At 50.3% G+C, this 46,984-nt stretch carries 53 protein-coding genes and 1 riboswitch; of the genes, 16 read left to right on the top strand and 37 right to left on the bottom strand.

What is annotated here, in order from left to right:
• Positions 1-230: 230 nt before the first annotated feature.
• Positions 231-449 (top strand): major capsid protein, encoded by a 219-nt coding sequence (locus CRG49_RS03105; protein WP_095501647.1) that lies wholly within the window; start codon positions 231-233, stop codon positions 447-449.
• A gap of 198 nt (positions 450-647) precedes the next feature.
• Here CRG49_RS03105 and CRG49_RS03100 read toward each other — a convergent pair whose 3' ends face one another.
• The 17 genes from CRG49_RS03100 to metK form a co-directional block, all read right to left on the bottom strand.
• Positions 648-1,088 (bottom strand): phage virion morphogenesis protein, encoded by a 441-nt coding sequence (locus CRG49_RS03100; RefSeq protein ID WP_095501646.1) that lies wholly within the window; start codon positions 1,086-1,088, stop codon positions 648-650.
• A gap of 2 nt (positions 1,089-1,090) precedes the next feature.
• Positions 1,091-1,996 (bottom strand): phage minor head protein, encoded by a 906-nt coding sequence (locus CRG49_RS03095; RefSeq protein ID WP_095501645.1) that lies wholly within the window; start codon positions 1,994-1,996, stop codon positions 1,091-1,093.
• Positions 1,996-3,468, bottom strand: coding sequence for a DUF935 domain-containing protein (locus CRG49_RS03090; protein ID WP_095501644.1), 1,473 nt, complete (start codon positions 3,466-3,468; stop codon positions 1,996-1,998). The genes CRG49_RS03095 and CRG49_RS03090 overlap by 1 nt, the downstream gene beginning before the upstream one ends.
• 22 nt (positions 3,469-3,490) lie before the next feature.
• A complete protein-coding gene (locus tag CRG49_RS03085) occupies positions 3,491-5,005 on the bottom strand; it encodes a terminase large subunit domain-containing protein (protein ID WP_095501643.1) in 1,515 nt (504 codons plus the stop codon).
• Complete coding sequence (locus CRG49_RS03080; protein ID WP_095501642.1) at positions 5,002-5,547, bottom strand: DUF3486 family protein; 546 nt, start codon at positions 5,545-5,547, stop codon at positions 5,002-5,004. The genes CRG49_RS03085 and CRG49_RS03080 overlap by 4 nt, the downstream gene beginning before the upstream one ends.
• Before the next feature lie 2 nt (positions 5,548-5,549).
• Positions 5,550-5,867, bottom strand: a complete 318-nt coding sequence (locus CRG49_RS03075) for a hypothetical protein (protein WP_095501641.1) — start codon at positions 5,865-5,867, stop codon at positions 5,550-5,552.
• Positions 5,864-6,184, bottom strand: coding sequence for a hypothetical protein (locus tag CRG49_RS03070; RefSeq protein ID WP_095501640.1), 321 nt, complete (start codon positions 6,182-6,184; stop codon positions 5,864-5,866). The genes CRG49_RS03075 and CRG49_RS03070 overlap by 4 nt, the downstream gene beginning before the upstream one ends.
• 2 nt (positions 6,185-6,186) lie before the next feature.
• Positions 6,187-6,399: a TraR/DksA family transcriptional regulator gene (locus CRG49_RS03065; protein ID WP_095501639.1), complete on the bottom strand. Its 213-nt coding sequence runs from the start codon at positions 6,397-6,399 to the stop codon at positions 6,187-6,189.
• A complete protein-coding gene (locus tag CRG49_RS03060) occupies positions 6,392-6,571 on the bottom strand; it encodes a hypothetical protein (protein ID WP_195690081.1) in 180 nt (59 codons plus the stop codon). Before CRG49_RS03060 ends, CRG49_RS03065 begins: the two co-directional genes overlap by 8 nt.
• 19 nt (positions 6,572-6,590) lie before the next feature.
• Complete coding sequence (locus tag CRG49_RS03055; protein ID WP_095501638.1) at positions 6,591-6,986, bottom strand: hypothetical protein; 396 nt, start codon at positions 6,984-6,986, stop codon at positions 6,591-6,593.
• Entirely contained in the window at positions 6,970-7,224 is a 255-nt protein-coding gene (locus CRG49_RS03050; RefSeq protein ID WP_095501649.1) for a hypothetical protein, read from the bottom strand. Before CRG49_RS03050 ends, CRG49_RS03055 begins: the two co-directional genes overlap by 17 nt.
• A gap of 141 nt (positions 7,225-7,365) precedes the next feature.
• A complete protein-coding gene (locus tag CRG49_RS03045; protein WP_095501637.1) occupies positions 7,366-8,190 on the bottom strand; it encodes an undecaprenyl-diphosphate phosphatase in 825 nt (274 codons plus the stop codon).
• A gap of 202 nt (positions 8,191-8,392) precedes the next feature.
• Positions 8,393-9,079, bottom strand: a complete 687-nt coding sequence (locus CRG49_RS03040; RefSeq protein ID WP_095501636.1) for a thiol:disulfide interchange protein DsbA/DsbL — start codon at positions 9,077-9,079, stop codon at positions 8,393-8,395.
• Between the two features lie 3 nt (positions 9,080-9,082).
• The gene (locus CRG49_RS03035) at positions 9,083-10,132 is read right to left on the bottom strand and encodes an SPOR domain-containing protein (protein ID WP_095501635.1); all 1,050 of its coding nucleotides are present in this window, start codon (positions 10,130-10,132) and stop codon (positions 9,083-9,085) included.
• Between the two features lie 202 nt (positions 10,133-10,334).
• On the bottom strand, positions 10,335-11,831 hold the full coding sequence (locus tag CRG49_RS03030; protein WP_095501634.1) for a YifB family Mg chelatase-like AAA ATPase: 1,497 nt from the start codon (positions 11,829-11,831) through the stop codon (positions 10,335-10,337).
• Between the two features lie 13 nt (positions 11,832-11,844).
• A complete protein-coding gene (locus tag CRG49_RS03025) occupies positions 11,845-12,171 on the bottom strand; it encodes an accessory factor UbiK family protein (protein ID WP_095501633.1) in 327 nt (108 codons plus the stop codon).
• A 99-nt stretch (positions 12,172-12,270) separates the two neighbouring features.
• Entirely contained in the window at positions 12,271-13,440 is a 1,170-nt protein-coding gene (gene metK / locus CRG49_RS03020; RefSeq protein ID WP_095501632.1) for a methionine adenosyltransferase, read from the bottom strand.
• A 172-nt stretch (positions 13,441-13,612) separates the two neighbouring features.
• A riboswitch (SAM-I-IV-variant riboswitch) is annotated at positions 13,613-13,723 on the bottom strand.
• Positions 13,724-13,875: 152 nt separating this feature from the next.
• Between metK and CRG49_RS03015 the strand changes: the two genes are divergently transcribed.
• Positions 13,876-14,754: a lysophospholipid acyltransferase family protein gene (locus CRG49_RS03015; RefSeq protein ID WP_229436903.1), complete on the top strand. Its 879-nt coding sequence runs from the start codon at positions 13,876-13,878 to the stop codon at positions 14,752-14,754.
• Between the two features lie 60 nt (positions 14,755-14,814).
• Here CRG49_RS03015 and cysE read toward each other — a convergent pair whose 3' ends face one another.
• Positions 14,815-15,657, bottom strand: a complete 843-nt coding sequence (cysE, locus tag CRG49_RS03010) for a serine O-acetyltransferase (RefSeq protein WP_095501630.1) — start codon at positions 15,655-15,657, stop codon at positions 14,815-14,817.
• 185 nt (positions 15,658-15,842) lie between these two features.
• On the opposite strand from cysE, the gene grpE reads away from it, so the two are divergent.
• Together grpE and dnaK are read left to right on the top strand one after the other, a co-directional pair.
• Positions 15,843-16,424 carry a nucleotide exchange factor GrpE gene (gene grpE, locus CRG49_RS03005; RefSeq protein WP_095501629.1) on the top strand — a complete coding sequence of 194 codons (582 nt, stop codon included), beginning with the start codon at positions 15,843-15,845 and terminating at the stop codon, positions 16,422-16,424.
• A gap of 320 nt (positions 16,425-16,744) precedes the next feature.
• Positions 16,745-18,670 carry a molecular chaperone DnaK gene (dnaK, locus tag CRG49_RS03000; protein WP_095501628.1) on the top strand — a complete coding sequence of 642 codons (1,926 nt, stop codon included), beginning with the start codon at positions 16,745-16,747 and terminating at the stop codon, positions 18,668-18,670.
• Positions 18,671-19,172: 502 nt separating this feature from the next.
• Here dnaK and CRG49_RS02995 read toward each other — a convergent pair.
• The gene (locus CRG49_RS02995; RefSeq protein ID WP_095501627.1) at positions 19,173-19,382 is read right to left on the bottom strand and encodes a hypothetical protein; all 210 of its coding nucleotides are present in this window, start codon (positions 19,380-19,382) and stop codon (positions 19,173-19,175) included.
• Between the two features lie 190 nt (positions 19,383-19,572).
• Positions 19,573-20,988, bottom strand: coding sequence for a DEAD/DEAH box helicase (locus CRG49_RS02990; RefSeq protein WP_095501626.1), 1,416 nt, complete (start codon positions 20,986-20,988; stop codon positions 19,573-19,575).
• Positions 20,989-21,327: 339 nt separating this feature from the next.
• Here CRG49_RS02990 and CRG49_RS02985 point away from each other — a divergent pair, with 339 nt between their 5' ends.
• Positions 21,328-21,801, top strand: a complete 474-nt coding sequence (locus CRG49_RS02985) for a YMGG-like glycine zipper-containing protein (RefSeq protein ID WP_095501625.1) — start codon at positions 21,328-21,330, stop codon at positions 21,799-21,801.
• Between the two features lie 63 nt (positions 21,802-21,864).
• On the opposite strand, the gene CRG49_RS02980 is transcribed toward CRG49_RS02985, so the two are convergent.
• Positions 21,865-22,641, bottom strand: a complete 777-nt coding sequence (locus CRG49_RS02980) for a FadR/GntR family transcriptional regulator (RefSeq protein ID WP_095501624.1) — start codon at positions 22,639-22,641, stop codon at positions 21,865-21,867.
• 373 nt (positions 22,642-23,014) lie between these two features.
• Between CRG49_RS02980 and CRG49_RS02975 the strand changes: the two genes are divergently transcribed.
• Positions 23,015-23,227: a hypothetical protein gene (locus tag CRG49_RS02975; RefSeq protein WP_095501623.1), complete on the top strand. Its 213-nt coding sequence runs from the start codon at positions 23,015-23,017 to the stop codon at positions 23,225-23,227.
• Between the two features lie 182 nt (positions 23,228-23,409).
• On the opposite strand, the gene CRG49_RS02970 is transcribed toward CRG49_RS02975, so the two are convergent.
• Positions 23,410-24,060: a GrxB family glutaredoxin gene (locus CRG49_RS02970; protein WP_095501622.1), complete on the bottom strand. Its 651-nt coding sequence runs from the start codon at positions 24,058-24,060 to the stop codon at positions 23,410-23,412.
• 182 nt (positions 24,061-24,242) lie between these two features.
• On the opposite strand from CRG49_RS02970, the gene CRG49_RS02965 reads away from it, so the two are divergent.
• Both CRG49_RS02965 and CRG49_RS02960 read left to right on the top strand, forming a co-directional pair.
• A complete protein-coding gene (locus CRG49_RS02965; RefSeq protein ID WP_095501621.1) occupies positions 24,243-26,453 on the top strand; it encodes a bifunctional (p)ppGpp synthetase/guanosine-3',5'-bis(diphosphate) 3'-pyrophosphohydrolase in 2,211 nt (736 codons plus the stop codon).
• A gap of 63 nt (positions 26,454-26,516) precedes the next feature.
• Positions 26,517-27,293, top strand: coding sequence for an MOSC domain-containing protein (locus CRG49_RS02960; protein ID WP_095501620.1), 777 nt, complete (start codon positions 26,517-26,519; stop codon positions 27,291-27,293).
• 83 nt (positions 27,294-27,376) lie between these two features.
• On the opposite strand, the gene CRG49_RS02955 is transcribed toward CRG49_RS02960, so the two are convergent.
• Both CRG49_RS02955 and dxs read right to left on the bottom strand, forming a co-directional pair.
• Positions 27,377-27,511: a DUF3149 domain-containing protein gene (locus tag CRG49_RS02955; RefSeq protein ID WP_095501619.1), complete on the bottom strand. Its 135-nt coding sequence runs from the start codon at positions 27,509-27,511 to the stop codon at positions 27,377-27,379.
• Positions 27,512-27,812: 301 nt separating this feature from the next.
• Positions 27,813-29,696, bottom strand: a complete 1,884-nt coding sequence (gene dxs, locus CRG49_RS02950) for a 1-deoxy-D-xylulose-5-phosphate synthase (RefSeq protein ID WP_095501618.1) — start codon at positions 29,694-29,696, stop codon at positions 27,813-27,815.
• Positions 29,697-29,994: 298 nt separating this feature from the next.
• On the opposite strand from dxs, the gene CRG49_RS02945 reads away from it, so the two are divergent.
• On the top strand, positions 29,995-30,447 hold the full coding sequence (locus tag CRG49_RS02945) for a hypothetical protein (protein ID WP_157807895.1): 453 nt from the start codon (positions 29,995-29,997) through the stop codon (positions 30,445-30,447).
• Between the two features lie 200 nt (positions 30,448-30,647).
• Here CRG49_RS02945 and xerC read toward each other — a convergent pair whose 3' ends face one another.
• Complete coding sequence (gene xerC, locus CRG49_RS02940) at positions 30,648-31,550, bottom strand: tyrosine recombinase XerC (protein ID WP_095501616.1); 903 nt, start codon at positions 31,548-31,550, stop codon at positions 30,648-30,650.
• A 2-nt stretch (positions 31,551-31,552) separates the two neighbouring features.
• Entirely contained in the window at positions 31,553-31,981 is a 429-nt protein-coding gene (locus CRG49_RS02935; RefSeq protein WP_095501615.1) for a thioesterase family protein, read from the bottom strand.
• A 218-nt stretch (positions 31,982-32,199) separates the two neighbouring features.
• Here CRG49_RS02935 and fba point away from each other — a divergent pair, with 218 nt between their 5' ends.
• A complete protein-coding gene (fba, locus tag CRG49_RS02930; protein ID WP_095501614.1) occupies positions 32,200-33,264 on the top strand; it encodes a class II fructose-bisphosphate aldolase in 1,065 nt (354 codons plus the stop codon).
• A gap of 143 nt (positions 33,265-33,407) precedes the next feature.
• On the opposite strand, the gene porB is transcribed toward fba, so the two are convergent.
• From porB to CRG49_RS02910, 3 genes are all read right to left on the bottom strand, one after another.
• Positions 33,408-34,550, bottom strand: coding sequence for a trimeric porin PorB (gene porB / locus CRG49_RS02925; RefSeq protein WP_095501613.1), 1,143 nt, complete (start codon positions 34,548-34,550; stop codon positions 33,408-33,410).
• Positions 34,551-34,912: 362 nt separating this feature from the next.
• Entirely contained in the window at positions 34,913-35,713 is an 801-nt protein-coding gene (gene truA / locus CRG49_RS02915) for a tRNA pseudouridine(38-40) synthase TruA (protein ID WP_095501612.1), read from the bottom strand.
• A 104-nt stretch (positions 35,714-35,817) separates the two neighbouring features.
• On the bottom strand, positions 35,818-38,169 hold the full coding sequence (locus CRG49_RS02910; RefSeq protein ID WP_095501611.1) for a FimV/HubP family polar landmark protein: 2,352 nt from the start codon (positions 38,167-38,169) through the stop codon (positions 35,818-35,820).
• A 504-nt stretch (positions 38,170-38,673) separates the two neighbouring features.
• Here CRG49_RS02910 and CRG49_RS02905 point away from each other — a divergent pair.
• The 5 genes from CRG49_RS02905 (at position 38,674) to dtd (ending at position 41,538) form a co-directional block, all read left to right on the top strand.
• Entirely contained in the window at positions 38,674-38,967 is a 294-nt protein-coding gene (locus CRG49_RS02905) for a YciI family protein (RefSeq protein WP_095501610.1), read from the top strand.
• Between the two features lie 2 nt (positions 38,968-38,969).
• On the top strand, positions 38,970-39,239 hold the full coding sequence (locus CRG49_RS02900) for a BolA family transcriptional regulator (RefSeq protein WP_095501609.1): 270 nt from the start codon (positions 38,970-38,972) through the stop codon (positions 39,237-39,239).
• A 23-nt stretch (positions 39,240-39,262) separates the two neighbouring features.
• Positions 39,263-40,135 (top strand): peptidyl-prolyl cis-trans isomerase, encoded by an 873-nt coding sequence (locus CRG49_RS02895; protein ID WP_095501608.1) that lies wholly within the window; start codon positions 39,263-39,265, stop codon positions 40,133-40,135.
• A 19-nt stretch (positions 40,136-40,154) separates the two neighbouring features.
• Entirely contained in the window at positions 40,155-40,916 is a 762-nt protein-coding gene (locus tag CRG49_RS02890) for a peptidyl-prolyl cis-trans isomerase (RefSeq protein WP_095501607.1), read from the top strand.
• A gap of 160 nt (positions 40,917-41,076) precedes the next feature.
• Positions 41,077-41,538: a D-aminoacyl-tRNA deacylase gene (dtd, locus tag CRG49_RS02885; protein ID WP_095501606.1), complete on the top strand. Its 462-nt coding sequence runs from the start codon at positions 41,077-41,079 to the stop codon at positions 41,536-41,538.
• A gap of 92 nt (positions 41,539-41,630) precedes the next feature.
• Here dtd and CRG49_RS02880 read toward each other — a convergent pair whose 3' ends face one another.
• The 8 genes from CRG49_RS02880 to CRG49_RS02845 all read right to left on the bottom strand — a co-directional run bounded on the left by CRG49_RS02880 (position 41,631) and on the right by CRG49_RS02845 (position 46,713).
• Positions 41,631-42,158, bottom strand: a complete 528-nt coding sequence (locus CRG49_RS02880) for a gluconokinase, GntK/IdnK-type (RefSeq protein ID WP_095501605.1) — start codon at positions 42,156-42,158, stop codon at positions 41,631-41,633.
• 10 nt (positions 42,159-42,168) lie between these two features.
• The gene (locus tag CRG49_RS02875) at positions 42,169-43,554 is read right to left on the bottom strand and encodes a GntP family permease (protein WP_095501604.1); all 1,386 of its coding nucleotides are present in this window, start codon (positions 43,552-43,554) and stop codon (positions 42,169-42,171) included.
• Positions 43,555-43,791: 237 nt separating this feature from the next.
• Entirely contained in the window at positions 43,792-44,430 is a 639-nt protein-coding gene (locus tag CRG49_RS02870) for a C39 family peptidase (RefSeq protein WP_095501603.1), read from the bottom strand.
• Between the two features lie 145 nt (positions 44,431-44,575).
• Positions 44,576-45,031 (bottom strand): RDD family protein, encoded by a 456-nt coding sequence (locus CRG49_RS02865; RefSeq protein WP_095501602.1) that lies wholly within the window; start codon positions 45,029-45,031, stop codon positions 44,576-44,578.
• 166 nt (positions 45,032-45,197) lie between these two features.
• Positions 45,198-45,485, bottom strand: a complete 288-nt coding sequence (locus CRG49_RS02860; RefSeq protein WP_095501601.1) for a hypothetical protein — start codon at positions 45,483-45,485, stop codon at positions 45,198-45,200.
• Between the two features lie 3 nt (positions 45,486-45,488).
• On the bottom strand, positions 45,489-45,662 hold the full coding sequence (locus CRG49_RS13090; RefSeq protein WP_154143216.1) for a hypothetical protein: 174 nt from the start codon (positions 45,660-45,662) through the stop codon (positions 45,489-45,491).
• A 210-nt stretch (positions 45,663-45,872) separates the two neighbouring features.
• Positions 45,873-46,151, bottom strand: coding sequence for a hypothetical protein (locus tag CRG49_RS02850; RefSeq protein WP_154143217.1), 279 nt, complete (start codon positions 46,149-46,151; stop codon positions 45,873-45,875).
• Positions 46,152-46,209: 58 nt separating this feature from the next.
• Positions 46,210-46,713 carry a hypothetical protein gene (locus CRG49_RS02845; protein ID WP_095501598.1) on the bottom strand — a complete coding sequence of 168 codons (504 nt, stop codon included), beginning with the start codon at positions 46,711-46,713 and terminating at the stop codon, positions 46,210-46,212.
• Positions 46,714-46,813: 100 nt separating this feature from the next.
• Between CRG49_RS02845 and CRG49_RS13830 the strand changes: the two genes are divergently transcribed.
• A partial coding sequence (locus tag CRG49_RS13830; protein WP_157807888.1) for a helix-turn-helix domain-containing protein occupies positions 46,814-46,984 on the top strand: 171 nt, incomplete at its 3' end.

Below are 46,984 nucleotides of genomic sequence, written 5' to 3'. Positions count from 1 at the left end.
CTGATCCTTTCGGCGATATAGGTTTTACACCAAACATCAAATCAGCCGGTCAATACGATAGCTACGAAGACGCATTTAATGCAGCTTTAGAAGAAATCGGTGGCGAATTCCTGATTTTTGGTTTCTACCTTAAAGAAGGCTAAGTTTAAGAGGCTCGGCGGGCGGTCTCTGAAACCTTCACAAAGCCCGCACTTTCATTTTTTTAACTTTACTCACTAAAGGAAAACATCATGAAATTGATGAACACCTGCCGTAAATACGGCGCAAAATTGGCGGTAGTAACCGCTGCCCCTTTGGCACTGGCTGCCCAAGCTTATGCTGCCGTACCGTCTGAAGTAACTGAAGCTTTGACCGGAGCAAAAGCAGATACCTTATCTGTTGGCGGTATCGTATTGGGCATCATCGTTGGTATTTTTGCTTTGATGTTGCTCCGTCGCGTACTGAAATAATCGGTATTAATAAGGCGGTCTGAAAAGGCCGTCTTGAAACCCATTGAGATAAATATATAGACTCTGTGAGATAAATGGGATGAGGCGGGCTGAAATGGGTTTTGGTGGGATTGGATTTGTGAAATAGTGTTGCACAGGGTGTAATGAAAATAAACGGGCAGATTTTGCCCGTTTTTGCTTCCTAAGCCCCTTGCTTTTTTAGAGACCTGCTTTGAGTGATTCGAGCGCGATATCGATGATTCTTTTATCGGCTCCGTTTTGGAGTTGGCCGCTGCCGTTGATGGGGAGGTATGGTCTGGCTGGGATGGTGACTTTTCTGCCGCGTCCGGCTTGGCCGCCGAGATGGTGGATGGCGGCATAGGGTTTGTTGCTGCCGATACGAGTGAAGTCGTTGCCGACTTGGGTGGAAATACTGGCGGCAAGTTGGCCGGCCAGTTGCAGGGTTTTGCCGCCTTGCGCTGCGCGTTTGCTTTGTGGCCATTTATCGCCGCCGAAACTCTCATTCTCGAAGTTTTCTTCCGTGAGTGAGGTCATTTCGGTGGCCACGGCTCTCATCATTTTACGTGAGTGGCCTAGATTGGTTAACAGCTGGCTCAAGCTGCGGTCTACTGATTTTGAGTCTAGGTTGATTTCAATCATGGTCAGCCTTTCAGGATTTTTTGCACCCATGCTAAATCGGCGGCAGACAAAGCTGCTTTGAATTTGGCATTGCCCATCATGATTTTCAGCGCGATTCGGGCGATGTCGGGGTGGACGGCGTGGGCTTTTTGAACGGCAACCGAAGCCATGCGTGAGAGCATGGTTTGACCTTGGTTGGCATTGAAACCTGCGCTCGGTGCGACAAATTTGCCGTCGATACGCAAGCCGGTGCGTTGGGCGTAGCGGGCTTCGCCTGTGTATTCGTTGCTGCCGATGTCGACTGTTTGGGTTTCGAGGGTCGGGCTGGGCAAGGCGCGGCTTTCGCCTGCTGCGCGGGACAAGGGGCGCACGCGGCAGCGGCAGCGGAAATCGAGTGGCGGATACATGGTATTCCAAACCGGGTCGGTGGCGGCATAGACGCGACCGTGCATGCGGCGGTGACTGTTGCGGGTGCGGCTGTCGTTGATGGCGACATATTGCCAATACGGATGCGTATCGACCGAGTCCATCATCTCCGCATAGCGTCCGGCCATGTAGGCCGACTGCATGTTGGTCAGGTAGATGGTTTTCAGTCGATGCGGGCTGCCGAGCTGAACGGTTTGGGCTTCGCCGGTATCCGGATTGGTTGCTTGGGTGCGCCCCCACCAGCCTTTGCTTTGCAATACCGGTGTGAGTGTTTTTTGGAACTGTTCCAGCGTTTGGCCGGTCTCGGCGGCGTTGACAACGGCGCGATAAATATCATTGGCCACGTCCATGCCTGCGGTTTTGGCCACGGTGAACGCGGTGGCGTGGGCATCGTCGAGCATATCCTGCCAGTCCCACGACACAGCCACGCCTTTTTGCTTCAAGTATTCGACCGCTGCTTCCGGCTCTAGGCCGAAAATTGCCTTGATGTCTTCCGGATTCATCAGCTCATCTCCTGCGCCGCTTCAATGCGGCCGACCAAACCGGACAGGAAAATCACACGCGCCAGCTCGTTTTGCAAGGCGGTGTCATCCATATTCGGGAACTGCTCGGCCAAGCGGTCGAGAATATTGTCTTCGGTTTCGCCGCGCTGCAAATCCTGCACCAATAAGGCAGTCAAGTCGCGGCCTTGTTGGTTCAGACGGCCTGCATTGGGCGCGAGCGTGTCTAAAATCAAGCCCGCATCGGTTTCTGCGCCGTCCCAACCTTCGGCAAAGTCAGCAGCGGTCGGGGTAATGGCATCTTCTTCAACAATATCGCCGTCTTCCAATCCATAGGTGCGCTTCCAGTATTGGGAAGTGAATTTCACCCCTGCGCCGGACAACATATTGTCGCGCTCGGCACGCTCTTTCGTGCCTGCTTCTTCATTCTCAAACAGCTCGAATTTTGGGCAAACCACATCGCCGAAATTCAGCGATACCACCCATTCAATCAGCTCGTTAAACGCCGCTTCGACAATACGGCGGTCGCTGTCGCGGATGTCGTCGGCGATTTCCAAGCCTGCGCTGGCACTGGCATGGTTGGTTTCTTTGTCGGTGGTTTGGTCTTGGCCAAGCAAGGCGATGTTGATGCCGGATTTGCACTCTTTCAGCAGTTTCTCGAAAGCATCTACTGATGATGATTTGCCGCTGGCTTCGTGGATTTCGACGCTGGAATCGTTCGGAATCGTGCCGACGGAATTGCTGATTAAGGCTTCCAACGCGTCAAGCAGCTTTTCGGTGTCGCTGTGGGTGTTGGAGCGCGGCTCTTTACCAATCAACCATGGCGCGCCGTATTTTTCGGTGAAACTCACCCAGAATTTCAGGCCGCCGCGCTTGAAAGTGACCAGCCAAAACACCAAGCCCAAATCACCCAAACCGTAGGGATTAAGATAGTCGTCTTCATGACGTGGGCAAAGGAATTTATAAGGCGGCAGCGGCTCTTGGCTCAAGCCGTTTTCGGTGAAAATCAATTCGCGCTCATCATTGAAAGCAAACCACTCTTGCGGCTTGGCCACAATTTCAGACGGCAGCCATTGACTGCCTTTCTGCCAGATAATTTCAATCGGTTGATAACCGAAAAAAGCGGCATTCATGATGTCTTTGCAAAATTTATACACATCAACATCAGCAACCAGCCAATTTTCGACAAAATCCAATACACGCTCATCGACTTCATCGCCACTTAATTTCCAATCCAAGCGGGCAACGGCGGCTTTTCGTCGGCGCACGAAGCTGCCGACCAGCTCATCGCGCAACAATTCGCGGTAAACCGAGATTTGCTTGCCCATCTTGCGCAAAATCGGGTCGGGATTGGGCAGCCAGCCGCCGAAACCGTTTAAAAACTGACGGGAGACAGCGATATGGCCGGTCAAATCTTCGGGCTTGAAAGTGATGTTTTGACCATTCAATTTGAGTTTGAGATGCGATTTTTTCATGTGATTCTCTTTTCAGACGGCCTTAAAAGCCTTGCGTGATTCGGCTGCGGCGTTTGATTTTTCGGCTGGCCACGCGTACTGGCCCGGCATTCAGCTCTCGACTCGCGTAATGCGCCAACACCAAGGCAATCGCCGCGTCGCCGTGGCGTTTTCTGCCGTCTTGCCCTTTGGTTCGCGTGTCGGGAATGCGCGGCACACCTTTGACCAATTCGAACGCACGCAGGTCGGCCAAGATGTCTTCATCGCGCGGCAGGCCGTCGAGTGTGCCGTCTTCCAATGCTGCCTTAAACGGCGCAGTGTGGCTGCGGTACCAGTTTTCCGACAGCATCACGGCTTCCACCACTTCCGCACCGAACGCGTCGCGCATGGCTTCGGCCAGCGATTGGCCGTTGCCGCGTGCATCCAAGGCTGCGCCGCGCAGGTTGGGCAGATTGGCCAACAGGTGCTGCATAATCTGTTCCTGCTGGGCAAACGGCATATTGCCGAGTTCCAAAATAAATGGTGGTTTCAAAATCAGGTCTTTGCTTTGCAAGAGCGGCACGATCACGGTACGGTCTCCGCTTCGGGCAAAGTCTTCGCCGACAAAGGAAACGCGGGTTTTGTCCAAGCCATCCAACAAGGGTTGCAACTCATCGGCAATCCAGTCGGCCACTTCACGGGCGCGGCGCGGTTCGGGTAACAGGCCGAAATCGTCGGTTTGGTCGTAACGGATAACCGGCGCGTATGGGGTCATGCGGCTTTCAATCAGCGCACGGTTCAGCCATTTGCCGCCGCCGTTTTTCGGGATGCAGTCCAACTCTTCGGACGCATCTTCGCCGTAAAAATCGCGAATTTCTTTACACCACGCGGCTTCGCCGTCGGCAGACCATTCTTTGCCTAAACGCAGGCAAATGCGTTGATACAAGCCTTGCTCAACGGCTTCATCAAACGGGATGCGGTGGACGGAGTATGGTTTTTTACCGGCGCGGACATCTTCAATCAGCTCATTGAACGGATTATCCACACCATCGTGGGTGGAGATGATGTGTACCTGTCCGCCCCACATCAGCAAGGCCATCGCCGCTTTAAGCAACTCCCCAAGCTGCTCGTGGAAGGCGGCCTCATCAATAATCACACGGCCTTGTTTACCGCGAAGGTTGGACGGACGGCTGGATAAGGCGGTAATGCGGTAGCCCGAGGCAAAGCGGATAACAAATGCCAAAACCGACTGGCGGTCGTCGCCTTCGACAAACACTTCCTCGGTTTCTTCAATCTCGCCTGCCGCCAGCTGGTAGTGCTTCGCCCAGCCCGCGCAGTCGCGGATAAACTCTAAAGCCATGTCTTTGTTATAGCCGATATACCATGCGTCCATGCCTTTGGCCGACGCTGCCAGCAATGCGGTATCTGCCGCTTCGCCCCAGCTCAAACCGATACGGCGCGATTTCTCGCACAGCTTGACGGGCGACTGGTCGGCGCACCATGCCTGCTGATACGGCAGCAAGACCGCAGGTGTGCGGTCTTCGGATTGGGTTTGTGTTTTGCTTTCAGACGGCCTCATGATGCAATCCCCAAAATATGTTTGCGGATGGCCTCTACCGATTCTTCAGACAGGCCGCCTTTCTTGGCCTGTTTGGCCACGTCTTCCGCTGCTGCCTGCACTTTGGCCTTAACCTTGGCCTGATACTCTTTCAGGCGGGTGCTGGCGGAAATCAAGCCGCTGATTTTCTTCGCACCTTCGGCCATCACGCCGAAACGGTCGAGCGCGTTTAGCTCTTCGTTGTCCATTTCGCCGATTTGCACCAACGCATCGAACAGTTCGGTTTGCAGCATGGCCATCAAGGCTTCGCTGCGGGTGTCGCCTTCATCGGACGCACCTTCGGCAATCAGGCGTGCGGCTTCGGTGCTGGATTTGATGGCGGCAAAGCGGCGTTGTACTTTTTGGCCGTAGCGGTGCGCCGCCGAGCGGCTGATTTCGTAGCCCTGCGCCTGCAGCCATTCGGCTATGGCCTGATAATCCGAAAAGCCGTTTTCAACGAGTTTGCGTTCAAACTCGTGGCGGACGGCTTCGGGTAGTTTTTCAATCGTGCTGCGTTGCGCCATGTCTAGCTCCACACTTTTTCAGGGCGGGCAATACCGGCACGGCAATCGACCGTGTATTCGGCAATGTCCACGCCCAAGCTGGTCAAATCGGCAAACCACAGGCCGTGTGGCGTTTTGTTGAGCTCCACCAGCTTGCGGTCGGCCAGATAGTCGAGCTGCTGGCGCAATTCCAGCGCGGTGGTTTGCGGGTAAATCGCATTCATGATGTCCAATAAAAACACTTCGCTGGTGGTGTGCGGACGGGCTTTGTTTAAGGTGTTGAGAATGTTCCAGCGCATACCTTCACGGCGTTGCTTGGCCATCAATTCTTGACTGATCATTTTTGCTGACGCTCCATTTTGTAGATTTCGGTGAGCTTGTCGACCACGTTGTCGAGCTTGGCCTCCAATACCACCTGATTGCGGATGTAGTCTTCCCGCAAAACATAGGTCATCGGCAGACTGGCACTAAATTCGCCGAGCTGCTTTTCCATGAGTTCGACTTTGCCTTGCAGGCGTTCCTGCTGTTTTTGGCGTTCGTCCTGCTGCGCCTGAAATTGCGCCAGCAACATTTTGCCGAAGCCCCAGCACACGCCGAGAAAGCTCAATAAAAAGCCGACGAGCTGCCAAAATTCGATGTTGATAAATGTTTTTTCCATAACTAGCCGGGGAAACCTTTCTCAAAATATTCTTGGCAAACCACGCAGCGTGTGCAGCCGATTACGGCATGGCGACGGGCTTCGGGAATCGGCTCGCCGCAGTCGTCGCAGTAATAATTGCTGACGGTGGCCGTGGTTTTGTCTTGCTGCTTATAGAGTGCCTCTCCCAAATACAAGGCTTCGAGTTCAGACGCTTTGTCGCAAATATCAGTCATGTTTCAGACGGCCTTTTTCATACCATGCCTGCCAACCGAAAACCTGCGCTTCCAATTTTTGGCAATACGCGCCATAGACCACGGCATGATTTAAGAGTTGTTCGGGTGAGCCGCCACTCAGACGCTCGGGGCGTTCATGAATGAGCAGCAGTTCGGAAGAGACAGGCGGAATTTCCGCCACGGTAACGGTTTTAATCGTGGCCGATGGCGCGGTTGTAGAGTTGCACGCTGTCAGCACCAATGCCGTTAAAACGGCTGCCGTCTTTTTGTACGGTTTCATCAATCTGCTTCTCCAGTTGCGCTGCTTGGCGGTCGATTTGCTGATAGGCTGCTGCCAAATCGCGGCTTTGCGCTTGGGCGAAATCGATCCACTTCTGCTTTTCATCGGCAGCGGCTTTGAGCTTTTCGGTATAAAGCTGTTCGGCGGCCAAGGCCGAAGCCTGATAGGTGGCGATGATTTCGGCTTTGTCGGTTTCCGCCTGTTTTGCCGCGGCCTGATAGCCGCAGAAATACAGAGCCAATACCGCCGCTACCAGCAGCAAAGTTGAAATCAAGGTCTGCCACACAGGGCTAAGCGTTTTCCACATCGTCTTTCCCTTTATTGATTGCGGCTACCTGCGGAACCGCCGCAATACCGCGTTTAATTAAGGCGTAGCCGCCGACCATCGCACCATAAGCCCACCACAGCCACTCGGGTGCATCCATTGTTTGGGCGAATTTAACGGTCATCACCGCACCGGCCACGTTTGCCCACAACTTGGTGTGGGAGATGTGGCCGGTGGCCGGATTGGTGACCAAGCCGCTCAGCCATTTCAGAAACTTCATCATTTTTTCAGACGGCCTTTTCTATAGTCGTTTTAAAATAGAAATCAGACAAGGCGACAGCGACCGCCGTGTACACCCAGTACATAAGGGAGCTGACAACGCTGTATGATTTTTATTTTAAACGACTATAAACTTATTGATTTATTCAGTCCACTGCACCCAGCCCATTGCCCAAGTCAGCAGAATCAAGCCACCAAAGACAATTCGGTAATAGGCAAACGGCACATAGTTTTTGGTTGCCAAGAATTTCAATAAGGCTTTTACCGCCAGCAAACCGGCAAAAAACGCAGCGATAAAGCCAACCGCAATCAAGCCGATGTCTTGCAGGGTGAAGAGCTTATAGTGTTTCAAAATATCGTAAAACGTCGCCGCAATCATCATCGGCACCGCCAAGAAGAATGAAAACTCAGTCGCTACCTTGCGCTCCAAACCCCACAGCATGCCGCCCATGATGGTACTACCCGAACGCGATGTGCCCGGCACCAAAGCGCAAATCTGCGCACAGCCGACCACAAACGCATCAATCGGGCGCATATCATCGACATTCACCACTTTCGGCGCACGGCTTTGTTGGCGCTTTTCCACCCACAAAATAAAGAAACCGCCCAACACCAGCATCATTGCTACGGTAATCGGGTTAAACAAATACAGCTTAATCTGTTTGCTAAACAGCAAACCGACCACCGCCGCCGGCACAAATGCCACCGCCAGATTCAATACAAAACGATTCGCTGTGCGCTCTTTGCCGATACCGCGGATAATCTTGCTGAAACGTTGGCGGTATTCAAAGATCACCGCCAACACCGCGCCCAATTGAATCGCGATTTCAAACACTTTGCCATTGCTGTGGAAATTCAGCAAATCGCCGACCACAATCAAGTGCCCTGTGCTCGAAATCGGTAAAAACTCGGTCAAACCTTCGACAATGCCCAAAATCAGGGCCTTCAACAACAATATAATATCCATTAAACCTCTTTCAGACGGCCTATTTGCTATCAGTAAGAAAACTCAGCCGCTTCATTCATCAAACATTGCTTACGACAATATTCACGTCAAATGGTTTCATGCCGTCTGAAACCATTTTCAGCCAGCATTATAATTTGGCCTGAAAAATACAGGCAGCCTTTTCAGACTGCCTGTTTGTTATCGATGATAATCGGTAGATGCCTCAATGATTGGCTGATTTGGCCAAAGCAGCGCCTTTGCTCTTCACACGGCTGCCTGCCTGCTTCAAACCGCGCTCGCTGCGCACTTTGGCAATCAAGGCATCAATGGTTTTCATACCGTTTTGGTAATCGCCGTTGAACAACACTTCATATTTACCACCAACAATCACCATCGGCGTGCTTTCGATGCGGTAGGTTTCGGTCAAATCCTGCATGTTTTGGGCTTGGGTTTGATTGGCGGCGGAATCATAAGCGGCCACCAATTTTTTGCTGTCAAAACCTTTTTGTGCCGCTGCCCATTGTTTGAACGTAGCACTGTCGGCCAAATTTATTTTTTGCTCATACACCGCTTTAAACACCGCCGGATTGGCTTGGTATTTTAAACCGGAGCTGTTTACCGCAGCGGCGACACGCGCCAAGCCGAACATCTCCGGCTGCCACACCACATGCTCGGTGCGCAAATAAGTGTCTTTGGCGAACGATTGGCTGTGTTTCAACAACACCGGATCCAAGTGGTAGCAATGCACGCAGAAGTAGCCGAAAAATTCCAACACTTCCACCTTATCCGCCTGAACCTGCGGAATCGGCTTAGCCAGCACTTGGTAATCCTTACCTTCGGTGGCGGCTTGCGCCATGCCGGCCAAAGACAAGGCCATCAATGCCGAGAATAATTTCATTTTCATCATCATTCCTTATTGAGCCGAACGGGTAAAGCTGCTCACGCCGTTTTTCTTCAGCGTTTGCTGCACGCGTTGAGCCGCATCTTGCGCCATCACACCGCTTTGCAGACGGTACACTTTCTTACCGTTGGCCGAACCTTCCACCACGCTGGACTGTACGCCCATCATCGCCAATTTGGCACGTTGCGCATCGGCAGAAGCGCGGTCGCCGTATGAACCCATTTGCACAATGACTTTTTTACCCGAAGATTTCGCGCTGGTCGCCGCTTTACTGTCAGCCGCTTTGCTTGATTTCTTCGCTTCTTCACCTGCGGCTTTGCGGGCTTTTTCAATGCTGCCGCTGTTTAAGATTTGCTCAGGAGTTGGCTTGGCCGTTTTTTTCTCTGCGGCTTTTTTATCAGCTGCTTTCTTGTCGGCTGCTTTCTTGTCGGCGGCTTTCTTTTCAGCCGCTTTTTTCTCAGCAGCTTTTTTCTCAGCCAGTTTTCGCTCGGCAGTTAATTCAGCAGCGGCTTTTTTATCGGCGGCCGCTTTATCGGCTTTGGCTTTTTCCGCACGTTTTTGTGCTAACTCAGCTTTGCGTTTGGCTTCAGCGGCTTTTTTCTCTGCAGCTGCACGTTCTTCACGCTCTTGCGCGGCACGTTCGGCGGCGTCACGGTCGTCTTCGGTATCAGCCGTTACTTTAGGCTCAACAGTCGCTTTCGGTGTCGGCACAGGCACTACCGCAGGCGCAGCAGGTTTGCTTTCATCAGCCTTAGGCGCTTCGCTTTCAGACGGCGTATCTTGCGCTTCTGAAGCAGCGGTATCCGCTTCGCTGGCTTTGCTGTCGGTTTCGGCAGGTGTAACAGGTACTTCTTCTGAAGCTGGTTTTTCTACCGGTTTAGGCGGCGTTTGCGGCTGCAAAACTTCCGGCTCGAAAGTTTGCTCCGGCTGCGCCAGCTCTTTAAATTGGTTTTGATTGCCTTTGTTTAAGAAAAACAAAATGCCGACAATCACAGCAGTTGCCAACAGCAACCCTGAAATAAAACCGGCAATACCTTTACCATGTTGTGTCTGTTTTTTCATAACGTACCTTTATTTTTCAGACGGCCTCAAAGTCTTCCACCACTCTGAACCGCCGTCCGCTATTCAGATAGGACATTTTATCAACATCTCTTATGTTCGGCAAAATATCGGCATAATGCACTGGCCGCTTGGGAGCGTATCCATTTATCAGGCCGTCTGAAAAATGGGTCATTATGGGTTTATTATTCTGGCTGGTGCAGATTTACAACGCCCTGCGGAAGCTGATGGCTTTCAATACATGGCTGCGGTCAACGGCATCGTCTCCAGCCAAATCGGCCAAGGTGCGTGCCACGCGCATGATGCGGTGAAAACTGCGCGCCGAGAGCGATAATTTTTCCAACATCGCGCCCAAGGCATCGCACGCTTCTTGTTCGATATTGGCCACGCTGTCTAATTCGGTCACGCTCAAAGCGGCATTCACTTTGCCCTGCCGCGCATATTGTCTGTCGCGCGCCGCCAACACCCGCTGCAACACATCGGCGCTGGATTCGCCTGCTTGTTGCTGCATCAATTCTGCGGCAGGCAAGCTAGGCACTTCAATGGTTAAATCAATACGGTCAAGCAGCGGCCCTGAAATTTTGCTACGGTAACGCGCCACGCTCTCAGGCGTGCAGCGGCAAGGTTTGTTCGGGTGACCAAGGTAGCCGCACGGACAAGGATTCATCGCCGCCACCAATTGGAATTTGGCCGGATACACCGCCTGTCGCGCCGCGCGGGAAATATGGATTTCGCCGTTTTCTAACGGCTCGCGCAACACTTCTAAAACTTTGCGGTCAAACTCGGGCAATTCATCGAGAAACAACACACCATGATGCGCTAAAGAAATCTCACCCGGCCTTGGATCCGAGCCGCCGCCGACCATTGCTGCCGAACTGGCGCTGTGATGGGGCGAACGAAACGGCCTCTCATGGCTGAGTTCCTGTTGATGATTAGGCAGCAATGAGCGCAACGCCCACACTTCGACCAATTCGTCTTCGGTCAACGGCGGCAAAATGCCCGGCAAACGCTGCGATAACATCGATTTACCCGTACCCGGCGGACCCATCATCAATAAGCTGTGTCCGCCCGCAGCGGCAATTTCCAGAGCCAAACGTGCGGTATGTTGCCCTTTTACATCACTCAAATCCGGCAGGTTTACGCTTTCAGACGGCCTGTCGAGATTCGGGCATTCGGTTTGCGTCAAAGGCTCAATGGCGTTTAAATGCGCCGCCACTTCGCCTAAAGATTGCGCGCCGTAAACCGTGATGCCTTTCATTACAGCAGCTTGTTGCGCGTTTTCAGACGGCAACACAAAAGCGCGCCCTGCCTGCATACCCTGCCACGCCATCGCCAATGCGCCGCGCACAGGCCGCAACATCCCCGACAAAGCCAATTCGCCGGCAAATTCATATTGCGCCAGTTTCTCCATCGAAATCTGCCCCGAAGCGGCCAAAATGCCGATGGCAATGGGCAAATCAAACCGGCCGGATTCTTTGGGCAAATCGGCCGGTGCCAGATTGACGGTGATTTTTTTCGCCGGAAAATCAAAGCCGCTTTGGATAATCGCCGCACGCACGCGGTCACGGCTTTCCTTTACTTCGGTATCGGGCAGCCCGACAATATTGAAATGCGGCAAACCGTTGGCAAGATGGGCTTCCACCTCGACCAACGGTGCATTCATACCGCTTAAAGCGCGGCTGTAAACCAAAGCGAGCGACATGGTTCAGACGGCCTTATTCGGCGCTGTCTGCTTTGGTTACCGATTCCACGGCTGCTTCCACTTTAGCGGCAGATTCTTCCACTACGCTGTCTTCGGCCGCAGCAGGATTTTGCGCTGCTTCCAATTTGGCCAAACGCGCTTCCAGCTCCACCAATTTGGTGCGGGTTTTAATCAACACTTGCTGCTGGATATCGAATTCTTCACGGGTCACCAAATCCATGCGGTTAAACGCGCTGCCCAACATGGCTTTGACATTTTTCTCAACATCTTTGGCCGGGCTGTTGGCGATGGTTTCGCTCAATTTTGAGGTCACTTCTTCAAACAGGTTTTTACCGAACATGGCTGTGTCCTTTATTCATAGAAAAATAATGCAGCTATTGTATAAGAGAAAAGGCCGTCTGAAAACATAAGTTTCAGACGGCCTTTGCTTATTTCATCATTAAAGACCGGCAGCGGCTTTCAATGCTTGCGCCTTGTCGGTGCGCTCCCAAGTAAACTCAGGCTCTTCACGGCCGAAGTGGCCGTAAGCGGCGGTTTTGCTATAACGCGGATGCAGCAAGTCCAGCATTTGCACAATGCCTTTCGGGCGCAGGTCAAAATGTTCGCGCACCAATTTAATCAAATCGGCTTCGCTGATTTTGCCGGTGCCGAAAGTGTCGATCGAAATCGAAGTCGGCTCGGCCACGCCGATGGCGTAAGACACTTGAATTTGGCATTGGGTCGCCAAACCGGCGGCCACAATATTTTTCGCCACATAGCGGCTGGCGTAAGCGGCAGAGCGGTCAACTTTAGACGGGTCTTTGCCGGAGAACGCGCCGCCGCCGTGTGGTGCTGCACCGCCGTAGGTGTCGACGATGATTTTACGGCCGGTCAAACCGCAGTCGCCTTGCGGGCCGCCGATGACGAAATTACCGGTCGGGTTAATCAGGTATTTGGTTTCGTCGGTCAGCATTTCAGACGGCAATACCGGCTTGATGATGTGCTCGATCACGGCTTGGGTCAATTCTTCGTGGCTGATTTCCGGATCGTGCTGGGTGGACAATACCACGGTGTCGATGCGTTTCACTTTGCCGGTTTCGCTGTCGTACACGCAGGTCAATTGGGCTTTGGCATCAGGGCGCAACCACGGCAGGCGGCCGTCTTTGCGCAATTCGCTTTGGCGTTGCATCAGGCGGTGGCTGTAGTAGATGGCAAACGGCATCAATGTTGGGGTTTCGTCACAGGCATAGCCAAACATCAAACCTTGGTCACCCGCACCCTGGTTCAAATCAATGCCCTCGCCTTCGTTGACACCTTGGGCAATGTCGGGCGATTGCTCGCCGTAGTTCAACACCAATTTAAAGGTATCGGCCGCAAAGCCCCACTCGGGATTGTTGTAGCCAATGCGTTTCACGGTATCGCGTGCCACTTGCTCATAATCCACTTTGGCGCTGGTGGTAATTTCACCGGCCAACACGCACAAATCAGTCGCCACCAAGGTTTCCGCCGCTACGCGTCCGGTCGGGTCTTGCGCTAAAATCGCATCCAAAATCGCATCGGAAATTTGGTCGGCCACTTTATCAGGATGGCCTTCGGATACAGATTCAGAAGTAAACAAAAATTCGCTCATTACTCATTCTTTCTTTTTTAAATAAGCCGTTAAGTTTTCAGACGGCCTATTTACTGACATCATCAAATCGCAAAAATCATAGCAGTTTTTGCCCAAACTTGCCATCCAAATAAGAATTTTTCTTATTTAAATGCACGGAATTCATTTGCAACAGACAAAAAAAATTCCCGCATTAAGCGGGTTTGGATTGCTCTGGCGAGCCACATCGGTCTGAACGACCGTCCACCTTACCTTTCCTATGAAAAGCAGGTTGGCATGGAATTCCCAACTCTTAATGCTGCGCGAATGATAGCAAATCTTCGCCTGTATGACAAGCCGGCGCAGTGCTTTGCCTCTATACTTTCAGACGGCCTCCTGATGGTTTTAGCATTCGATATTAGGCGTATGCCCCAATTTCCATTACAATCAATCCAATACTCTTACGCTTCTCTATATATGCACACTTTGGTTACCCTACTTTTCAAATCCTTTGCCGCCCTGCCGCTGCCACTACTGCACGCGCTGGGCAACTTTTTAGGCGGCATGGCGTTTTATTTTCTCAAAAAAGACCGCCAACGCGTGCGCGCCAATATGCGCCAAGCCGGTTTGCAGCCCGATGACAAGATGATTCAAACCGTGTTCCGCGAAACAGCCAAAGGCGGTTTGGAACTGCCCGTGGCTTTTTTCAGACGGCCTGAAGAGATTGAAACGCTGTTTCAACAGGTCAATGGCTGGGAACACGTTCAGACGGCCTTAGACAATCAGCAGGGCTTACTATTCATCACGCCGCACATCGGCAGCTATGATTTGGCCGGACGCTACATCAGCCAGCAATTGCCGTTTCCGCTGACCGCCATGTACAAACCGCCGAAATTCAAAGCCGTCGATGCCGTGATGCAGGCCGGACGTGTGCGCGGCAAGGGCAAAACCGCGCCGACCAATATCCAAGGCGTGAAGCAGGTTATCAAAGCCCTGCGCGCGGGTGAAGCCACCATCGTACTGCCCGACCACGTGCCCGCGCCCGAAGAAGGCGGTGACGGCGTGTGGGTCGATTTCTTCGGCCGTCCTGCCTACACCATGACGCTGGCGGGCAAACTCGCCCAAGTCAAAGGCGTGAAAGCCCTGTTTTTCGTCGGCGAACGCTTACCCAACGGCCAAGGCTTTGCGCTGCACATCGAACCGCTGCAAGGCGAACTCAACGGCGACAAAGCCCACGATGCCCGCATCATCAATCAAAACGTGGAATATTGGATTCAACGTTTCCCAACGCAGTATCTGTTTATGTACAACCGCTACAAACGTCCGGCCGGGGCGCCGCAATCGCCGCTGGAATAAACCATACGATAAAGGCCGTCTGAAAAACTTGTTTTCAGACGGCCTTTACTATTCCATTCATCAAATCACAAAATCCGCACCCGACAATTCAATATACTGATTCATATCCTGCGACGGCACCTTAGACGAACGGCCAATCGGTTTGGCCGGTACGCCGACCACGGTAATCGACGAGGGCACATCGGCCACCACCACACTGCCCGCGCCGATTTTGGCGTTCTCGCCGATTCGGATATTGCCCAAAATCGAAGCGTTCGCGCCAATCATCACGCCGTCTGAAACTTTCGGGTGACGGTCGCCGCATTCCTTACCCGAGCCGCCCAAAGTCACGCCATGCAAAATAGAAATATTGTTGCCCAACACGGCGGTTTCACCGGCCACAAAACCGGTGGCGTGGTCGAGCATCAGACCGTGGCCGAAACGTGCTGCAGGGTGAATATCCACGCCGAACACTTCCGACATTCGGTTTTGCAGGAAATAAGACAAAGTTTTGCGGCCGTTGTTATACAGCCAATGGTTGATGCGGTGTGCCTGAATGGCGTGAAAACCTTTGAAATAAAGCAGCGGCAGAGAATATTCGTCACACGCGGGGTCACGCTCGTAAATGGCCTGCAAATCTTCTTTCATGCAGTCGATAATGCAGCAGTCATCGGCAAACGCTTGCAGGCAGATTTCGTTTAACGCGCGCACGTCCATAATCGGGCTGCCGAGTTTGCTGGATAAATGAAACGCCAACACGGCCTCGAGCGAATCGTGGCGCAATACTGTTTGATGCAGGAAACTGGCCAACATCGGTTCGGCGCTCGCCGCAGCCGTGGTTTCTTCAAGAATCGCGTTCCACAAATCGAAATCGCGGGTATTGAGATGGTCTTTTTTCGGAGGGGCGGACGTGATTTTTTTCATGATACAACAGGCCGTCTGAAACTGGTAAAAGCGTTATCTTACCGTTTTCATTGAATTTATCATAGCCAATTCGCAGATAAATTTATAACCAAAAGTTCTCTTACAGATTTAAAGGTTATTTGGCTTGAAATTTTTTCAGACGGCCTTATATGCGATTTATTAAACCATTCCCTGTTGAACGAAGGATGTCGGACATGACTGAACAAAACCCAAACATCGAAGAAGAAAAAGTAGAAACTCAAGCAGTGCAAGCCGCTGATGCTGCTGCCGAAACCGAAGCCGTTGAAGCCGAAGCCGCACCTGAGCCGACCATGGAAGATTTGCAGGCGCGTATTGAAGAGTTGGAAGGCCAACTCAAAGACGAACAATTGCGCGGCTTGGCCAACGAGCAAAACCTGCGCCGCCGTCATCAGGAAGAAATCGCTTCCACCCATAAATTTGCCGGTCAAAAATTCGCTGCTGAAATGCTGCCGGTGAAAGACTATTTGGAAATGGCTTTGCTGGATCAAAGCGGCAATTTCGAAGCCTTGAAAATGGGTGTGCAAATGACCCTGAACGAATTGCAAAAAGCATTCGACGCGACCCAAATCAAAGAAATCAACCCTGCTGTAGGCGACAAACTCGACCCGCACCAACACCAAGCCGTGCAAACCGTGGTGAGCGAGCAAGAGCCAAACACCATCGTCAATGTGATGAAAAAAGGCTATTCATTGTCTGAGCGCGTGTTGCGTCCGGCCATGGTCGTGGTGGCAAAAAAAGAAGATTGAAAGCACCGCTTGATGCTGTTTATCAAGCATAAAATTTTCAGACGGCCTTATCCTATGCCGGTAGCCAACACACCGCTTTTAGAAAATCATTCCGAACCATCGGAACACGATTCGGATAACAAGGCCGTCTGAAAAATCAAACCAATATTCCAAACAGCCTGTGGATAAATAAATCAAGCACTTGAATTAAATCATAAAAAAATTTCACTCCAAGCCTTGAAAAAAAAATTGAACACCCTTATCTACAAGCCAACTGAACGACAAGTTCAAACCAATTCATTAATCAGTAATTTAAATTTTTCACCAGGAGCTATCACACTATGGCAAAAGTAATCGGTATTGACTTGGGTACAACCAACTCATGCGTATCCATCTCTGAAAATGGTCAAACCAAAGTGATTGAAAACGCCGAAGGCGCGCGTACCACCCCGTCTGTGGTTGCCTACCTTGACGGCAACGAAGTATTGGTCGGCGCACCGGCCAAACGCCAAGCAGTTACCAATGCAAAAAACACCATCTACGCGGCCAAACGCTTAATCGGCCACAAATTTGAAGATAAAGAAGTACAACGCGACATCGAAACCATGCCGTTTGAAATCATCAAAGCATCAAATGGCGATGCTTGGGTGAAAGCGCAAGGCAAAGAATTGTCGCCTCCGCAAGTTTCGGCTGAAGTATTGCGCAAAATGAAAGAAGCGGCTGAAGCCTACTTGGGCGAGAAAGTGACTGAAGCGGTGATTACCGTTCCGGCTTACTTCAACGACAGCCAACGTCAAGCCACCAAAGATGCCGGCCGCATTGCCGGTTTGGATGTAAAACGCATCATCAACGAGCCGACCGCAGCCGCATTGGCTTTCGGTATGGACAAAGTATCCGGCGGTGACCGCAAAGTAGCGGTTTACGACTTGGGCGGCGGTACTTTCGATATTTCCATCATCGAAATTGCCGATGTGGATGGCGACAAACAGTTTGAAGTATTGGCTACCAACGGCGACACCTTCTTGGGCGGCGAGGACTTCGACCAACGCATCATCGACTTCATCATTGACGAGTTCAAAAAAGAACAAGGCATTGATTTGAAAGGTGATCCAATGGCCATGCAGCGTGTAAAAGAAGCTGCTGAAAAAGCCAAAATCGAATTGTCGAGCGGTCAGCAAACCGAAATCAACCTGCCTTACATCACCATGGATGCGAGCGGCCCGAAACACTTGGTATTGAAACTGAGCCGTGCCAAATTCGAATCTTTGGTTGAAGATTTGATTAAACGTTCTATCGAACCTTGCCGCATCGCCTTGCAAGACGCAGGCTTGAGCGCAGGTCAAATTGACGACGTGATTTTGGTGGGCGGTCAAACCCGTATGCCTAAAGTGCAAGAAGAAGTAGAAAAATTCTTCGGCAAAGCCCCACGCAAAGACGTGAACCCAGACGAAGCCGTGGCTGTTGGTGCGGCGATTCAAGGTGAAGTATTGGGCGGCGGCCGCAGCGACGTATTGCTGCTCGACGTGACTCCGTTGTCTTTGGGTATCGAAACCATGGGCGGCGTGATGACCAAGCTGATTCAGAAAAACACCACCATTCCGACCAAAGCATCACAAACCTTCTCTACCGCCGAAGACAACCAATCGGCTGTAACGATTCATGTGTTGCAAGGCGAACGTGAGCGTGCTTCTGCCAATAAATCATTGGGTCAGTTCAATTTGGGCGACATCGCTCCGGCACCACGCGGTATGCCGCAAATCGAAGTAACCTTCGACATTGACGCCAACGGTATCTTGCACGTTTCCGCCAAAGACAAAGGCACCGGCAAAGCTGCCAACATCACCATCCAAGGTTCTTCAGGCTTGAGCGAAGAAGAAATCGAACGCATGGTGAAAGACGCGGAAGCCAACGCGGAAGAAGATAAAAAACTGACCGAATTGGTCGCTTCACGCAACCAAGCCGAAGCCCTGATTCACTCAGTGAAAAAATCTTTGGCCGACTACGGTGACAAACTGGATGCCGATGAAAAAGCCAAAATCGAAGAAGCGTTGACCGCTGCCGAAGAAGCCGTGAAAGGCGAAGACAAAGCCGACATCGACGCCAAAGCCGAAGCTTTGGGCACCGCCAGCCAAAAACTGGGCGAGATGGTTTACGCCCAAGCGCAAGCCGAAGCACAAGCAGGCGAAGGCGCAACCGAATCTTCTGCTAAGAAAGAAGATGACGTGGTGGATGCCGATTTTGAAGAAGTGAAAGACGACAAGAAATAATGCCTGATCGGGAAACCGATTAAGATTGTTGATTGTTGAAACAGGCCGTCTGAAAAGATTTTCAGACGGCCTGTGATTTTTATTAAAACAGAAAGTTGCATTAAATTGCGTGGGCAGCAAGTGCCCACACTACGCTTATTGAGCCGTTTAAAACGCAGGTCGGATTCTCGAATCCGACATTTGGCTGAATCGCAGCGGCTTTGTCGGATACAAGTATCCGACCTACTGTTTTCCGTTTTTTATAGATGAGATTCTTGAAACTCAAAGGCTGGATTGTCGGGTCAGCGCCCGACAATGACGACCACAGGTTTGCGAATTAAATCGGGTTTTACAAAGGCTTCAACGAGCGTAGTGTGTGCATTAATGCACACGCAAAATAAATCGAACAGGCCGTCTGAAAATCAAATATTTTTCAGACGGCCTGTGGTTTTTATTAAAATAGAAAGTCGTATTAATTTGCGTAGGCAGCAAGTGCCCACACTACGCTTGCTGTTGGCTAATTTTACATAGTTGGCTCTTCATCAAATGCTTCCTGTGGAATACAAGTGCTAAAGCTCTTATACCCTTTCTTTTTCCAATCAAGACTGCTTGCCATTGATTTACTCACTTTTTGACATTCTTCGTAAGAATGAAAAACTAGATGCTTACCTTCAACTAAAGTCAATTTTCCACCAGAAATATCAAACAACAAGAAAAATAATATAGCTTTCATAATATACGAATCTCCTAACTTAAAAATTTTTTGATAACTTCAATTACTAAATACTTGTTAAGCAAATGCTGTATGTATTAAGGCACACTCGAAATAAATTGAATTAGGCCGTCTGAAAACTTTTCAGAGTGTAAAGCCTGCCGCTCAGCGGTACGGCCTTTATTTTTTATCCAATCAACAAACTAAAAACTCAACGCACGCCGAAATTCGGCTGCAACAGCGCGCAAGGCTGGCGCTCGCCACGGCGTTTACGGCGGCCGGCAATTTTGCCGCAAGCCGCGCCGGGATCTTTCTTATCGGTGCGTTCCTCGCGGCTGTCGCGTGCTTTGCGTTCTTCGCGCTCGGTTTTGTCGCTGAGGCTGCGTTCGTTTCGGTCGCTGCGTTCATAACGCTCGCTGCGGCGTTCGCTGCGTGCTTGGCGCGGCTCGGTGGCGGCTGTTTCCACGCCTTCGTTTTGCCATTGCGGCTCGAAGCCTTCGATGCGTTCCACCGCCAAATCGTTGCCGGTCAGCTCTTTGATGGCTTCAAACATTTTCTGTTCGGTTTTGTCCATCAATGAAATGGCCACGCCGTCGGCACCTGCGCGGCCGGTGCGGCCGATGCGGTGTACATAGTCTTCGGCTTGGGTGGGCAACTCGTAGTTGATTACAAACGGCAGTTCGGCAATGTCGAGGCCGCGCGCGGCCACATCGGTGGCCACCAGCACGCGCAGACTGCCTTCTTTAAAGGCATTGAGCGTTTCCAAACGGGTTTGCTGCGATTTGTCGCCGTGAATCGACTGGGCGGCAATGTTGCGGCGCACCAAATCGCGGGTCACTTGATCGACGCTTTGCTTGGTTTTGCAGAACACAATCACTTGATTCATGTTCAAATCAACAATCAAACGCTCCAACAGATTGCGCTTCTGTATGCCGTCCACCGCGATGATGTGCTGCTCGACATTGGCATTGGTGGTGTTTTGCGCAGCCACTTCGACCAATTCCGGCGCATTCATAAAATCTTGCGCCAACTTGCGAATCGGCGGCGAGAAGGTGGCGGAAAACAGCAAAGTTTGGCGCTGCTTCGGCAGCATCTGCATGATTTTGCGGATGTCGTCGATGAAGCCCATGTCCAACATACGATCAGCTTCGTCCAACACCACAATTTCGACTTTGTTTAAGTTGATGTTTTTTTGTTTCACATGGTCGAGCAAGCGGCCGACGGTGGCCACCACGATTTCGCAACCGGCACGCAGCTCGGCGGTTTGTTTGTCCATGCTCACGCCGCCGAACAAAACGGTATGGCGCAGCGGCAGGTTTTTGATATAGCCCGTCACATTTTGGTCGATTTGGTCGGCCAATTCACGCGTCGGCGTCAACACCAGCATACGCACCGGATGCATGGCCGGCGATGTGCTGGCGGTGGCATAGCGTTTGAGCCGCTCCAAGCTCGGCAGCATAAACGCGGCGGTTTTACCGGTGCCGGTTTGCGCGGCGGCCAGCAAATCGTGTCCGGCCAAGGCTTTCGGAATGGCGGCCGCCTGAATCGGCGTCGGGTTTTCATAGCCTTGCTGGCTTAAGGCAGAAACGATTTCATTGCCCAAGCCTAAAGTTGCAAATGGATTCATAGACGTATCTTTCTGTTTCAGACGGCCTATTTAAGCAATGCCGTCTGAAAAAAGGAATCAGGATAATAGATTGAAACCGCAACGCGAAATGTCTGCGGCTGAAAATAAAGAATAAGAAAATGAATTATGCCACAAAACGCGCCCTGCTCCCACCGGAATCAGCGACAAAAGCCAACAAACAGGCCATCTGAATACGCCACGCTGTCATTCATATCGCAACCAATCACGATAAGCGGATTTTATCGTGATTATTGCACCGAACAAGCAATTTCGTGCTAAAGTACTACTTCCTTTAACCTACTATTTTTTCGGGAAAAATCCCTTTTAAAAGGAACTCAGATGAACATGAAAAACATGTTGCTCGCCACCTTGGTCAGCACCGCTTTGATGACACCGGCCATCAGCCACGCCGAGCAAACCAAGCGCACCAGCACGGTAAAATCCACCGCAATCGGTGCGGCTGCCGGTGCCGTAGTCGGCGGTGTGGTCGGTAAAAACAAAAAAGGCGCGTTAATCGGCGCAGCAGCAGGCGGTTTGGCCGGTGCGGCGTATTCTTATCATCGCAACCGCAAAGCCGATGTCACCGATTACAGCGACAACGACTACTACAACGGCCGCGACCGCAACAGCCACTATGAAGACGATGAAGACGGCGACCGCCGCCGCTCGAGCCGCAATGAGCGCGAACGTCGTTACGAAGAAGACGAAGATGACGACCGCCGCGACCGCAAGCGCAACAGCCACTACGAAGAAGATGACGACGATCGCCGCTCCAACCGCCGTCGCGACAGCCGTGATGATGACGACGATTAATTCGTTTATCGAGATTAGGCTTAGTTTCTAATCAATCAGGCCGTCTGAAACCTTTTTATTCAATCACCAACCTTTAACTCTATCCCAATCATGCTGCGCCAAGGTATCAGCATGCTCTCGTCGGCTCTGATATTCGCGCCCTTCTCTAATCCGTTCCGACACAAAATCCAAATGTCGGCGCGCGATGTCCGCAGCCTGTTGCGCCTCACCTGCTTTAATGGCTTCATACAAGGCGCGGTGATGGGCAATTAAGGTCGGGCGCGGGTTGCATTCATGATCGGCATGAATGATGGCGCTGCGGGTTTGCTCGTAAAGCATTTTCAGCAAACTGGCGGATAAATGACTGAACAAAATATTGTGCGCGGCATCGGCGATGGTTTGGTGAAACGAATAATCCGCTTCAGCCTGATGATCGAGATTGCCCTCACGACAGGCGGTTTCAAAATTGGCCAACCAAAATTCTATGCGCTTCAAATCAGTATCGGTGCGCCGCTCGGCCGCCAAAGCCGCCATGCAGCCTTCGATGTGGCAACTGAAATCGTACACATCGCGTTCCCAATTGGAATGCTTGCCCAACAAAGCCTGCCAATCGGCCAAAAAATCCTGCTGCGTTTTGGCAGAAACATAATAACCATCGCCCTGCCGCGCTTCCAAAACATTCTTGGCAATCAACACATTCAAGGCCACGCGCACCGATGGGCGTGAAACATTAAACTCTTCAGCCAAACTACGCTCGGGCGGAATCTTCTGGCCTTCAGGATATTCACCGGCGGCAATGCGCTCTTCCAAAACCGCCAATATTTGGTCGCTGACCTTTTGCGGACGTACTAATTTTGTCATGATTTTTCTGTATGTGTGGTGTGTGCAAATCGGCAAAATTGGTCAAACCAATCTTGAAACGTGATTGTACTGACGCGGTATTCTCATCGTCAATCTCGGCGCAGATTTTTCCATTGTGTGTAGCGTGTTTTATTATTTAATAATTGTTTTTGCTGCCATGATTCTGTAATAATAACTGTAGAATTTAACGCTGCAAGCTATTGAGTGGATAGATATTTCATTTTTGTCATTAACGATTATGTCTTTTGAATGGTGCAAACTTTACACCGCAAAATGAAACTAAATCCCATCATTGCCACTCAATCACCTTGCAGACTCGATTCTGCAACTACCGAAAACTCCGGTAAACATCAATAATATAGGAATATACAATATGAAAACTTTATTTATCTCCGTTGCGACCGCTGCGCTGCTGTTGAGCGCGTGTTCAAGCAGCAAAACTGCTGAAGCACCAAATCCGGCTCCGCAAATCAGCGTGGAAGAAGCCATTGCCCAATGCCAACAAGCTGCCGGTGAAAATGCTGACCGCGCCGCGTTTGATGCCTGCATGAAAGACAAAGGCTTCCAACGCAAAGCCGGTGAATAAGCTCCTGCTGACGCACCTGCTTCTGCTGCACAATAAGCAGCATTAAATCAAGATAACGGCTTTTTTACTCCCTGGAAACGCCGTTAAGAGCAACTTGAAAACAAAGGCCGTCTGAACAGGTCGGGCAGAAATCCATGATTTCGCTGCCTTACTTATTCAGACGGCCTTTGATATTTTAGCTCTTACAGTGCGCGGTCAAAATACAAATCCACGTCGCCCGCTTCGCTCATGCGCATCAGATAATCCATCACATTTTGCGGCCATTCGATGCCGCGTGTCGCGGTCAGGTTGCGCAAAATCGGGAACAGCAAAATATCTTCCATCGCCGCTTCGCCGTTTACACCCACGCCTTCGTTGCTGATTAAGCCATCAAGCTCCAACAAATCGGCATTGATGCGCTCAATATATTGCGCGGTTTTGTTGAGATTGGTCTCAAAATTGCCGATATTCTGCTCTTTTTTATCAACAAAATATTTCACCGCTTCCGGTGTGGCAAACTCCGGCAAACCGATTTTCACCGTGCGCGGCTGCACCAGTTTGTTGTTGTATTCGCCGACTTTGTCCAACCAAGCCTGCAATTCAGGGCGGATGTCTTCTTTCAGACGGCCTTGACCGGCCTGCTCATCCACATAACGCACAATATCCAAGCTCTCGCCCATATATGAGCTGTCTTCTTTCTGCAAAATCGGCACTTGTTTGGCACCAATCATGCTGATGGGCGTGGCTTCATCATCGTTCATCAGATTTTCCGTTTCCAACGGCAAACCGCGCAAACCGAAAATCATGCGGGCGCGCACGCAAAACGGACAATGATCGTAAATATAAAGTTTCATCATAAGGCTCCAAAAATTAACATGATTACCTTATCACTTCAGGCCGTCTGAAACAAGCATCCACCTTTTCAGACGGCCTGATTCGGCCGAAAGTTTAGTATATCAATAGCACCAATAGCTATTATTAACATCCGCCAATCCTGTTACAATGACGTTTCCGTAACCGAATTATTCCCTACGCCATGAACGGAATCTCCACCACCAGCAACATCGCGCCGAATCTCGAACAATACCGCAGTTGGTTTGCGCCCTATTTGGCCAAACAATCAGAACGCGATGCCAAAATGCTTCAGACGGCCTTAAATCTGGCCGAGCAATACTATCCGCACGATGCCTTAACCGTCAGCGGCGAACCTGTGTTGGGCAATCTGATGGGCGCGGCGAAGATGGTCAACGAAATGGATTTGCTCGCCGATGCCGTGGCCGCCACCATCTTGGCCGACATTTCCAGCTATTGCGACCATTGGCAAGAAACCGTCACCGAGCAATGTAATGCTACTGTGTGCGAGCTGATTAAGGGCATCGACGAAGTGCAAAAGCTGACCCAGTTTGCCAAGGTCGATAGCTTGGCCACGCCGGAAGAGCGTGCACAACAGGCTGAAACCATGCGCAAAATGCTGCTGGCGATGGTGACCGACATCCGCGTGGTGTTGATTAAGCTCGCCATGCGCACGCGCACCATGCAATACATCGGCTCGCAGGAAGATTCACCGGAAAAACGCGAATTAGCCAAAGAAACACTGGATATTTTCGCGCCTTTGGCCAACCGCTTGGGCGTGTGGCAGCTCAAATGGCAGCTGGAAGATTTGGGCTTCCGCCACCAAGAGCCGGAAAAATACCGCGAAATCGCGCAGCTTTTAGACGAAAAGCGCACCGAACGGCTGGAATACATTGAAAATTTCCTGAATATTTTGAGTGGCGAACTCACCAAATACAACGTGCATTTCGAAGTGGCCGGCCGCCCGAAACACATCTATTCCATTTACAAAAAAATGGTCAAGAAAAAGCTCAGTTTCGATGGGCTTTACGACATTCGCGCCGTGCGGATTTTGGTCGATACCGTACCCGAGTGTTACACCACGCTAGGCATTGTGCACAGCTTGTGGCAGCCGATTCCGGGCGAATTTGACGACTACATCGCCAACCCGAAAGGCAACGGCTATAAGAGTTTGCACACCGTCATCGTCGGCCCTGAAGACAAAGGCGTGGAAGTGCAAATCCGCACTTTCGACATGCACCAATTCAACGAATTCGGTGTCGCCGCCCACTGGCGCTACAAAGAAGGCGGCAAAGGCGATTCGGCTTACGAACAAAAAATCGCTTGGCTGCGCCAACTGCTCGACTGGCGCGAAAACATGGCCGAAAGCGGTAAAGAAGACTTGGCTTCCGCCTTCAAAACCGAATTGTTCCAAGACACCATTTATGTGATGACGCCACACGGTAAAGTGTTGTCGCTACCGGCCGGCGCCACCCCCATCGACTTTGCCTACGCCCTGCACAGCAGCATCGGCGACCGTTGCCGCGGCGCGAAAGTCGACGGCCAAATCGTGCCACTTTCCACCGCATTGGAAAACGGCCAGCGCGTGGAAATCATCACCGCCAAAGAAGGCAATCCGTCGGTCAACTGGCTGTATGAAGGCTGGGTGAAATCCAGCAAAGCCATCAGCAAAATCCGCTCGTTTATCCGTCAGCAAAACGCCGATGCGATCAAAGAAGACGGCCGCGCCCAGCTCGACAAGCAGCTGGTGAAAATCAATCCGAAGCCGAATCTGCAAGATTTGTCGGAAAAACTCGGCTTCAAAAAGCTCGATGATTTATACACCGCCATCGGTCAGGGCGAAATCTCGCCGCGCGCGATTCAGAAAGCCTGCGGCACGCTGAACGAACCGCCGCCGGTGCCGGTAGACGAAACCACCATCGTCAAGCAGTCGAAAATCAAAAAAGGCGGCAAAAACGGCGTGCTTATCGACGGCGAAGATGGCTTGCTCACCACATTAGCCAAGTGCTGCAAACCCGCCCCGCCCGACGACATCATCGGCTTTGTTACTCGCGAGCGCGGTATTTCGGTACACCGCAAAACCTGCCCTTCCTTCCAGCATTTGGCCGAACAATCACCGGATAAAGTGTTGAACGCAAGCTGGGCAGCCTTACAGGAAGGCCAAGTCTTCGCGGTGGACGTGGAAATCCGCGCGCAAGACCGCAACGGCCTGCTGCGCGATGTGTCCGATGCTTTGGCTCGCCACAAACTCAACGTCACCGCCGTGCAAACACAAAGCCGCGACTTGGAAGCCAGCATGCGCTTCACGCTGGAAGTGCGTCAAGTCAACGACTTACCGCGCGTGTTGGCCAGCCTGACCGATGTCAAAGGCGTATTGAGCGTGACACGCTTGTAAAAACAATCAGGCCGTCTGAAAGATTATGCTTTCAGACGGCCTGATATTTAGGAAATCCCCATCATGCGTTTAATCGACCTCCACCGCTACCCCGTCAAGTCCATGGGCGGCAATGCGTTAACCGAATCCGACATCACGCCGCAAGGCCTGCCACTTGACCGCGAATGGCTCGTCACCGCCCCCGACGGCAATATGCTCACCGCACGCAAACACCCAGCCATGCTGCTGTGGCAAACTTCAGCCGATTCAGACGGCCTCACGCTTACCGCGCCTGATGGCAGCCACCAAACGGTTTCGGTGCAAGAGATGAATCAGGAAAGCGAAGTCACGGTATGGAAAGACCGCTTTGCCGCATGCACCACTGACCACGCCATCAATGCTTGGCTGGGCGAACAACTCGGCACCGAAGCGCGCCTGCATTGGCTGGGCAAACACAGCCGCCGCATCTTGGCGCATTCGCAAACGCCGCTGTCTTTTGCTGACGGCGCGCCTTATCTGCTGACCCATACCGCTTCATTGGCGGAACTGAATACTTATCTTGACGAACCGGTGGAAATGGTGCGCTTCCGCCCGAATTTCACAGTAGATGGCGGCAAGGCGTTTGAAGAAGAACAATGGCAACGCATCCGCATCGGCAAAGTCGAATTCGAGCATTTCAAACCCTGTGTCCGCTGCGTGATGACCACGGTAGATTTGGTTTCAGGCTGCCGCCATCCGCAGCAAGAGCCGCTTTCCACCCTTGCCGTTGCCCGCAAAGCGATTTTCGGCATCAATCTGGTGGCGCTCAACCAAGGCCGCGTGCATATGGATGATGAAGTGGAAGTGTTGTCGTGGTTGTAAGCACATAAATGCGACAAAGGCCGTCTGAAACGCATTCAGACGGCCTTTGCTTTGATATAAATGGTTTGTTCCTTTTGCTGCAATTACAGCTTGGCAGATTTATCCGCTTGCTTTTTCACCCAGAAAAATAAAAACGCTGCAATCACACAAATCGACAATAAGGTGATTAACGATAAAATGCCCACAGGCGATTTAAAGAGTTCCGCAAAGACTTCCATTTTTTCATTCCTTCTGAGTTGGGGAGTGTTGCGAACCATTATAGTCCGACTATGCCATTTAGCTTTGATAAAAGTCAAAATTACTGATTTAAAAAAGCTTATGCGAAACTTATATACAATCATCACATACAAAAAGGCCGTCTGAAAAATCATCTTTCAGACGGCCTTTTTCATATAGTCGTTTAAAATAAAAATAATACGGCGTTGCCAGCTCCCTTATGTACTCAGTGTACACGGCGGTCGCTGTCGCCTTGTCTTATTTCTATTTTGAAACGACTATACACTATTCCTGATCAGCAAATTATGCTGCCAACCATTCGCCTATGCGCTTTTCCATCGCGACGGCACTCAAGCCCAAATCGTCAAGCAGCTTGGCCGGATCACCGTGTTCGGTCACCATATCGGCCACGCCCAACACCAGCACAGGCTTGCAGATTTTGTGTTTCGCCAATACTTCCAGCACCAGACTGCCCGCACCGCCTTGTTCGGCGTTTTCTTCTACGGTTACCAAATAATCGTGCGATTGTGCCAACCCAAGAATCAAGGCTTCGTCAATCGGCTTCACAAAGCGCATGTCCGCCACGCTGGCATCGAATGCTTCGGCAGCTTTTAAGGCAGGCTGCACCATGCTGCCGAAAGCAATAATGGCGGTTTGTTTGCCTTCGCGGCGCAACACGCCTTTACCTACCGGCACCGTTTCAAGGCCGTCTGAAACGGCGGCACCGCAACCGCTGCCACGCGGATAACGCACGGCGGTCGGCGCATCCAACGCATAACAGGTTGAGAGCAGCAAGCGGCATTCGTTTTCATCGCTCGGCGCGGCAATCACCATATTCGGAATGCAGCGCAAGAAGCTCAAATCATACAAACCGGCATGGGTTGGCCCGTCGGCGCCCACCACACCGGCGCGGTCGATGGCAAACATCACCGGCAGATTTTGTAGGGCAACATCGTGCACCAATTGGTCGTAAGCGCGTTGCAGGAAAGTAGAGTAAATCGCCACCACCGGCTTCACCCCTTCGCAAGCCAAGCCGCCGGCAAAGGTCACGGCGTGCTGCTCTGCAATGCCGACATCAAAATAACGCTCAGGGAAACGCTGCTCAAATTCCACCAAGCCGCTGCCTTCGCGCATGGCCGGGGTAATCGCCACCAAACGCTGATCGGCCGCTGCTTGGTCGCAAATCCATTGACCGAAAATTTCGGTATAGGTCGGCTTGGCGGCGGCCGGTTTCGCTTCGGTAACTTGCGCTTGCGGCTTGGCAGATACGGCGTGGTATTTCACCGGATCGTTTTCCGCCAGCTTGTAGCCGTTGCCTTTTTTGGTAATCACGTGCAGCAATTGCGGGCCTTTTTTGCCGCGCAAATCCTGCAATACGTCCACCAATTTTTCCACGTCATGACCGTCCACCGGCCCCGTATATTCAAAACCGAAGTTTTCAAATAAAGAAAGCGACTGCTTTACATGGTCGGCTTCGCTGGCCATGCTTTTGATTTTGTGTTCGACTTTTTGCGCAATTTCCATCGCGCCGGGTAATTTGTCTAAAACCTTGCTTGATTGCGCCTTAATGGTCGAGAGCAAACCGTGCATATCGCGCACCACGTTGCTGGCCAAATATTTCGGCAACGCGCCGACATTCGGCGAAATCGACATTTCATTGTCGTTGAGAATCACCAGCAAATCCACGTCCATATCGCCGGCGCAGTTTAAGGCTTCAAACGCCTGACCTGCCGTCATCGCGCCGTCACCGATAATCGCTACGCTGCGATTGGGCAAACCTTGCAGCTTGTCGGCAATCGCCATGCCGAGTGCCGCGCCGATGGAAGTCGATGAATGCCCCACGCCGAAAGTATCGTATTCGGATTCGCTGCGCTTAGGGAAACCGGCCAAGCCACCGTATTGGCGGATGGTGTGCATGCGGTTTCGGCGGCCGGTCAGGATTTTGTGCGGATAGCTTTGATGGCCGACATCCCACACCAGCTTGTCATCGGGCGTGTGATACACATAATGCAGCGCAACTGTTAATTCGACTGCCCCCAAATTGCTGGCGAAATGGCCACCGGTTCTGACAACCGATTCCAGCAAAAAAGTACGCAATTCGTCGGCCACTTGCGGCAACTGGTCTTTATCCAGCGCGCGCAATTGTTGCGGCTGTTCGATGAGGTCTAATAATGGGGTATGGCTCATGGTGTGTTTTGGGGGGACTTATTGGTGTAATGAAGAATTATAGCAAGACTTTAGCCGATTTATCAGCCTAATTTTACAGGCCGTCTGAAAAAGGGAAAAACGGCCGCTTTTGCCTTAGGCCGTGAAAGTTTCGCCGCTTCATGCTAGACTGTCGGCAACGTTTACCGAATAAGTGTTTGATATGTCAGCAATGAAATTTTTTTACTCTCTGCCGCTGCTGCTGGCGTTGGCAGCCTGTTCGCCTTCCGAGCCGACCAACACGCCGGCGGCGACATCGACACCAAAGGCCGCGTCAACGGTGGAATACACCGCAATCACCGCCGCTTCAATGGCTTCCGCCGCTTCTGATGTCGCCGCTTCGAATGTGGCTGCCTCGGATATCAGTGCTTCTGCACCGGTGCCACACTTGGGTGGCGAATTAAGCACGCAAAACCAAGCCAAATGGCAGAGCTACACTTGCGAAGAAAATCAAAAAATCGATGTGCGCTATTATCAAAGCGATGCCGGCTCAACTGCCCAAATCCGCCACAAAGGCTTAAACATCAGCGCACCTTACAGCCCTGAATTAAGCGACGAAGATTTGAGCGCATTCAGCAATGGCGAATTAACGTGGACCATCAGTAATTTCGTGCAAACCGATTTTTATCAGGAAAGCGACGGCTTTCTCGTGCGCCATGAAAAGGTTGAAGGTGCCGGTGAAGAAGGCATCGTCGATCACTTGTTGGCACAGGGTTGCATGCCTGCCAAATAATTGCCAATGACTCAAATGCCGAGACCTTTGCAAAACCCTAGATTTGAGTACAGTTCAAAGTTGTAGCAGCACAGAAAGCGCAGACATATCACTTAGATAGGCAAGCTTTCGAGCAGCGCACAACGAAGAAATGTGCCAAAGATAGGGATTTTGCAAAGGTATCAGGCCGTCTGAAACACATTTTCAGACGGCCTTTGCTTTTATTTTTCAGTTTTCCGTTTGGCACGCGGATGCGCTTCATCATACACTTGCGCCAAATGGTCAAAATCGAGCTTGGTATAAATCTGCGTGGTGGAAAGATTGCTGTGTCCCAACAATTCCTGCACCGCCCGAATGTCGCGCGAAGCTTGCAACAAATGACTGGCATAACTGTGACGCAGCATGTGCGGCGACAAATGTTGCCCGCTGACCTGCTTGGCTGCCCATTGCGCCAAACGCTTCTGAATCTGCCGCTGTCCCAAACGTTTACCGTTTTTGCCGGTAAACAAAGCCGTTTCGTCATCAGCAGCAATGCGCACAGGCAGATAAGCTGCAATGGCTTCGCGGCTTTTCTGCACCAGCGGCACTTGGCGCTGCTTGTTGCCCTTACCCGTTACGCTCACCCAACCTTCATCCAGCAACACATCGGCCAGATTCAAATCATGCACTTCACTCAAACGCAGGCCGCTGCCGTAGAGTAACTCAAACACCGCACGGTCACGCACGGCCAAATCGGAATCGTCGTCATCGTTATCCAGCCAGTGATTGAGTGGCTCCTGCTGCAAGGCTTTGGGCAGGCGTTGCGGCGGCTTAGGGGCTTTTAGATTGTGGGTCGGGTCTTTTTCCAATAAACCATGCTTCATCAGCCACGCACAATACTGCCGCCAAACTGATAATTTACGCGCCAAGCTGCGTTCACCCAAATTTTGCTGCGACAATTTTTTTAATACCGCCACCATATCTGCACGGGTAATGTCTCCGTTTTCAGACTGCCGTGCTGCCAGCAAATCATGCAATTGCGCCAAATCGCGCCGATAGGCAGTAAGCGTATGCGCCGACTTGCCTTGCTGCTGCAAATCCGCCAAATACGCTTCTTGCTGCGCGAAAAATTGCGCCTGTTTCATATTCAGACGGCCTCCAATGCTGCTTTTAGCGATTCAGGCAAGCGGCAGATGCGTTGCGCGGCGTAATCAAAACACACCATGCCGGTTTGCACGCGGGCGATTGATTTTTTGTCCGACTCACGAATCAAGTGATAAAGCAACGCAAAGCCACTTTTACCCACATCCGCCGCGCCCATGTCGATGCGAAAATCATCGCCATGATGCGCCTGCGCCAAATACTGCACCGCGGCATCGGCCATAATCAACCCCGCACCGCCCACGTCCAACTCGCTCCAGCCCTGCTGCTTCAGCCAGCGCATACGCGCTTCATGGCAAAGCCGAAGCACAGCATCATTGGCCAAATGCCGGCCGTAATTGATGTCGCCGATTTGCACAGTCATCTGCGTAGTAAACAAAATATCATCGGGTGTGGCTACAATGATTCGTGGCATAGGGTTCCTTTGTCTTTTCAGACGGCCTTTATCGAACCATTATTATCTACTATCTTACGCTAATCGCAAATATTTACCGATGGTTTGCATGAAGCCAAATTCATCTCAAACGAATGTTATTAATATATGAAATGCATGTAGCCTTATGTAGTCTTTTAAGGAAAAAGCGATTATAATTTGGCTATCGTTTATTCCCACACTACCTTTAGGAGATTCTTATGGCTCTTGTATCCATGCGCCAATTGCTGGACCATGCAGCAGAAAACAGCTACGGCCTGCCTGCGTTCAACGTCAACAACCTCGAACAAATGCGCGCCATCATGGAAGCTGCCGACCAAGTGAATGCACCGGTCATCGTGCAAGCCAGTGCAGGTGCGCGCAAATATGCCGGCGCACCTTTTTTACGTCATTTGATTTTAGCCGCCGTTGAAGAATTTCCACATATTCCGGTGGTGATGCACCAAGATCACGGCGCATCGCCTGATGTTTGCCAACGCTCGATTCAATTGGGCTTCTCATCTGTGATGATGGACGGCTCATTGATGGAAGACGGCAAAACACCTTCTACTTACGAATACAACGTTGACGTCACCCGCACCGTTGTTAACTTCGCCCACGCTTGCGGCGTATCGGTTGAAGGCGAAATCGGCGTATTGGGCAACTTGGAAACCGGTGAAGCCGGTGAAGAAGACGGCGTAGGCGCAGTCGGCAAACTGACCCACGACCAAATGCTCACCAGCGTGGAAGATGCGGTGAACTTTGTGCGCGACACCGGCGTGGATGCTTTGGCGATAGCAGTCGGTACCAGCCACGGCGCATATAAATTCACCCGCCCACCAACCGGCGACGTATTGCGCATCGACCGCATTAAAGAAATCCACGAAGCCCTGCCCAACACCCACATCGTGATGCACGGCTCAAGCTCTGTACCGCAAGAGTGGCTGAAAGTCATCAACGAGCATGGCGGCAACATCGGCGAAACCTATGGCGTACCGGTTGAAGAAATTGTGCAAGGCATTAAATACGGCGTGCGCAAAGTCAACATCGACACCGACTTGCGCCTAGCCTCAACCGGCGCAATCCGTCGCTTTATGGCCGAAAATCCGGCCGAATTTGACCCACGCAAATACTTGGCCAAAACCGTTGAAGCCATGAAACAAGTCTGCATTGACCGCTACTTGGCATTCGGCTGCGAAGGCCAAGCCGACAAAATCAAGCCGATTTCTTTGGAAAAAATGGCAGAAAAATACGCCAAAGGCGAATTGAACCAAATTATTAAATAATGCGTTAATATGCTGATAGGCCGTCTGAAATATTTCAGACGGCCTTTTATCTATTGAGAGCACACACAAATACATTCAGCTTACCAACAATAAAAAAGAGCCTGCCGAAGCAGACTCTTTTATTTTAGACTAATCGATTTAGATTAGAATTTGTGACGCAGACCAACCATACCGGCAGTAGCTTCGGTTTTGTGGTTGCCTTTACCGGCATTCAACCAACCTGCAGATACCAACGCGCTAGTGCGTTTAGAGAAGTCGTAGTCAGCACCAACGATTACTTGGTTATATTCAGTAGCTTTACGCTGGTCTTGAGTCAATTTATCGCCTTTAGCTTTGAAACCGTGAGCGTAAGAAATACGTGGAGTCACGTTACCGAAGCGGTAGCCAACAGTCGCAGCAGCTTCGTGTTGTTTCAGGCCAACTGAAATGTCTCTAACAATTTCATCATCAGTTCGTTCTCCACCACCACGCAAAGCAGCCATGTAGCTGTCTTTGCTATCCCAACCATTGGTGTATTGGTAAGCCACAGCGGCCAACAGGTTGTTGGCATCGTAACCTACTACCGCACGGTGGATTTGGCCTGATTTGCTTTCGCCTGATTTAGTTACGTAAGCAGAGTGCTTGTGACCGTAAGCATATTGACCGAAGAAGCCGGCATTTTCATAGTTCAGGCCAGCGTAGTAGGTAGAAGTATCACCAGCAGCATCATCACGACCATTAGTTGGATTGGTAGGACCATCAATTGCACCAGTAGGGTTAATGCCACGAACAGTAGTACCGTTGTCACGTGGGGTGTATTGAACGTTTGCACTGAAACCGCCGAATACCGGAGTGTCGTAACGTACAGATACGGCACGCTCGTCAACACGGGTAAACATGCCCAAGCCCAAAGCTGGGTTGCTGTATTCCCAAGGGTCGATTGCATCGCTGGTGTTTTTCACAGAAGAATCCAATTTACCGGCACGGATTTTACCGAAGCCACCTTCCAAACCGATGAATGATTCACGAGTACCCCAGCCTGATTTGTTACCGGCGACAGAAGCTTCTTGTTCCAACTGCCAGATGGCGTTCAGATTGTCAGCCAAGTGCTCGTGGCCTTTGAAACCGATGCGTGAACCGAAGTCAGCGATTTCGCTAGTAGTATGGTCTTTTTGAGTACCTTCAGAAGTTTTGAATTTGGTTTGACCAACTTCAACACCTGCTTTGATTTGACCGTACAAAGTCACATCAGCCATAGCTGCTACAGGCAAAGCTGCCAAAGTCAGAGCAATCAGAGTTTTTTTCATTGCTGTATTCCTTTTCTATCATGAAAATTAACTTAAGCAGACCGGATAGAATCCGCTTAGGCCTTACATTATCGCTGGAATCAGCGATTCCATGAGTGTCACTATAATTGTTCCCTTCTAAAAAAACAAACTTTATAGACATCAATTGCGTTATCCCTGCCCAAAATGCTTGAAATCACCCTCTAAAAATTAAGAAAATTTTCTTATAAATCAATTATTAATTCATATAGAAGTCGTTGTGCATTTTTACAACACAGATTCTTTGACTTCCTTATTGCCAATTAACGCAAAACCATATCCACTCTTCTTATAGCCTCTTTATCCAATTAAAAAATGGTGTTTACATGGCCAGCTTAATGCACTTACAACCAAACCGGCATATCTGCTTTGATGATATTAAATTCATTCGGATAATCGACACCGGTTAAATACAGCCCATCAGGCATAAAGGTGGGTGGGGCTTTCAGACGGCTTTTTTCTTCAATTAACTGGGCAAAATCGTCAACGCTGAGTTTCTTATTACCAACATAGACCAATGCGCCCATAATATTGCGCACCATATGGTGCAAAAAGGCATTGCCGTGTAAATCTAGTTTGAGCAATTCGGGTGTGCCGCTAATATTGGCGCGATACAGTGTTTTAATGGGAGATTTTGCCTGACACATGGAAGCGCGAAAGCTGGAAAAGTCTTTTTCACCTTCCAATAATTTCGCTGCCTGCTGCATTAATTCGATATCCAAATCCAAATGCGTCCACCCCACCTTGCCGACCAGCAAGGGCGAGCGAACAGGGGCGGATTGCAACAGATAGCGGTAATGTCGGCCATAGGCCTCAAAGCGGGCATGAAAATGCGGTGCTACTTGTTGTGCATGCCATACGGCGACACCCTGCGGTAAATGGGCGTTTACGCCTCTTATCCATGCTTGCGGCGGCCGATGTGCGCTGGTATCAAAATGCACGACTTGCGCGGTCGCGTGTACGCCTGTGTCGGTGCGCCCTGCAACAATCACGGAAATGGGTTCGCCGGCAATCAGGCTAATGGCGTGTTCTAAGGCCGTCTGAACCGTCGGCACGTCCCCCGCCTGCTTTTGCCAGCCATAGAAGCGGCTGCCATCATAAGATAAGGTTAATGCCCATCGTTGCTTATTGGGATTTTCTAGCATAGTGAATGTGATGATTGGATTGTTGGGTTATATATTCTATATAAAGAAAAAAGATGCCGTCTGAAAAACAGCATCTTTTTTATATTTAACACTTTGGTGCACGTTTAAGCGTTCAATTCTTCCAGCATGGCTTTCGCTTTAGCCAAAATCGCACCATCTGACTCTTCCAGCAATTCTTGCAAGGTTTCGCGAGCTGCTTCAGGGTCGCCGATTTCGACATACATTTTCGCCAATTCGTATTTGGCTTCCAATGGTGCGGTCATGCCAACAGATTCTGAAATAAAGCCTGATTCACGACGGCTGCTGTCGGCGGTATCGGCCAAAGAAATGCTGTCCCATTCGATGGCTTCATCAGCATCAGCCACTTGCGCTACTTCAACATTAAACTCTTCCGCATCTTGGAATGACAAGGCTTCGGCTTGCTGAATATCAAATAACTCAGGCTCGGCCGCCATTTCTGTTTCGACAGCTTCATCACGCAACTCAGGGCTTGGCTCAAAAGTGGCATCAATCACCGGCTCCGGCTCTACTTCTGGCTGAACGAATTCCAAAGGTGCTTCATCATCAGCTTTATCAGCTTCCGTTGCCAGCGCTTTTGCACCTGCAGCCGCACCGGCCGCAACCAAAGCAGCGGTACCTACGGTAGCCAAGTTACTATCGGTTGATTCGGTTTCAACCTTAGCATCTTCAGCAAAGAAATCCCATTCTTTTTCTTTAACTTCAGTCTTGGCTTCTTCTACTTCAAAATCCCAAGATTCGCGTTCAGACGGCTGCTCTGTGACGAAAGCATCGGCAACCGGCGCAGCAGGCTCTTCAATCACAACAGCTTCAGCGGAAGCATACAGATTTTCAGGCTCTGGCTCGTAAACGCTTTCGGTGGATTCGATGCTGTCCCAATCGGCGTTGCGGCGTTTTTCGGTTTCTTCATCAAGCGTTACCGCACCGGATACAATCGCAGCTTGAGCAGTATCGATGGCATTTAAGTCCACATCGACATCACCTTGTTTGGCAACCGGCGCTTCTTGCACTTCAGTAAAGAAGATATCGTCGCCGAAATCGTCTTCTACTTCTAATTCGTCATCCGGTTTCTTAGCTACATAGGCGGCCGCTGCTGTGGCTGCTGCACTGACACCGGCTACAGTCGCTGCGGTTTTGGCCGCATTGGAAACAGGTTGCTCTGATTCAGACAATGGTTTGTATGCGGTCGTGTAGGCTTCAGGGGTAAATGTTTCTTCTTTGGCTACCGGCTGCACAGATTCTGCTGCAGGCTCGGCTTTGCGTTTACCCAATAATTTAGACAAGAAGAACAAAGCGATTAATGCTGCACCTCCCAACAACAACCAGCGCCATAAGCTGTTATCGCTGGAGTCGGTGACTTCTTCTTGTGGTGAGGCAGGTTCGGTTACTGCCGGAGCAACAGGCTCTACTGCGCTGGCTTCTGAGGCTACGGCCGGCTCTGATGCAGCGATAGCAGCTGCATTGTCAACCGCTTGAGAAGCAGCCGCTACAGCAGGCTCTGCTTGAGAAGCAGCTTGATCGGCAGCTGGTACCGTTGGTTCGGCAGTAGTGGCTGGCGTAGTGGTAGTTGCCGCAGGAGTTTCTGCCGGCGCTTCGGTTGGCGTCGCAGTTGCCGGTTGGTTTTCTACCGGCTTGGCCGCTGGAGCTGCTTGGTTGGCATAGTTTTGGAATTCACCACGATTCGGAATGCTCAATATTTTACCGGCCAACATGCGGTCGGCATCATTATTAATGAATACATCCGGGTTGGCGTTTACCAAAGCTTGAACTGTTTGCGCCAAGGTCATACCTTGCGGACGAACACGACTGGCAATACCGGTTAAGGTTTCGCCTTGACGTACCAAGTGGCGTTTGCCGTAAACGATACCGCTGTATTGTTGTTGTGGTTTTGGTTTGGCAGCTTTGGTGTCATTGGCAGCACGGCGTACCGGCTTGTCGTTGCGGGCGGCCGGTGTATTATTGCTGCCAATGGCCCGATTAATGCGTTCGCGGGCAGCTTGGCGGTCAACCGACGTAGCGGCCGGGGCAGCTTCTACTCGGTTAACTTGATTGTTTTTGTGTACACGGGTGGCAGCGCTGTCGGTTTTAGAATTGTAGCCTGTCGGATCGATGATGGCGGTGTATTCGCGCGATTGTGAGCCGACGCTGACCTGAAAAATCAATACGGGATCTTGAATCGGCTTAGACGAGCGGATATTAACCACGGCTTTGTCGCCGCCGCTTTTGCGGATGCTGGCGCGCAGATTACCGTTGGAAATCGAAGCTTTACCACCGTTGAGCAAGGCTTTAGCCTCATCTCCGGTGACGGTGATGGTGCCTGAGAAAGGTTCGCCCAGATGTGAATGAACATTTAACCCGCCCAATCCGGCCATGGCACTAAATGACGTCATCAATGCCACGGAAGCGACGATTAATTTAATTTTATGGTGGTTTTTCAAAACTTAATCCCCTGTTTGAAATGGCAGCGCGTCTGCATAATCCGTGCTTAAACTGTGTATCTCGTGATGATATATTCTAAAGTACCTGTCTGCCAAGTCATCTGATAAATTAAGTTAAAAATTGACAGGAAAATTGCAACTTTATAGCGACTATCGTTTCCTTTTTGCAAATACATTGGAATAATCACCTGCTTAATTAGCTAACAGGCCGTCTGAAATGCTTGAATCTTTAAAATGTGCAAATACCGTGCATCCGAATGCAAAGCCGCATGCGAGCAATAACGAAAAAGATGCAAAAGCCTAAGCAGGTTTGTATGATGAACGATAGCTATTCATTAAAATTGATTGCTATCTTACTTAAGAATAATAAAATGAGAATCTTCATACAAGCGCTTGAGCTGTGATAAGATAAATACTTTCAGACGGCCTTTTCTCTTATGCCGTCTGAAGCCTAATCTGCGGTATCGGGTTTTGCCGACACCGATTCATCAAAAGGATACATTTATGCAATATTTCATGTTATTGGCCACTGATGGCGACGACGTACACGAAGCCCGCATGGCGGCGCGCCCTGACCATTTGCAACGTTTGGAAGCCTTAAAATCCGAAGGCCGCTTGCTGACCGCCGGCCCAAATCCTTTGCCGGATAATCCAGAACGCGTTTCCGGCAGCCTGATTATTGCGCAATTCGAATCGCTGGATGCGGCGCAGGAATGGGCAGAAAAAGATCCTTATGTCGATGCCGGCGTGTATGAAGAAATTTTAATCAAACCGTTTAAACCGGTGTTCGGCCTGTAATCATGGATATGCAGACAGAAATTGAAGGCCGTCTGAAAAGCTTGGATTACCAGCTTTTTGAGTTTGAAGACGAAAGCCATCTCCACATCGGCCACGCGGGCAACAAAGGCGGTGGGCATTATGCAATATTAATTGTGAGCGAAGCCTTTCACGATGTCAGTCGTCTCAACCGCCAGCGCATGGTTAAAACCTTATTAAACGATTTATTTTCAGACGGCCTGATTCATGCCTTGAGCATCAAAGCGGCTACCCCTGATGAATATTTCAACTGATTTAACAACAAATTGAGAAACTTATGAAAAAAACCTATTTTGCTTCGGCCGTATTGTTCGCCCTTGCCTCAGGCAACCTGTTGGCGCAAACCTTAGTGACCGTAAACGGCCAAGCCATCGACAGCAGCGTGATTGATGCGCAAGTGAAAGCGATTCGCGCTGAAAACAAACAAGTGCAAGATACCCCTGCTCTGCGCCGCAACCTGACCGAACGCCAAGTGATTTCCACCGTGGTCGGCCAAGAAGCGAAACGCTTGAAATTAGACCAAAGCGCGGAATACAAACAAGCCTTGCAACAAGCGCGTGATGCGGCCAATAAAAGCGGCGCAGCCAAAAAAGCCAACTTCAAAACTGAATGGGCCGTATTTGAAGGCGAATTGTTAGGCCAAGCCTATGCCGCCCATGTGGCCAAACAAAATCCGGTGCAGGAAAAAGACGTTAAAGCCGCTTACGACGACTTCAGCAAATTCTACAAAGGCACGCAAGAAGTGCAATTGGGCGAAATCGTGACCAACAACAGCGCCGATGCCGAAAAAGCCATCGCCGATTTGAAAGCTAAGAAAAGCTTCAGCAGCGTAGTGAAACAATACTCGATTGATCCGCAAGCCAAACAAAGCGGTAGCATTCCGAATGCGTATGTACCGCTGAAAGACTTGCAACAATCTGCGCCACCTTTGTATGACGCAGTAAAAGACCTGAAAAAAGGCGGTGTGACTGCCAAGCCATTGCAAAACGGCAATCTTTACGGCGTATTCTATGTAAACGACCGCCGCAACATCACCCTGCCAACTTACGATCAGGCTAAAAACGACATCGGCCGCGATTTGCAAGCTGCCCGCATTGATGCTTCAGTGCAATCGCTGCTGCAAAAAGCCGACATCAAACCGGCCAAATAATTCAGCAACGGAGTAAACGATGAAGTATCAAACGGCGGTTGCCGGCATTGTGGCCGCAGCGGTGGCCGGATTGGCAATTGCCAAAGCACCGGAAATCCCTGCCGCACGCATCGACAGCATGGTGAAAGAAGTGTTGCGTCAGGCCGACCAACATCCCAACCAAACATCCAAGCCGGATGGCGCGGCCATCCGCAAGGATGTGGTGCGTCAGTTGCAAACGTTTGAAGTGTTGAAAAACGAGGCTATCAAGGTCGGATTGGATAAAGACCCCGAAGTGCAAAACCAATTCCAAACCATGGAAGCCCAGTTTTACGCCACGCAATACGCGCAATATTTGGAACGCAACACCACTGTTGACGACAACGATTTGTATAAAATCTACGATCAGCAAACGCGCATGATTAAATTGCAGCAAGTGAGCTTCAAGAGCGAGCAAGAAGCCCACGCTGCACTGGAATTGCTGCGTAAAGGCTTGTCGTTTGATGATTTGATGAAGCGTTATCCGAATCCGGAACAAGCGTTCAACGAATTCATCATGCCGCAACAATTGCCGCCGTACATGGCTGAAATTGTTGAGCCGATGAGCCGTGGTGATGTGACGCATCAGCCGGTGAAACTACAAGATCAGTTTTATCTGTTTAAACTCAGCGCAGTCGAGCGCAATCCTGAGGCGCAACCGTTTGAATTGGTGCGCAACCAATTGGCGCAACAGGCTAAGCAGCAAAAAGTACGCCGTCAGATTGACGACTTGCTGAAAGCCAACGGCATCAACCAACAATGATGCATTAAGGCATTGAAAAAGGCCGTCTGAAATTCAGTTTTTCAGACGGCCTTTTTCTATTCAACACTCTTTTTATCTTTTATGATGCGTTTTTCGCACTTATTAAAAGATTATCCCATACTGGCTTTCAGACGGCCCTAAAACTTTACAAAGGAACATCATGCGCGCAGTGATTCAAAAAGTAACCCGTGCCCAAGTCGATATTGTTGAAAACAACCGCCGCGACACCAGCGGCAAAATCGACAACGGCTTCATGATTTTACTGGGCGTGACCCACGACGACACCGAAGCCGATGCCCGCTACATTGCCGATAAAGCCGCCAATCTGCGTATTTTTGAAGACGAAAATGGCAAGCTGAATTTGTCGCTTAAAGATGTCGGCGGCTCGGTTTTATTGGTGTCGCAATTTACTTTATATGCCGATGCCCGCAGCGGCCGCCACCCTTCTTTCTCGCATGCTGCCCCTGCTGCCCAAGCCGATGCTTTGTATCAACTTACTGCAAAATATCTGCGTGAACACGGTTTGACCGTAGAAACCGGCCGCTTTCAAACACACATGCAGGTGACGCTGTGCAATGACGGGCCGGTGACGCTGCTGTTGGATTCGCAAAAGCTGTTTTAATCTGTTGCTCTAATGAATCTATAAAATGAATCGATAAAAAAGGCCGTCTGAAACACGATGTTTCAGACGGCCTGAGACTTTGCATTGATGAATTACACGTTCGGCAACAAGCCTTCTGCTTTCACCCAAGCGATGATATCGGCTTCTACCGCATCCGGCGAACCCGGATTATCGATTTTCACGCCGTATTCGTCGGCTTCAAGCTCTTCCAGAATTTCCAATTGCGAATCCAGCATATCAGCCTTCATGTAGTGCCCTTTACGCGACATCATACGCTCGAGGTTCACTGCTTGCGGTGGGGTTAGGTGGATAAAGGCCACTTTGCCTTCTGCACCGCGCAAAATATCGCGGTATTGTTTTTTCAACGCAGAACAGGTCACAATCGAATACACCGCACCGGCTTGCGCCTGCTCTGTCATCCAATCACGCAGGTTGCCCAGCCACGGATAGCGGTCTTCATCGGTTAACGGAATGCCAGCGCCCATTTTGTCGCGGTTGGCTTGGGTGTGAAATTCGTCGCCTTCGGCATAGGCGCATTCGCCCAAGGTTTTCTGCAGCGACAAGGCTGCTGTGGTTTTACCGCAGCCGCATACGCCCATCATTACAAAATGTACAGTCATGTTGTTCTCCTTAAACAATGGCAAAGGCCAATGCCGACAAGGCAAAACCAATCAGGGCAATCAGGGTTTGGTTGACTGTCCATGTTTTCAGGGTAGTCGGTACGTCCATATTCAACAAGCGACCAACCAGCCAGAAACCAGAATCGTTAAAGTGGCTGCACCCCACCGAACCGGCTGCCGTGGCCAATACCACGCAAGCCAATTGCCAATCGCTGAAACCGGCCGCCATCACCGCAGGCGCCATCAAGGCTGCGGCAGTGGTTAAGGCCACCGTAGCAGAACCTTGCGCGATACGCAATGCCAAAGCCACCAAGAAGCAGCCCAGCAACACTGGAATACCCAAATCGGCCATGCTGTCAGCCAGCGCTTTGCCGATGCCCGAGGCACGCAATACGCCGCCAAACATACCGCCCGCGCCGGTAATCAGAATCACCGAACACACCGGACCCAACGCGCCGTCGATGGTTTTTTCCAAAGCCGTGGCTTTTTCACCGCGTTTGCGACCCAACACATACAGAGCTACTAATACGGAAATCAAAAGGGCAATTGGTGTCGAACCAATCATGCGCAATGCTTGTACCCAAGTTTCATCGGCGCTGACCACTTTTTCACTGATTAAAGTAGCCAAACCGGTATTCAAGAAAATCAGCAGCATCGGAATCAGCATAATGCCGATAATGGTTGACGCTTTAGCAGGCTCTTTCGGCGTATCATTGTCTTGTGCCCCGCCGCTCAAGAAATCCGGCACCGGCACGTTAAACTTACGACCTAAAATCTGACCCCACAAATAACCACTGAAATACCAAGTAATCACGGCAATCGGCAAACCAATCAGCAACACATGACCGATGTTGGCGCCATAAAATTCAGAAGCGGCAATCGGCCCCGGATGCGGCGGCAGGAAAACGTGCATCACCGAAAACGCACCAATCGATGCCATCGCATACGGCAACACAGTCGCTTTCATACGGCGTGCGGTGGCAAATACAATCGGCAGCATCACCATCAAACCCGCATCAAAGAAAATCGGGAAACCAAAAATCAACGAAGCCACACCCAGCGCAAACGGCGCACGTTTCTCACCAAACACGCGAATCAGCGCGTCCGCCAACGACTGCGCGCCGCCCGAAGTTTCCACCAAGCGACCGAGCATCGCACCCAAACCAACCAGCAACGCTACACCGCCGAGCGTACCGCCGAAGTTTTTCACCAGCACATCGTTCACAATCGCACCCATCGGCAAGCCGGTCGCAATCGCCGTCAACAGGCTCACCAACACCAGCGTTACCAAAGCATGAATGCGGAATTTCACAATCAATACCAAAATCAGCGCAATCGCCGCTGCCGCAATCCCCAACAGCGTCCCCGCGCTGAGGGTTTGAGTCCAACCGTCCATTTGTCACCTTTCAATTGATAAAATGTAAACAGATAAGAAAATTTTCAGCAAAATTTCACCATAAATTTAGCACAAATCATGCAACCATGCCGAGATCAAAATATTCTGTTTCAATAAGGTTATATTTATTAAAATGAAATTTTTCAACTGAATACTGATTTCATGACGTAAATCAAAAAGAAAAAGGCCGTCTGAAAAACTACATTTTCAGACGGCCTTTTCCTGATATGGCCTGATTTAATCTGCCCTGCGGCTTTTCACTTGCGTTACCGCAAACTCAGTCTGCCGCTTCGGCTGCCGCGTAAAAAACGCAGCATTACTTTGAATGTCCATGCCCTTAGGCAACACAGCCAAAATCTTCCCCGACAAATCTCCCTCCCGCGTCTGCCATGCATCAAGAAACTGCGCTTTACCCATCGAAATATGCCCCAACGACGGGTCGGCCAGCAAAACCGTATCCTTAGATATACCGCGCAACACCGAAAAATGGTCGTCTTTACGGTATTTCAAATACACAATCACCGGAATTTTCAAAGCCGCCAACTGCTCGAACGACAGCGCATAACCCTTCGCCTCAAAACCGAAATCCGGCAGAATCCGCTGCATATCTTCAAACGAAGCCCGTTCGCGCGTTTTGTCCATTTTGTCGAGCACTTCTTCTTCCGTCAGCTTCTGCCCGTAGAAATTATTCAGCAGCGTCGCCACCGAAGCCGCGCCGCAAGAATAATCCAAATCCTGCTTCACAATATTGAAATCACGTTTTGTCTTCCAACTCTGCACCTTGATTTTGCCGTAGGCCAAAGGATTATCGTGCGGCAGCGCGGCATGGGTAATGGACGGCAGCAGGCATAAACAGATTAAAAGACAGTGCTTCATAATATTTTCCTTTGACAAAGGCCGTCTGAAAAATCAAACAATGTTTTCAGACGGCCTTTTCCGAATACAAGCTATTGCAGGGCAGCAGGTAAGTCAGGGTGCAAACCCAACAAAAACCGCAAATGATTAGAACACGCAGGTACGGTTACTCCGCCTTTTGGCGGCCAACCTTACCTACGCGCACCACTACCGTCCCCGCCATCTTGTCGTGCCAGCCCTGCTTGCGCTTGTCGAAAGCAACCCAAAAATAGCCCAAGAATAGCGGAATCATAGCCACAATATAACCGATATAGCGGATAAGCGACTGTCGAAAATCGATGTTTTCCCCTGTCTGCGCACCCACCACTTTCAAGCCCAACAACATCTTACCCGGCGTGGCGGAGAATTTCAGCCAAAAAAACAGCGTACATAAAAAGGGGAAAACATAATTGAAAAACACATCGGCAAAACCGTGTGAATAAAACAGGCTGCCGTCTTGGGGGATATAGGTAAAATACTCCGCCCCGTAAATCAGATACAGCGCAAACAGAATGACGGGCATAAGAATAAGCCAATCAATCAAATTGGCCGCACAGCGCAGCCAAAAACCGGCATAGTTCATCACTTTCCTTTCCTTAATAATTCTTCAAACAGCGTAACCCCGAATCTGAAAATCGGGCGAGGCGGTAGGGATATTGTCATTAAGCGGACGTAGCAACTGTATTTTTAACCCCGTCAGGCAAAAATACAGTTGCTACGCTTGCTATAGTTAACATGACAACCTTAGATTATTCTCTTTTACTACCCCTAATCTTATCTAGAAAATAGATACAAATACTGATAACAAAACTGACCGACATACTAAAAATACCGATACCTTTCCATGCAATCTCATATCCTTTTAATAAGTATACGATAGCCGAAAAACCAACAGCTATACTGTAGACCAATGAAAAACATACGGCATACAGCAAGATAGGTGGAACTTTTATCGTTCGGTTATTTTCAGTAATATATTTGGCTAACTCACTACCAAATATCCCTGATAATAAATAAATAAGAAGGTTATCTTCCATAAATTATCTTTTATGCTTGCCCAATGCCGCACTGGAAGATTGATTTAATCCAAACGCATTGGCACGAATGACAGTATTAGGCACTGCATTTCCATTCCTCCATGCTTCCTTAGCAAAAGTTTTGGTTGAAATACCTGCACCGCGCAGCATAGCATTAGTATATCCACCACCCACCATACCTCCTCATACAGCTGCTAGTGTACTACGGGTAGAAGCAGGTTGTCCGGTACGATAGTAGCTTACGCCGTGATTGCCCCATGCACTAATATTACCCCCAATTAATGCATCTAGCACAAAAGGTGCCCAAGCCCCCTCGGTTTCCCTCATCTCCTGCTTCGACAATTCCGCCAACTGCAACGGCTTGTTTTCCTGCACTTCAAACATTTGCTATTTTTTTATCTGTTTCTCTACTTTTTCGGCACACCATAAAAAAACATAACAAATCAGGAATAATGCGGCAGAAAATAAAACCAAATCTCTTATCAACATAGTGAAAAATTCAAAGCCAATATCATTGCCATTTTTTACGGCATTAAATATATCCAAAACGAAGTATCCGCAAAAGAAAAAAACTGCGGCAGCAAAAGATAATGCAAATCTACTTATTTTCTTTTGACTATATTTTGCAGACAGATGGCCTAAAATGGCTGCCAATAAATCAGACATCATTGTATTCCTAATTAAGAGGTGACGAACAATGTCGTCACCTCTTTAAAAAGTTAGATTATCTGCGCCAAACACGATTAGCACCATTATTCGCAATGGCACTATTAGCCCGCCATACATTTGCGCCGGCATTTGTAAGGCTTGGGATAAATTTTGCTCCTCCACTAGCAATAGCTCCTGCAGTACCAAATGAAGCCCCAATTACTGCACCAGTACCTACATTACCAGCAAACTTAGCATTATCCCATTTATAGTTTCCTTTATAGGCTCCCCAAGCATATCCTGCCCCTCCTACAATACCGCCTATGGCACCACCAGCTACCCAAGGAGCCAAAGCCCCCTCCGTTTCCTTCATTTCTTTTTGAGAAAGTTCAGCCAATTGCATAGGCTTATCTTGCTTCACATCAAAAACCTGATGTTCAAACTTCATCGGATTTTCAGTCAATAACGTTTGCACTTTATCATCTGTGTTCAATTTCAATGGCTGCTTATTTGCCTCCTGCGCCATTACAGGTGCAGCCATCACAGACAAAATCATCAAAGCTGAAATCTGCTTTTTCATTTTACAACTCCTTACATTCGCCTAACAAGTGCAATTTCCAATAACAGAAAAGGCCAGTATGCGGTAGTATACTGCCTTTCCTGACAAGAAAGATTGCAATATGGCCTACACACAACTGACCTCACACCAAAGATACTACATTTCCAGACATTACCGCAACCTACCCCTAAACCAAATCGCACAGAACATCGGTTGTCATCCCGCCACCGTCAGTCGGGAAATCAGACGGCATTCCGTCAACGGAACCTACTGTTACCGAAAAGCACAACAG

Origin of the sequence: Neisseria sp. N95_16 (assembly GCF_002551535.2) — a bacterium.
Classification (GTDB): Bacteria; Pseudomonadota; Gammaproteobacteria; order Burkholderiales; family Neisseriaceae; genus Neisseria; species Neisseria brasiliensis.
Note: the sequence above shows the minus strand (reverse complement) of the source record. Positions and strands in the feature narration are given on the sequence as shown.

Bases quoted from the DNA above. Each gene is read 5' to 3' on its own strand.
- CRG49_RS03105 (WP_095501647.1), top strand. From the start codon at position 231: ATGAAATTGATGAACACCTGCCGTAAATACGGCGCAAAATTGGCGGTA.
- CRG49_RS03100 (WP_095501646.1), bottom strand. From the start codon at position 1,088: ATGATTGAAATCAACCTAGACTCAAAATCAGTAGACCGCAGCTTGAGC.
- CRG49_RS03095 (WP_095501645.1), bottom strand. From the start codon at position 1,996: ATGAATCCGGAAGACATCAAGGCAATTTTCGGCCTAGAGCCGGAAGCA.
- CRG49_RS03090 (WP_095501644.1), bottom strand. From the start codon at position 3,468: ATGAAAAAATCGCATCTCAAACTCAAATTGAATGGTCAAAACATCACT.
- CRG49_RS03085 (WP_095501643.1), bottom strand. From the start codon at position 5,005: ATGAGGCCGTCTGAAAGCAAAACACAAACCCAATCCGAAGACCGCACA.
- CRG49_RS03080 (WP_095501642.1), bottom strand. From the start codon at position 5,547: ATGGCGCAACGCAGCACGATTGAAAAACTACCCGAAGCCGTCCGCCAC.
- CRG49_RS03075 (WP_095501641.1), bottom strand. From the start codon at position 5,867: ATGATCAGTCAAGAATTGATGGCCAAGCAACGCCGTGAAGGTATGCGC.
- CRG49_RS03070 (WP_095501640.1), bottom strand. From the start codon at position 6,184: ATGGAAAAAACATTTATCAACATCGAATTTTGGCAGCTCGTCGGCTTT.
- CRG49_RS03065 (WP_095501639.1), bottom strand. From the start codon at position 6,399: ATGACTGATATTTGCGACAAAGCGTCTGAACTCGAAGCCTTGTATTTG.
- CRG49_RS03055 (WP_095501638.1), bottom strand. From the start codon at position 6,986: ATGTGGAAAACGCTTAGCCCTGTGTGGCAGACCTTGATTTCAACTTTG.
- CRG49_RS03050 (WP_095501649.1), bottom strand. From the start codon at position 7,224: ATGAAGTTTCTGAAATGGCTGAGCGGCTTGGTCACCAATCCGGCCACC.
- CRG49_RS03045 (WP_095501637.1), bottom strand. From the start codon at position 8,190: ATGGATATTATATTGTTGTTGAAGGCCCTGATTTTGGGCATTGTCGAA.
- CRG49_RS03040 (WP_095501636.1), bottom strand. From the start codon at position 9,079: ATGATGATGAAAATGAAATTATTCTCGGCATTGATGGCCTTGTCTTTG.
- CRG49_RS03035 (WP_095501635.1), bottom strand. From the start codon at position 10,132: ATGAAAAAACAGACACAACATGGTAAAGGTATTGCCGGTTTTATTTCA.
- CRG49_RS03030 (WP_095501634.1), bottom strand. From the start codon at position 11,831: ATGTCGCTCGCTTTGGTTTACAGCCGCGCTTTAAGCGGTATGAATGCA.
- CRG49_RS03025 (WP_095501633.1), bottom strand. From the start codon at position 12,171: ATGTTCGGTAAAAACCTGTTTGAAGAAGTGACCTCAAAATTGAGCGAA.
- metK (WP_095501632.1), bottom strand. From the start codon at position 13,440: ATGAGCGAATTTTTGTTTACTTCTGAATCTGTATCCGAAGGCCATCCT.
- CRG49_RS03015 (WP_229436903.1), top strand. From the start codon at position 13,876: ATGCACACTTTGGTTACCCTACTTTTCAAATCCTTTGCCGCCCTGCCG.
- cysE (WP_095501630.1), bottom strand. From the start codon at position 15,657: ATGAAAAAAATCACGTCCGCCCCTCCGAAAAAAGACCATCTCAATACC.
- grpE (WP_095501629.1), top strand. From the start codon at position 15,843: ATGTCGGACATGACTGAACAAAACCCAAACATCGAAGAAGAAAAAGTA.
- dnaK (WP_095501628.1), top strand. From the start codon at position 16,745: ATGGCAAAAGTAATCGGTATTGACTTGGGTACAACCAACTCATGCGTA.
- CRG49_RS02995 (WP_095501627.1), bottom strand. From the start codon at position 19,382: ATGAAAGCTATATTATTTTTCTTGTTGTTTGATATTTCTGGTGGAAAA.
- CRG49_RS02990 (WP_095501626.1), bottom strand. From the start codon at position 20,988: ATGAATCCATTTGCAACTTTAGGCTTGGGCAATGAAATCGTTTCTGCC.
- CRG49_RS02985 (WP_095501625.1), top strand. From the start codon at position 21,328: ATGAACATGAAAAACATGTTGCTCGCCACCTTGGTCAGCACCGCTTTG.
- CRG49_RS02980 (WP_095501624.1), bottom strand. From the start codon at position 22,641: ATGACAAAATTAGTACGTCCGCAAAAGGTCAGCGACCAAATATTGGCG.
- CRG49_RS02975 (WP_095501623.1), top strand. From the start codon at position 23,015: ATGAAAACTTTATTTATCTCCGTTGCGACCGCTGCGCTGCTGTTGAGC.
- CRG49_RS02970 (WP_095501622.1), bottom strand. From the start codon at position 24,060: ATGAAACTTTATATTTACGATCATTGTCCGTTTTGCGTGCGCGCCCGC.
- CRG49_RS02965 (WP_095501621.1), top strand. From the start codon at position 24,243: ATGAACGGAATCTCCACCACCAGCAACATCGCGCCGAATCTCGAACAA.
- CRG49_RS02960 (WP_095501620.1), top strand. From the start codon at position 26,517: ATGCGTTTAATCGACCTCCACCGCTACCCCGTCAAGTCCATGGGCGGC.
- CRG49_RS02955 (WP_095501619.1), bottom strand. From the start codon at position 27,511: ATGGAAGTCTTTGCGGAACTCTTTAAATCGCCTGTGGGCATTTTATCG.
- dxs (WP_095501618.1), bottom strand. From the start codon at position 29,696: ATGAGCCATACCCCATTATTAGACCTCATCGAACAGCCGCAACAATTG.
- xerC (WP_095501616.1), bottom strand. From the start codon at position 31,550: ATGAAACAGGCGCAATTTTTCGCGCAGCAAGAAGCGTATTTGGCGGAT.
- CRG49_RS02935 (WP_095501615.1), bottom strand. From the start codon at position 31,981: ATGCCACGAATCATTGTAGCCACACCCGATGATATTTTGTTTACTACG.
- fba (WP_095501614.1), top strand. From the start codon at position 32,200: ATGGCTCTTGTATCCATGCGCCAATTGCTGGACCATGCAGCAGAAAAC.
- porB (WP_095501613.1), bottom strand. From the start codon at position 34,550: ATGAAAAAAACTCTGATTGCTCTGACTTTGGCAGCTTTGCCTGTAGCA.
- truA (WP_095501612.1), bottom strand. From the start codon at position 35,713: ATGCTAGAAAATCCCAATAAGCAACGATGGGCATTAACCTTATCTTAT.
- CRG49_RS02905 (WP_095501610.1), top strand. From the start codon at position 38,674: ATGCAATATTTCATGTTATTGGCCACTGATGGCGACGACGTACACGAA.
- CRG49_RS02900 (WP_095501609.1), top strand. From the start codon at position 38,970: ATGGATATGCAGACAGAAATTGAAGGCCGTCTGAAAAGCTTGGATTAC.
- CRG49_RS02895 (WP_095501608.1), top strand. From the start codon at position 39,263: ATGAAAAAAACCTATTTTGCTTCGGCCGTATTGTTCGCCCTTGCCTCA.
- CRG49_RS02890 (WP_095501607.1), top strand. From the start codon at position 40,155: ATGAAGTATCAAACGGCGGTTGCCGGCATTGTGGCCGCAGCGGTGGCC.
- dtd (WP_095501606.1), top strand. From the start codon at position 41,077: ATGCGCGCAGTGATTCAAAAAGTAACCCGTGCCCAAGTCGATATTGTT.
- CRG49_RS02880 (WP_095501605.1), bottom strand. From the start codon at position 42,158: ATGACTGTACATTTTGTAATGATGGGCGTATGCGGCTGCGGTAAAACC.
- CRG49_RS02875 (WP_095501604.1), bottom strand. From the start codon at position 43,554: ATGGACGGTTGGACTCAAACCCTCAGCGCGGGGACGCTGTTGGGGATT.
- CRG49_RS02870 (WP_095501603.1), bottom strand. From the start codon at position 44,430: ATGAAGCACTGTCTTTTAATCTGTTTATGCCTGCTGCCGTCCATTACC.
- CRG49_RS02865 (WP_095501602.1), bottom strand. From the start codon at position 45,031: ATGAACTATGCCGGTTTTTGGCTGCGCTGTGCGGCCAATTTGATTGAT.
- CRG49_RS02860 (WP_095501601.1), bottom strand. From the start codon at position 45,485: ATGGAAGATAACCTTCTTATTTATTTATTATCAGGGATATTTGGTAGT.
- CRG49_RS13090 (WP_154143216.1), bottom strand. From the start codon at position 45,662: ATGGTGGGTGGTGGATATACTAATGCTATGCTGCGCGGTGCAGGTATT.
- CRG49_RS02850 (WP_154143217.1), bottom strand. From the start codon at position 46,151: ATGTCTGATTTATTGGCAGCCATTTTAGGCCATCTGTCTGCAAAATAT.
- CRG49_RS02845 (WP_095501598.1), bottom strand. From the start codon at position 46,713: ATGAAAAAGCAGATTTCAGCTTTGATGATTTTGTCTGTGATGGCTGCA.